The sequence below is a fragment of the Arthrobacter glacialis genome (assembly GCF_002909415.1).
Classification (GTDB): domain Bacteria; phylum Actinomycetota; class Actinomycetes; order Actinomycetales; family Micrococcaceae; genus Specibacter; species Specibacter glacialis.
This window is the reverse complement of sequence record NZ_PPXB01000001.1, coordinates 172,038-229,708: the sequence shown is the minus strand read 5'-3', so window position 1 is coordinate 229,708 and position 57,671 is coordinate 172,038. Positions and strand designations below refer to the sequence as shown.

Here is a 57,671-nt window from a genome sequence, read left to right as displayed (position 1 = left end):
GCAGTCCTTTGCCGCACGAGTGTCGAATCGTCACCAGGGGCACCCCACTATGGTTTTGAGGGTTGCCGCCCGATCGGCCTGGGCCGCATGATCGGGACTCTTGATTCTGTCCACCAGTCTGCCCGCCGCAGCGCGCCGGATTCAAACCCCTCGTCACATGCGGCAACATTCTCTCGAGCTGGGCCCGTCGACGAGCCTCCGCGCCCGTCCCCCAACTGTGACGCACTTGTTGTCGCAAAACGGCGCAATTTGCACAACAAGTGCGTCACAGTTGGGTGGGGTGGGGCGAGATGTGGGCCACCACCGTCAGGGCAGTGGCCGGAAGCAACTTAAGATTGAAGCATGAGCGCAACACTTGTGGTGAAGGACCTCTCCGGAGGCCACGCCCACCGCACCTTATTCAGCAATCTTTCCTTCACTGTGGCCCCCGGCGATGTCATTGGCGTGGTGGGTGCCAACGGCGCCGGGAAATCCACCCTTTTACGTCTGCTGGCCGGAGCCGACAAACCCCAGGGCGGCACCGTCAGTACGGCGCCACAGGATGCCTTCGTTGGCTGGTTGCCGCAGGAGCACGAGCGCCTCGACGGCGAAAGCATTGCCGCTTACATTGGCCGCCGCACAGGCTGCAGCGAGGCCACCGAAGCCATGGAATCCTCAGCTGAGAAGCTGGGCTCGGGCAACTCCGAGGACGACGACAACTACTCCAACGCCCTGGACCACTGGCTGGCCTGCGGAGCCGCCGATCTGGATGAGCGAATCCCCGCCACCCTTGCCGAACTTGGCCTGGATGTTGGCCCCGAGACTCTCATGACCGGCCTTTCCGGTGGCCAGGCTGCCCGCGTGGCCCTTGCTGCGCTGCTGCTGAGCCGCTTTGACATGGTGCTGCTGGATGAGCCCACCAATGACCTGGATCTGGCCGGTCTGGCCCGGCTGGAGCAGTTCGTCACCGGTTTGCGCGGCGGCGTTGTCCTGGTCTCCCATGACAGGGAGTTTCTGGCCCGCTGCATCACCTCCGTGGTTGAGTTGGACCTGGCCCAGAACAAGGTTGCCGTGTACGACGGCGGGTACGATTCCTTCCTGGAGGAGCGCGCCATCGCCAAGCGGCATGCCCGCGAGGCGTATGACGAGTTTGCCGACAAGAAGGCCGATTTGGTGGGGCGTGCCCGCACCCAGCGCGAATGGAGTTCGCAGGGCGTGCGCAACGCCCTGAAGAAGTCCCCCGACAATGACAAGATCCGCCGCCGCGCCAGCGCCGAGTCCAGCGAAAAGCAGGCACAAAAGGTCCGGCAAATGGAGTCCCGGATTGCCCGCCTCGATGAGGTGGAGGAGCCGCGCAAGGAGTGGGCGCTGCAGTTCAGCATTGGTGCCGCCACCCGTTCCAGCACAGTTGTTTCCACCTTGAATGAGGCCGTGGTGCAGCAGGGCAACTTCACCCTGGGACCCGTGTCGGCGCAGGTCAACGCGGGTGAAAGGATTGGCATCACGGGCCCCAATGGTGCCGGCAAGTCCACCTTGCTCAGGCTCCTGCTGGGACACGCAACGCCGGACACCGGCACGGCTTCCTTGGGCGCCAATGTGGCCTTGGGTGAAATTGACCAGGCCCGCAGCCAGTTCCCCGAGGACACACCCCTGGGCGCAGCCTTTGAGTTACTGGTCCCCGAGCTGAACCAAGCTGAGGTCCGCACGTTGCTGGCCAAATTTGGGCTCAAGGCCGATCAGGTCACCAGCACCGTCGCTGCCCTCTCCCCCGGCGAACGCACCCGGGCCTCACTGGCCCTGCTGCAGGCCCGCGGCGTCAACGTGCTGGTGCTCGATGAGCCCACCAACCACCTTGACCTGCCGGCCATTGAGCAGCTTGAAGAGGCGCTGGAAAGTTACGAGGGCACCCTTTTGCTGGTCACCCATGACCGCCGGCTGCTGGAGAACGTCCGTCTGGACGCCCGCTGGGACGTCCGCGACGGCAAGGTCACCGAACTGTAACCACGGAAACCGGCACCCAAAACGCGGCGCGGCACCCTCGGGTGCCGCGGCCCCAATGAGTTAGCTTTCCTTATCTATTGCCGGATTTTGACTTAACATTTCTAAAATGTTGCAATGGGTAACAAGTTGTTGTTTCTTGGATTTGCAACAACTGCTTGTCGAATCTTGGTGCGTAAAACGCACCAATACCTGGTTCCGGACTACCATTTGACGCCGTTTTGGCCTTGATGCGTATGAGCTCCTTGAAGAACCACTGGCGGCCATCCGCCAGATTACTGCCGCAGCCACCTCTGCCGCCGCGCACCTTGCGCCTTGATGTTTCGCCACAGATGCGCCCTTTTGGCCCTTTCTAGTACTTTCTGGCGGACATGGATTCGAAGCATCGTTTTTATCAGCGACACAAAGAATCCAAGGGATCAGGAGAGCACCATGACATTACGAGTCGGAATCATTGGAGCAGGCCCCAGCGGCATGGCACAGCTGCGGGCATTTGAATCAGCCCGCCAGAACGGCGCGGAGATCCCCCACATCATGTGCTTTGAAAAGCAGGACGACTGGGGCGGCCAATGGAACAGCAGCTGGCGCACGGGTCTGGACGCACACGGCGAACCCATCCACTCCAGCATGTACCGCCACCTGTGGTCCAACGGCCCCAAGGAATGCCTGGAATTCTCCGACTACTCCTTTAATGAGCACTTTGGCCGCGCCATTTCTTCCTTCCCGCCGCGCGAAGTCCTCTTTGACTACATCAAGGGGCGGGTGGAAAAATCCGATGTCCGCAAGTATGTGCAGTTCCAGACGGCCGCACGGTGGGTTTCCTACAATGAGCTGACGCAGGAATTCACCCTCACCGTGGAAGACCTCCCCACCGGAACCACCTCGGAGCACATCTTTGACAAGCTGGTTGTCTCCACAGGGCATTTCTCCTTCCCCGCTGTCCCCGAATTTACGGGCATCAATTCCTTCCCCGGCGAAGTCCTGCATGCCCACGATTTCCGTGGCGCAGAACGCTTTGCCGGCAAGAACATTCTCTTGATTGGCAGCAGCTATTCAGCCGAGGACATCGGCATGCAGTCCCACAAGATGGGCGCGGCATCAGTCACCTTCAGCTACCGCTCAGCCCCCATGGGCTTCGACTGGCCAGAAAACACGGTGGAGCGTCCGCTGGTCACACACTTTGACGCGAACACGGCCCACTTCAGTGACGGCAGCAGCGGCGACTTTGACGCCGTCGTACTGTGCACGGGGTACCAGCACAAGTACCCGTTCCTTCCCAGTGATCTGGCCTTGAAATCCAAGAACGTGCTGTACCCGGCCAACCTGTACAAGGGCGTGGTGTGGCAGCAAAACACCAACCTGTTTTACCTGGGCGCGCAGGACCAGTACTACACGTTCAACATGTTTGATGCGCAGGCCTGGTTTGCCCGCGACGTCATGACGGGGGCCGTGGAACTGCCGTCGCTCGAGGCCCGCGAAGCGGACATCGAACGTTGGCTGGGACTCCAGGCCGCCTTGCTGGACCACAACGCCGAGGCCGATTTCCAGTCGGAATACTTGCGTGAGCTCATTGCCGCCACCGACTACCCGCCGTTTGACCTAGCCGCCGTCTCGCAGTTGTTCAAGGACTGGATGGGCCACAAGGCGACTGACATCCTAGGCTACCGGGACATGAGCCACCGCTCGGTTGTCACCGGAACCCTGGCTGCCAAGCACCACACGCGCTGGCTCAACGCCATGGATGATTCCCTGCAGCGCTACCTGCAGGGTCCCTCACAGGATGTGGACACCGCCACCTTGGATGCCGTCACCGCGGAAGCCATCAGCAGATAGCCTGCAAGGGGCCCTCTGACGGCGTGTGGCAGGAAAACCGAAGGCCCGGCCGCTGCCCCACCTCCATGACGGAGAGGGGGCAGCGACCAGGCCTTCTAGGTGCGGTCCTACTTAGGACTCGACGATGATGACCGTGTACACCGGCTTGCGGCGCAGCGCGCGGTCGGACCAGCGCAGCAGGGCTTCGGCGACGGCCTTTTCGGCGCCATGGCCCGTCTTCTCGCCGCGGAGCCCGGAGATGGTCTTCTCCACGATCCCGGTGGCCTTTTCAATGTCCTTCGGCGTGAGGTTGAAACCTACGGGGAAGTATTCCGGGTCTTCTTCAATCTTGCCATTGTCAGGGTTGACGATCAGCAGTACGGTGACAGCACCGTCCTCGGCCAGACGGAGGCGGTCCTGGAGGGACTCCTCCGTTGCCGCGCCGGGCACCATGTTTTCCACGTAGACGTAGGCTGCGGGAACGCTGCCGGTGACCTTGGCAACGCCGTCCTTGAGGTCAATGGTGGTGCCGTCCTCAACGATGAATGCATTCTTGGGGTCGACGCCGGTGCGGACCGCCAGCTCGGCGTTGGCCTTCAGGTGGCGGTATTCACCATGGACCGGCATCACGTTCTTGGGGCGGACCAGGTTGTAGCAGTAGACGAGCTCGCCGGCGCTGGCGTGGCCGGAGACGTGCACCTTCGCGTTGCCCTTGTGGACAACATTTGCACCCTGCTTGGTGAGGTCGTTGATCAGACGGTAGATCGAGGACTCGTTGCCGGGGACCAGCGAGCTGGCCAGCAGGACGGTGTCGCCCTCGGTCAGGTTGATCTGGTGGTCGCCGCTGGCCATGCGTGCCAGTGCTGCCATGGGCTCACCCTGTGAACCGGTGCAAATGAGCACGGCCTTGTTGGGGGCCATGCGCTCAAGTTCCTTGGCGTCAACGAGCATGCCGCGGGGGATCTTCAGGTAGCCGAGGTCGCGGGCGGTGCCCATGTTGCGGACCATGGAGCGGCCCACAAAAGCGATCTTGCGGTTGTACTTGTGCGCAGAGTCAATGATCTGCTGGATGCGGTGCACGTGGCTGGCGAAGCTGGAGACGACGACGCGGCGCGGCGCAGTGCGCATGACCTGGTCGATGGCCGGAATCAGGTCCGCCTCGGCGGCCAGGAAGCCGGGAACTTCGGCGTTGGTGGAGTCAGGCATGAACAAGTCAACGCCTTCCTCACCCAGACGGGCGAAACCGGCAAGGTCGGTGATGCGCTTGTCCAGCGGGAACTGGTCCATCTTGAAGTCACCGGTTTCCAGCACCAGGCCGGCAGGGGTGCGAATGGCAACGGCCAGGCCGTCCGGGATGGAGTGGTTGACGGCCAGGAATTCGACGTCGAACGGGCCAAACTTGCGACGGTCACCTTCCTTGACAGTGATCATCTTGCCCTTGATCCTGTGCTCGTCCAGCTTGGTCTTCAGGAAGGCCAGAGTCAGCTTGGCGGAGATGACAGGGATGTCGCCACGGTGCTTGAGCAGGTACGGAACACCGCCAATGTGGTCCTCGTGGCCGTGGGTCAGCACCAGGCCAACCACGTCCGCCCAGCGGTCCTTCAGGTAGGAGAAGTCGGGGATGATGACGTCAACGCCGGGGTGGTGCTCCTCGGGGAAGAGCACGCCGCAGTCAACGATCAGCAGCTTTCCGGCAAATTCGAAGACGGTCATGTTGCGGCCGATCTCCCCCAATCCACCGAGGGCGACGATGCGCATGGCGCCTTCGGCAAGGGCGGGCGGAGTTTGGCGAGCAGTTCTTCTCATGGGATTCCAGACTTTATTGGTGATATGGGCGTCAGGCCGTCGACGGAGCGAGGCCTTCTAGTGCGATTCTTTCGGCCAGAAGCTAGACCGGTATCGCTAAAAGTTTGTGCGTGCTAGACCCGATTTTACCACCGCACCCGCACCAACATTCGCGCCGGTGCTGCGCTGCGCTTGGGCTAGCGCCGGAAGCCTCATTTCGGGGCCTCGGTGGTGGCTAGATAATTGATCGCCGGGACGTGACTGACGCCCGTGCTGAACGCCGTGACGGCCGTGAGCAGCGGCTCCTCACCCTCGAGGTGAATGATCAGCTGTGCAGCCCTCACAGGCTCGACGACGTGGATTCGTTGGGTCCCGATGGTCCCGGCCTCAACCACGAGCCGGCCGTCCTCGGTCAAGACCAAGTGGTGGGCCACACGCTGGCCCGTCACCAAATCTTCACTCAGGCGCAGATGGTCAAAAGCAATCTCGGCGCCGAAGTCGGCAAGCCAGGTACCGTCACCCGCAGCGCTGAGCGCGGCGGGAAGCGGAGTCTGGAAACGGCGTCGAACTTCAGTGGAAAACTCCCCCAGCCGGGCAACGTCCTGGGCCGGAATCAGCCCGCGCATGTCCGGGGGCAGGTTGAGCAGCAAATTGGCGCCCAGCCCAATGGAACGGTAGTAAATGGCCAGCAGGTGGTCCAGTTCCTTCGGCTCGTCCTCCGGGTGCCAGAACCAGCCGCGACGCAGCGACACATCGCATTCCGGCGGCAGGTACAGGGCCTCGGTGAGGGCCGCCGAGTGGACCGTGTAATTGGAGAAGTTGGTTTCAGCCACCACGTAGTGCACGGGGTCGGCGGCCAGGCCGTCCTCATTTCCCACCCAGCGGATGGTGGGGGCGCCCATGTTGAAGACCATGGCTTCAGGCTGCAACTCGGCGATCAGCGCGCTGATGCGCTCCCAGTCATATTCACGCCCCTGCGAGCCGGCGCCGTCGAACCACAGCTCTGCCAGCTCACCGTAGCTGCTGCACAGCTCACGCAGCTGGGCCAGGTAAAAATCGTCGTAAGCTTCCCTGTCCGGGTAGCACGCGGCGTTTCTGTCCCAGGGCGAGAGGTAAATGCCCAGCTTCATGCCGAACTTCCGGCATGCAGCGGCCACCTCGGCCACAACGTCACCATCACCCCCGCGCCAAGGCGAGGATGCCACGGAATACTCCGTGGTGGCCGTGGGCCACAGGCAGAAGCCGTCGTGGTGCTTGGCCGTCACAACAACATATTTGGCACCCATGGAGACTGCGGTGTGGACCCACTGTTCGGCGTCCAGCTCGGTGGGGTTGAAGGACGCCGCGGGCAGGGTCCCATCGCTCCATTCCTTGCCATGGAAGGTGTTCAAACCGTAGTGGAAGAACGCCCCCATGGCGTCTCGCTGCCAGACGAGTTGTGCAGGGGTGGGGATCACGGAATGCATGAACCAAGCTTTTCACAACATTGGAGCCAGGTGGCTCCAATGTTGTTGCTAGCTGCCAACCCCGGCGTAGGAGTGCAGGCCGGAGAAGTACATGTTCACAATGGTGAAGTTAAAGACCACGCAGAGGTAGCCAACAATGGACAACCAGGCCGCACGGGTGCCCGTCCAGCCCTTCGTGGCGCGGGCGTGCAGGTAGCCGGCGTAAACCACCCAAATAACAAACGTCCACACTTCCTTGGTGTCCCAGCCCCAGAAGCGGCCCCACGCCTTTTCCGCCCAAATGGAACCGAACATGAGCGTCAGGGTCCAGCCCACAAACGCAATGCCGTTGATCCGGTAGGAGAGATTTTCAAGGCTCAAGGCGTTGGGGACAAGGCGCATCACGGGCGCCTTGTCCTTCTTGCCGGCAGCAATGGAGGCCTCGCGGCGGGTCTGGAAAAGTTGCAACACCGACATGGCAAAAGTCAAGGTGAAGAACGCCGAGGACAGAACCGCAATGGAGACGTGGATGATCAGCCAGTAACTCTGCAGTGCCGGCACCAGGTGGCCAACGGGTGTCCAGAACGCCACGGATGCGGCAACCACCATGACAAGCACCAAGCCAATGACAAAGGTACCCAGGAAGCGCAGGTCGCGGCGGGTCAGCACCAGCAAGAACACGACAGCCACGGCAAAGCTGCCCGTGGTGCAGAACTCGTACATGTTGCCCCACGGGACGCGTCCTGCCGCCAGTCCGCGGAAGAGCACCGCGGCACCTTGCACGACGGCGGCAACCACAGTCAGTGCCACGGCGACTCGGGCAACAACACGGCGTTGCTTGCCGTAGCGCATGGAATCGCCAGCCGTAATGCCGTCGGAGCCGGCATGGGTTTTGCTGCTGGGCCGGACTCCGCGATCCTGCGGGCCGGAATCAAGGCCCTGGCCTGCCGCGCCACGGGCACCCACAAGTGCCGCTTCCTTGCTGTTCAAGGCATCGCTGGCGGCCTGCTCGCCGGCCAATCCCTTTTTGACCGCCTGGCTAAAGGTCACCAAATCCCAGGCGTAGGCGCAAAAAGCCACCGCGTAGGCCAACCCGGCAACCAGCATGAGCTGCTCACTAAGTTGGGCGAAGCCTTCATTGATCTCTGGCATTACTGATCCTTACTTGCCGCGGTAACGTGCTGCGCGGAGTCTGTTGGTGCGGAGTCGTTGTTTGTTGTTTGTGCCTGCTCACCATTTTGCCCCGGCGCATCCATTGGCACCAGCCATTTGGCGTGTAAGGCTTTGTTAATGGCTGCGTATTCGCCGGCCAGACGATGGTCCTCGCCGCGGGCCAGGAGGCCAAATTCCACCATGGTGCGTCCGTCGGGATGGTTGCCCGTCCGCACCCACACACGGCGGCGGTTCAGGAACAAGGAGCCCATGAGGCCGGCCAGCGCCAGGAGTGAGAAGACCAAGACGTAGCCTTGGCCCGGATCGTGCCTGATGTCGAGGGCGGCGAATCGCTTGATGCCGTCAAAACTGATGCTGCCGTTGCCATCAGGCAGGGTGTAGCTCTGCCCTGGAACCAACACGATGCCGCCTGCATCGACGTTGCGTGAGTTGATCTCCGTCAGCTTGGAGGTGTCCAGGGTGTAGACGTTGCGTGGCACACCGTTGTCCAGGCCCAGATCGCCTGTGTAGGCGTTGAGGTTCAGCTGCGGGTTGAAGGGGTCGGGGTCCGAGCCAAACGCCACACCCTTTTCATCGATGAGCGCCGTGGGCAGGAAGAAGCCCACAAATCCAAGTTGGTTGGGCTTGGCGTCGGGCACCTTGATCACCATCAAGGAGGTGTAGGCGCCGTCCGTGGGAATCGTGATGACGGGGCCTTGGAAGGCCACATCGCCCTTGCCATCCTTGACGGTGACTACCGGGGCGTAGCCGTTGCCCACCAAGTACAGGTTGGTGCCGCCCAGAGCAACTGGCTCGTTGACCTTGAGGGTCCTGCTTTCAGCCTCCGCGCCGGGGCCGTCCTTGACGCTCAGTGTGGCGTTGAAGTCCAGTGGCTGGCCGTAGTGGGCCTGCGTTGACCTGTCATACTTGACCACCAAACGGTCCAACTGTACTGAGTAGGGGCTCAGCCGGTCATCACTGAAATTGGCTCCGGGGGTGAACGTGTCATAGCTCATCAAGGTGTTGACAAAGGTTTCACCCTCCACCAAAACGCGCTGGCCGCTATAGCCGAACAAGCCGCTGAAGCCAATGGCGGCCAGAACACCAATCATGGCCGTGTGGAAGATCAGGTTGCCCACTTCCTTAAGGAAGCCAATCTCGGCGCCCACCGAGGGCCGATCAGTGTCAAGGTCACGCACATCCACCCTGTAACGCCGAGCCTTCAACATCGCCGCTGCGTCCTCCACAGCAGTGTGTGCGTCGATTCCGCTCCCGGCCGGGATTTCCACCGTGCCGTATTCGGCAAGCCGGGAAAGTCGCTTGGGGGTGCGCGGGGGTGCGGAGCGCATGGCCTTGTAATGAATCTTGGCGCGCGGCAGAACACAGCCAATCAAGGAGGTGAACAGCAGCAGGTAGATGGCGGCAAACCAGGGCGAGGAGTACACGTCAAAGAGTTTGAACCAGTCCATGATGGGCCCCGAGGTGGGGTTGTCCTTCAAATACTGGGTCACTTCGGCAGCGTTGGTTGAGCGCTGCGGGAACAAGGAGCCAGGCACGGCCGCCACGGCCAGCATCAACAGCAGGAACAAGGCGGTGCGCATGCTTGTCAGCTGCCGCCAGGCCCAGCGCAGCATGCCGATGAGCCCGAGTTGGGGCAGCACAACGTCGCCGCCAGCTGGCTGCGACTTCTTGCGCTTGGGCTCTTTCGCCGGCTTGGGCTCTTCCACCACTGTCTCTTTCATTAGATTGGCAATCTCACTTCGTTAGCAAACCAAAACTGCAGTTGATTGATCCACGTGCCCCACAAGCCGGAGACCATCAACAAGCCCAATGCAATCAACAGGCCGCCGCCAAAGAACTGCAGTCCGCGGCGGTGCTTGCGGAAGAACGCCAAGGCGCCCAGTCCCTTTCGTGCACCCAGGGCGATCAGCAGGAACGGCAGGCCAAGTCCCAGGCAGTAAACAAAGGTCAGGAATGCGCCCTTGGCCGCATTGGGCCCGTCTGAAAACGCCAGCAGCTGTACTGCACTGAAGGTGGGGCCAATGCACGGAGCCCAGCCCAATCCAAAGGTTAGCCCCAAAATGGGTGCGCCCCACAGCCCTGCCGGGGGTTTCGCGTGGATCTTCGCTTCACCTTGGAACCAGCTCATGCCGCCCAAGAACACAACACCCATGAAAATGACCACGACGCCCAGCACCTGGGTGACCCATGCGGCGTCGGGCCCCATGAGCCACGCACCCAGCTGGCCAAAGACCGCGCCTATCAGCATGAAAACCACTGAGAAGCCCAGCACGAACAAGCCAATCCCAGCGAACATCCGGCCGCGGCGCTGATCCTGCAAGTCGGCCCCGCTGAGCCCGCTCACATAGCCCAGGTACCCGGGAACCAGCGGCAGCACGCAGGGTGAGAGGAAGGAGACAAGCCCGGCCAGTAAGGCAACGGGCATGGCCAGCAGCATGGAGCCGCTGAGGATTGTCTCAGCAAATGGATTGTTCATGAAGGGTGGGTGGCCGCTAGTTTTCGGCCAGGGCCGTGGTGAGGAGGGCCTTCAGGGTGCCCTTGTCCGCAACGCCCAGGATGCGGGCGCAGACGCGGCCCTTTTTATCCAGCACCAGAGTGGTGGGAACGGCGGCCGGGGGCACAAACTTGGTCAGCGCCAGCAAAACACCGCCGTCCTTGTCCACGATGCTGGGGTATGTCAGGCCAAAATTGCGCTCAAACGCTTCGGCCGTGGCCTTTTCATCGCGCACATTCACGCCCAGGAACTCCACGCCCTTGGCACTGAATTCGGTGTTGAGCGACTGCATGTCAGGGGCTTCCAAACGGCAGGGGGCGCAGGCCGCGTACCAGAAATTCAGCACCGTGACCTGGCCGAGGAAATCTGCCGCGTCAACTTTTTTGCCGTCGAAGAGGGTACCCGTGAACTCAACCGGTTCTTTGCGGTCAGCGGCACCGTATTCCGTCACTGAACCGTCGCCGGCAATGTAATTCTTGTTGTCTCCGGCGTTTGCCTGCTCTGCCAGGGGGTCCTTGCCAGTGCAGGCAGCCAGGACTACCGCCAACGCGGCGCCACCAGTGGCCATCAATGATCGCCGGCTCATCGAGGAAGTCACGATGGTGCCTTTCATTCTTAGGGGAAGCCATCGCGCAGGCGCAGAAACGGCATTATGTTCTACGCTACGTCGAAAAGCTGATTGTCAGCTGTGTGCCTTGTGACGGTAAGGCTAGGCGCCGGGGGTGGTTGCGGCACCGGGCAGCAGCACCGCAGCAGGTTCGCTGTAGAGAACATCCACCACGTCGTCGCCGTCGAACGTCAAGGAGGTCAGGGACGCCAGCGTGCACTCGCGGTTGCGCGGGTCATGCCACAGCGGCTTGCCCTCGGCGCTGCGGCGGGTGGCCCAAATGGGCAGCTGGTGGCTGACCATGATGGCCTGCGCGCCGTCGCCGCCCAATTCGAAGGCACGACGGCGGGCATCCCGTGCCGCTTCGAGCATGCGTTCGGCTTGGGCCGCGTACGCTTCACCCCATGACGGCCTGAACGGGTTCACAAAATAAGGCCAATGCTTGGGCTTGCGCAGCTCAGCCTTGCTCATAGCCAGGCCCTCAAAGTGGTTCTCCGCCTCGATGATGCGCGGATCCGTCACGATCTCCAGGCCCAGTGCAGCAGCCGTGGGCTGCGCCGTTTCCTGCGCCCGGGTCAGCGGTGAGGCCACCAGGTAAACGGGGGCTGCGCCGTCGGCCGCCTGGGCCGCAAAATGCTCGGCGACCATGTCAGCCATGGCCCGGCCACGCTCCGAAAGATGAAATTCGGGAAGCCGGCCGTAGAGCACGCCATCGGGGTTGAAAACCTCGCCGTGGCGCAAAAGATGAACAGTTACTCGGGACATGTTTCCCAGTTTCTCAAAGTTAGTTGGTTAGGGGTTAATCCGTTGCCGCTAAAGTTTTTTTGGAACACGGGAATATTAGATACAAACGCATGCTTATACCTATCGATGGGCAACCACTGCGGATGTCCGAAGCGCAACTTTCAACGCAAAACTTTCCCCAAGGAGATCCACATGTCAGTAACCACCATTGAATCCACCGGCCTCGCACAGGGCATCTGGAACCTCGACACCTCACACAGCACCGTGGGCTTCGTAGTCCGCCACGCAGGCATCTCCAAGGTTCGCGGCCAGTTCACCGACGTTGAAGGCGCACTGACGCTCGGCGAAACCCTCGCCGAGTCCTCAGTGACCGCCACCATCCAGGCAGCCAGCTTCAGCTCAGGCGACGCCGGCCGCGACGGCCACGTCAAGAGCGCCGACTTCTTCGACGTCGAGACGTTCCCCACCCTCTCCTTCGTTTCCTCCAGCGTTTCAGGTGACGCCGAGGACTTCGAGCTGACCGGCGAGCTGACCATCCGCGGCATCTCCAAGACCGTCACCTTCAAGGGCGAGTTCAACGGCGTTGCTGTTGACCCGTTCGGCCTGACCCGCGCAGGCTTCGAAGCCAAGACCGTCATCAGCCGCAAGGAATTCGGCCTGACCTGGAACGCAGCCCTGGAAGCTGGCGGCGTATTGGTCTCCGATAAGGTCACCATCACCTTGGACGTTGCCTTCGTCAAGGCTGCATAACCTTCAACACCCGTAATACGAATGCCGGTTCGCCACTGTGGCGGGCCGGCATTCGTGCTACCACTTAGTACACCTATACAAGTGCTTGGGCCAGGACTAGGGTACTGCTATGAGTACACCGAATGAGTTTGAAGGTACCGAGCACTCAGGCTCGCAACCGTCTCCTGCCGGTTCCCAGCCTGATCCCAACACTGCCGCCCCCGGTCATCAGGCACCCGGGCCACAGACGCCGCCACCGGGGTACCAAACACCCGGCCCGCAGGCACCCCCTCCGGCCGGATCCATGCCGCCTCCGGGATATCAACAGCCCGGCTACCACGCTCCGCCGCCCGGCTATCAGCAGCCCGGGTATCAATCTCCGCCGCCCGGCTATCAGCAGCCCGCTCCCCGACCGGCCGGAGACTCCAAGTTTGAAATGCCAAAAGACACTCCCCATTCAATGAATGACGTCATGCCGGTGGGCGGCTTTGGCGGGATCTTCAAGATGGACGGTCTGCCGCAGCTACTGAAGATCTCCTACATCATCTGGCTGGTCTCGGCAGGCCTGTGGCTGCTGGGCACGTTCTTCTTGCTGATCGGTTCATTGTTCGCTTTGGGCGCCAGGGACAATTCCATCTTCGGCATCACCGTCCCGGGCAGTGGAGCCGAGATCCGTGCGCAGGGCGTCAAGGGAATCGTTGTTGCCATCATTTCCCTAGTTCTTATAGCTGCCATAATCATTTGCGCCATGAAGCTCAAGGAAGGCATGCAGTGGGCCCGGATGGCGTTGTCGGTCATCGCCTTCCTGAGCATCGTTCTGCTGTTCTTCGGCGCTGGCGGTGGCCTGCTCGGCATTGTGGCCGCTGTGTTGATGTGGCTACCAGAATCAACGGCCTGGCTTAACTCCCGGGCCAGGGGAGTCACGCCTTAGCAAGCCTTAGCAACAAGAAGTAGTGAGCAAAGACAGAGGTCGCGTAGGGTTTAGAGCAAACCCCACCGCGGCCTTTCTCTTTGCCTGGCCAGCTTCCTGGCACAAGTGTTCAGCCCGCCGCGGCAAAACTGAAAGAGCAGCTGCCATGACCACACCCGGTGAAGAATCCCAAGAGCACCCCACTCCCCGCCCGGGAAGCTATGGGGAAATAGCCCCCGGTGTCCCCCGCTATGGCCAGTACGCCCCTGCCGGATGGGAACCGCCGCAGGACGTCAAGGACGCCCAGGCAGCACTCTCCTCGTCAGCGGCACTGCCCCAGGCGTCCCAATACCCCGGATTTCAGGGTGGCCCCGCCGCCAACACTGGTGGTGGCTCCGTTGACCCGCAGTCAGCCTTGGTGCCTCCTGCCCGTGTCATTCTGGCGGTCCGCTTGATCATGACCGCCGGCATCCTGCAGGCGGCATCCGTGGTGGCGCTGCTGCTGGTGCTGCTGGTACCGGCAGTCAAGGAAAGCGTCATGGAAACTCTCCGGGCATCCATGTCGGATTACCCGGCCTTGACGGAGGCCTATGCGGACCCGGCCATCGTCAACGCAGCCTTGTTCATGGCGTTCGTAATCAGCATTGCCATGACGGTGGTTTATTTTTGGCTGGCCATCAAAATTCGACGCGGTGCCACGTGGGCCCGGACCACAGCCCTTGTGCTGGCGTGCTTTTCGCTGCTGATGCTGGGGCAGCTGAATCCCCTCAGCTTCGTCCAGATTGGGCTGGGATTGGTAGCTGTGGTTTTCCTGCACCGCTCCCCCGCCAAGGAGTTCTTCCTGGCTCACAAGGCCCGCAAGGGTGCCAACCTGTAATCTTCTCCCACGCCTGCCCGGCCTCGTGGCCTCGTGAACGGGGAGTAGTTGTTGATGTTTGGGTAAAACATCAACAACTACTCCCCGTTCACGAGGCAAAAAGGGCTGTGCGCAAACGTTGCCCCCGACTAAGTGCCCGGGCTGTCCTGCTCCAAGGTCGGGTCCTGCAGGCGCTGGGCGTGGTAGGCCAGGATCTGCAGCTCAGTGGCCATGTCCACTTTGCGCAGGTTCACGTTGTCCGGGACACTCAGGGCCACGGGTGCAAAGCTGAGAATGCTGTGGACACCAGCCGCCACCACCCTGTCGCACACGGATTGTGCCACCGCGGCAGGAAGCGCCAGGACCACCATGTTGGCCCGGGTGCCTGCCAAAACTGATTCAAGATGCGCCACGTCGCTGACCCGCAGCCAACCGATCTCGTTCCCCACCAGCAATTGATCAGCATCGAGCAACGCCACAACATCAAATCCGCGCGATTCGAACCCGGCATACCGGGCAAGGGCCCTGCCCAGGTTACCGGCACCAACTATGGCCACCCGCCACTCGTGGGTCAGACCGAGTGCCTGGGCGATCTGCCGGCTCAAATTCGCAACCTCATAGCCAACACCGCGTGTGCCGTAGGAACCCAAGTGGGAGAGGTCCTTGCGGACATTTGCTGAGCCCACTCCGGCGGATTCGGCCAGGGCTTCAGAGGAGACGTTCTCCACTCCGTCAGCAAGCAGGGCATTGAGTGTGCGCAAGTACAAGGTCAGGCGGGACACCGTGGCGGGGGGCAGCTGCCGGGCCTGTTCGGCCGGCTGGTCACCCGGGGTCTGCACTGGGATCAAGAAAACACTCCACATTCTCAAACTAGGCCGCCCCAGGTGAGGAACAGGTGTCCGCAAGATCCGCCGTTGGCCTTAGACCGTTTAAACTACTGTATGACCTGTCCTTGGTCCTCACCAAAAGCCGCGCCTTGACCCGGCAGACAACAACAGGGGCAGCGGACGGCCTCGCGTTGCACCGTTCTAGGCGTCCGCCATAGCCCGCTCCAGGATGGTGCGGAGGCGGACGGGGTCGATCTGCCAAAAATCACGCTGAATTCCGTCCACCAGGACAACAGGAATTTCCTCACCATAACGGGCCGTGAGCGCGGCATCGCCGTCAAGGCTGAGCTCAGACCAGTCCAGACCCAGCCCACCAGCCACCTGGGTGAGCACCTCGCGGGCGTCGTCACACAGGTGGCAGCCCTCCTTGGTCACCAGCTCCAGCCGCGGAACACGGCGGGTGGGAGTGGTTTGATTTTTTGCGGTGTCGGGAGCAGAATCCATGCCTACAACGGTACTCGTCTGGACGGGTTCGCACAGCTGGCACGCGATTTGCCAGCCAGCTGCGTGCCTCCGCTGCCGAGAAATGAAAGTTTCACCACAGTTAAGCCCCACTTCAAGTGGCGTGAGCGGCATAGACGGGCTGGATTGACTAGACTCGATCCATGCCCGACGTGATTACCAACAGTGCCGAGGCCACCTCGACCACTGCGCACCACCAGGGCGAGGCAGCTTTCTTTGATGTGGACAACACCCTGATGAAGGGTGCCAGCTTGTTCCATGTGGCCCGCAAGATGTATCAAAAGCGCGCCTTCACCCTCGGTGACGCTGCCGGCTTCGGTTGGAAGCAAACCAAATTCATCCTGCGCGGCGAAAACATGAACGACGTTCATTCGGTTCAGGATTCTGCACAAAAACTCGCTGCCGGCATCAGCGCCGAATTTGTGCGCCAGCTGGGTGAAGAGGTCTTTGACGAAATGATCGTCTCCAAGATCTGGCCCGGCACCAAGGCCCTCACACAAGAACACCTGAAATCCGGCCGGCAAGTTTGGCTGGTGACAGCCACCCCAGTGGAGGTTGCCGGCGTTATTGCCGCGCGCCTGAACCTGACCGGTGCCCTAGGCACCGTGGCAGAAATTGAAGACGGCGTGTACACAGGACGCCTGGTGGGCGAGATCCTGCACGGTCCTGCCAAGGGACGGGCTGTTCGTGAACTGGCCGAACGCGAAGGTTTGGACCTCGCCCGGTGCTGGGCCTACAGCGACTCTTATAACGACATTCCCCTGCTCACCGCTGTGGGAAACCCGGTGGCCATCAACCCCGACGCAAAACTGCGCAAACATGCCCGTGACAACAACTGGCCCATCTACGACTACCGCTCCGGGCGTCGCGCAGCAACACTGGGACTGAAGGCAGCCACCGGAGTAGGCGCTGTCTACGGTCTGTGGAAGGGCATCTCGATCGTCCGCCGCCGCTGAGTCGTCAGCGCCGCCGTCGGACATGAAAAAAGCACCCGTCCACCGAAAGGTGAACGGGTGCTTTCGCAAAAAAAGAAGATTTACTTCTTGTTACGACGCTGGTGACGCGTCTTGCGAAGCTGCTTACGGTGCTTCTTCTTGGACATCCGCTTGCGGCGCTTCTTAACTACTGAACCCATGAAAGTTCCTCACAAACTGCATAGAAGGCCCCAAATGAGGCCCAAACGATTAGGTCGACCGATCGCAGGAATCGGTCAAAGCCGAAAATGGATCTTTCCTAGACTACCGTGCCTAACCGGTCTGCGCCGAACCGGAAGTTCCAGCAGTCCCTGTGCCATCCACCACCGCACCCTTGAGGAACGCCTCAACCGCGTTCTGCGGCACCCTGTATGACCTGCCAAAGCGGACAGCCGGGAGCTCTCCGGCGTGCACCATTCGGTACACGGTCATGTTTGACACGCGCATAAGAGCGGCAACTTCTTGAACCGTCAAGAAGTGCACATCGGAGAAATTCTGATCCTGTGTCATGACCGTACCTCGATGTTCGCTGGCAAAAGACTCTTCAAGCGTCCGACTCACAGCGCCTTCTGCCTCTAGCGCTAACTCTAGGGGCAGAAGGGGCCACTGTGATAGGTGTTCAGTGCATCTTTGCCAAGTGCATCTTTGCCAAGCGCGCGGACGTTAGGCAGCGCTTGCGCTGTTGTTGCGGCGCGCCCGTGAGCTGCGTGCAAGGTTGGCCAGCACATCGGCGCTGACATCCCAGTCCATGCAGGCGTCGGTGACACTCTGGCCGTAGTTCAGCTCAGCGGTTCCGGCGGCAACCTGCTCAACATTGAGGTTTTGGGCCCCGCCCATCAGGAAACTCTCCAGCATGACCCCGGCAATGTTGTGTGCGGAGGCGTCGTCTACTTCCAGCTGAGCACCAATTTCCAAGGCCACCTCGGCCTGGCGGTGGTGGCTCTTGCCGGAGTTGGCGTGGCTGGCATCAACAATGAGTCGCGGATTAATGCCGGCGCCGCAGGCCTGCGCGGCGGCGTCAGCCACGTCCCCCGCACGGTAGTTGGGGCCCTTGCGCCCGCCGCGCAGAATCACGTGGGTGTCCTGGTTGCCTTCGGTGCTGACCAGGGACGCGCGGCCGTTGCCGTCAATGCCCAGGAATGACTGGGGCGCACTGGCAGCGTTGCAGGCATCGAGCGAGACTTGGAGGTCGCCGTCGGTCCCATTCTTGAACCCGATGGGCATGGACAGTCCGGAGCTGAGCTGGCGGTGGATCTGGCTCTCGGTGGTCCGCGCGCCGATGGCACCCCAGGAAATCAGGTCGGCCGTGTACTGCGGGCTGATCGGCTCAAGGAACTCGGTGCCCGTGGGCAGTCCCAGCTGGGCCACCTTCAGCAGGAAGTCGCGCGCCAACTCCAAGCCCTTGGCGACGTCGTGGCTGCCATCCAGCATCGGATCGTTGATCAGACCCTTCCAACCCACGGTGGTGCGCGGCTTCTCGAAGTAGGCACGCATCACGATCAGCAGGTCTTCCTCGTGCTCCTTGGCCGTGGCAGCGAGCCGGCGGGCGTATTCCAACCCTGCCTTGGGATCATGAATGGAGCACGGGCCCACAATGACCAGCAGCCTGTCATCCACGCCGTCCATGATGGCCCGCACCTGGTCACGGCCGCGTTCGACGACGTTGCTTGCGTGGGCGTCCAGCGGAAGCGCAGCTTCAAGCTCGGTGGGGGACGGCAGCGCCGTGAAGCGGCTGACGCGCAGATTGGCGGTGGATTGGTGGGCCGGTTCGGTGGCTGCTGTGATGCTCATGAGGGGTTCCTTTGCTGCGGGCTGGCAGCGGACCCCTCTTCGGAGCCCGCCTGGAAATGGCGAAGGACAGAGAATGAATTCTCTGTCCTGTTGGCTCTGAAGGTGATTGGATGCGTGTCAGTTAGACGCGGGCCCCTCCAGAGCCAACGAAAAATACGCATACCAACGGTTTGTCATGCCCAAACCATACGCCGACATTTAGCCGGCCAGCAAATCGGCCACGTAATGCAGCTGCCGGAGCCAGTGGTGCTCCTGCCCGCCTTCATGGTTGTTGAAGCGGTAGTACGCCATTTCTTTGGCCGGTGGCTGGGCCGCTGAGCTGCCGTAGCCGTTGTAGGAGCCAAACACGGTTGTAGGCGGGCACACGTCATCCTGGCCGGCGCAGGAGTACAGCGCGGGGACGCTGGTGCGCGCGGCGAAGTGCACTCCGTCGAAATAGTTCAGCACTTCCAGGAACGGTTCATAGTCAGTGCGGTGGCGCTTGAGGAAGGCGGCGATTTCCGGGTAGGGGCCACGCACAGCAACGTCGATGGAGCGCGGGAAGTCCTGCAGGAAGGGGACGTCGGGCATGAGCGCCACGACGCCGTCGAGCCTGCCCGCGGCCAAACCAGCTGCCGCTATGGCCAGCCCACCGCCCTGGCTGACGCCGGTGAGGATGACTGTGGATTCATCCACTTCCTCATGGGATTGGGCTGCCTCAATGGCACGGAAGGCATCCACGTAGAGGCGGCGGTAGTAGTAGTCCTCACGGGAGCTGATGCCACGCGTCATCAAACCAGGGTGTGCCACCTCGCCCGCGGAGGGGTGCGGATCCGGGGTGTCGCCGAGCAGGCCGCCATAGCCCTGGCCGCGGCTGTCCATGATGAAGTGCGCGTACCCGGCTTGGGCCCAGGAGGTGTCCTGCTGGACCAGTCCGCGACCACCGGAGTAGCCAATGTATTGGACCACCACGGGCAGTTTCTGGCCCGTGGTGCGGTTGGCGGGCAGGTGCAGCCATCCTTTGATGGGGGCGCCGTCGAAGCCGGCAAAGGTGGCGTCAAAGCTGTCGATGACGCTCAGCATGTTCTCCACTGGCGTGAAGTTGGCTTTCAGCGGGAATTCGCGAGCTTCGGCAATGGTGTTGTCCCAGAAGCTGTCAAAGTCTTCGGGCGCAGTGAGTGCTGCGGAGAAAGTGCGAAGCTTCTCGAGGGGCAAATCGAACTGTGGCATGGCTCAGGTTCCGTTCCAGTCAGGGCCCGGCACAGGATCCGGACAAACACTTTGCTAGAGACATCCTACGTCCTATGCGTTGTCTTCGCCTGTGTTTTGGGTGCATTAATGCGCTTCAGCGCCACGACTGCGCTTGAGCGGCTTGTTGGCGGTTGGGAAACCGCCAACAAGCCGCTCAAGCGCAGTTATGCGAGGTAAGACTGTTCATTCATGGTTTGCATACCTAGCCGTGGGATCGCCGACGGCGCATGAGCAGCGCACCAACTAGGAGCACAACCACACCAACGGCCAGCATGGGCAAGAGGCCGCTGGCACCAGTGGCTGAAAGTTCACTGCCACTGCTGGAACCAGCTGCCGCACTGTTCGTTGCGGCGCCACTTGCCGTCGGCGGATCAACAGTGGACGTTGGTGCCGTGGCTGGCCCCGTTGGCAGCTCAGTTGGAGGCTGCGACGGTTCCGGATTCACAGGTGCCCCCGGCGCTGGCTCACTTCCGGTGTAGGCGATGCTGGGCGCCTTGGGCGCCGTCATCCCAACACCCAGGAAGTAGGAGGTGTGCGGTGGCTGGTTGTAGGCGGTGTTTTGCCATGCCACCCCCAACCGGTAGACGGGGTCCGACTGCAAGGTCCGCAGGCGGTGATCCGTCAGATCAACGGTGGTGGCGATCCGCAATGCCGAGGAATCATCCAGGCGCGTAACAATTTCCTCGCGCCAGTCACCGAACAGATCCGCCTGAAGTGATGGGCTTCCCTTGGTGTCATTGTTTGTCAGGGTTCCCGCAGCGCGGTAGATCTCCTTGCTGGTGTTTGTTGTCCAGTCCCACTTGGAAATGGTGGGCACTCCAGTTCGGCTTGCGTCCGTCCACTCGTGGTCAGTGATCTCGCGCAGCAGGTCACCGTCCCACCAGGTGAGAAAGTTTGCGGCCGGAATGCTTGTTCCGATCAGTGCACCATCGGCTGCGTGCAGTTCACCCACTGGTGAATTCCATGCGGCAGTCCCGCCAATCGCCCATGCTTCGGCGCCTTGCTGAGTTGGATCAATGTCTGCTGCCGCTCCGCGCCCGGTGTCCTTGGTGGCCGGGATTGACCAGAGGACTTCGCCGGTGGCTGCGTCGCGGAACGTGGCGCCAATACCGTGCTTGGACGGCGCCTCCTCATGAACGGCGAACACCTCCATGCCTGGCCGTGACGGATCCAGATCCGAGACGTGGATGGCATCGCCGTGCCCCAACTTGGTGTTGTACAGGACCGATCCGTTGTCATCGATGGTCATGGAGCCAAAGACAATCTCGTCTTTCTGGTCACCATCAACATCGGCGACGGAGAACTGGTGGTTTCCTTGGCCACGGTATTCATCACCAGCGCTGTTGGAGTCAAAGGTCCACCGCTTGCTCAGGGTTGTGCCGTCAAAATCGTAGGCGGCAACGACTGTGCGGGTGTAGTAGCCGCGGCTGAAGATCACACTGGGGTGTTCGCCGTCGAGGTAGGCCACCCCTGCGAGGAAACGGTCCACTCGATTGCCATAGGCGTCACCCCAGGCACCAACGTCGCCGCGTTCAGGTGTGTAGTCGATGGTGTCAATCGCGGCGCCTGTTGCCCCGTTGAACACTGTCACGTATTCGGGACCAGAAAGAATGTAGCCGGAGGAATTCCTGTAGTCTGCCCGCGGATCACCAATCACCGTGCCAGCACCGTCCACTGTTCCATCGGCCGTCTTGAGGGTAACCTCGGCCTTGCCATCACCGTTGAGGTCGTAGACCTGGAACTGTGTGTAGTGGGCTCCAGCGCGGATGTTCTTGCCCAGATCTATCCGCCACAATCGCGTCCCGTCCAACTTGTATGCGTCAACGTACACAATGCCCGTATAGCCGGCCTGCGAATTGTCCTTGGAGAGGGTGGGATCCCACTTCAAGATGATCTCGTAGCTGCCATCGCCATCGACGTCGCCAATGGATGCATCGGAGGCGCGGTAACTGTACGGCTGCCCGTCCTTGGTGTAGTCATCGGCCGGCTTTTGCAGTGGAACATCCAATGTTTGGGCGTCCCACACAGTGAAGCTTTCAGTAGCCCACAGCTCGGCACCATTGAGGACGGTTGAGATCCTGTAGCGGGCCTTGGATGTTCCGTCGGCGTCGAGCAGGTTGGTGCTTCCCGTAACAGGGGCGTCGGTGATCTTCACGCCATCACGGTAAACATTGAAGGCGATGGAATCCGGGTCAAGGCCCAGCATGCGCCACCCCAGGTAGACACCCTTTTCGGTGTCAACGGCGACCGGGGCCCTGTCCAACCGCTCGGCCTGCCGCACCAACGTGGTCACAGCGCCGGAAGTGACTGTCTCAGATTGGTCCGAGACACCGCCTCCATTGACTGAGGCAACCGCGTACTTGTAGGCAATGGTGGTCAACACTGAGTTGTCGGTGTATTCCGGCGTGCCTGCCCGGCCCACCAGCTTGAAGTCGCCAAAACTGCCATCAGCCTTCGCATCAGCCCTGAATACTTGGTAGAAAAGTGCATTCTGGACAGGCTTCCACGCCAGCGTCAGGTCATTCTTGTTGACTTTGCCCAGTGTGGGTTTTCCCGGCACGGCAGCTTTTGCTACCGACGGATCAACAGTTGTCACGGAGATCTTGTTCGATGCCACTGACTCACTGCCGGAAAGATCCAACGCCGCGACGTAGTAGCTGTACTCGAGCCCGATCTCTGCTTTGGTGTCAGTAAAGGAAGCTGTTGTGGTGTCACCCAGGGCCTCCGCCTTGTCCGCCGTGGCGGACTTTCGGTACACCCTGTAGTTGGCAGCATCTGTGCCCACCCAGGACAAACGAACTGTTGCAGATCCGGTTTCGATGCTGACGCCGTCGGCCTTCAAAGAGGTGGGGGCCAGCAGCAGAGGCGTAATCTCAATGCCGTTGAGCCGCGATGAGTCCCCGCCCATGACCAAGTTCAGTTGACCGTCGAGGACCTGGACGGGCTGGCTGATCTTTGCCGATACCGAACCCTTGCCCGCATTGGAAGCACCGAAGTCCTTCCCTTCCAGCAGGACAGTCGATTTTGAGCTGCCAATCCAGTCACCGTTGTACGTCTTGACGGCGTAACTGCCGTTGGGAACGTCCACCACAAACTGGTGCGTTGCCGCGGGCAGGAGGAAGTCCCGCTCCACATTGTTCGGTGCCGGGTCGAAGTTGCTGCCCCTGTCCCGCCCGCCCAAACCGGCAAGGTCAAGGAACCCCCAGCCAATTTCCTTGGTGTACAGGGACTTTTCGTTGACTTCGGTGTATCCGGGCATCAGCGGATTCCCGGCAAGTTGGACATCGAATTTGTACAGGGGCGCCTTTGTCTGGATGCGCACAATGTTCGACGGCGTGGAGTCACCGCGGCCGTTGACGGCCACCACACGGAAGTCGTAGGACGCGCCTTCTGCCAGGTTTCCCACAGTGGATTGGGGCAGCGTCGAGGTGGACACCAACGCCCAGCCGCCATCACCTGCGGCTGCGTCCTTACGGAAGACCTTGTAGATGTCTGCCCCTGTGACGGCTGACCAACTTAGCTGGGCACCAGCATTTGAAATGGATCCGGCCACCAGCTTTGCCGGGGCCGCGGGCACAGCGGCGGGCGGTTCAGCGGCCACCACCTCATCAGCCAATGGCATGTCCAGGGCTGAAATGCCTGTGGCCACCAGCCGCGCCATCGCGATGGCACCATATTCCTGGAAGTGGGTGTCGTCGGCCGTGCCGCTGGGCCGGGACGGGTAAACACCTGCCGGCACGTGCAAGAACACCGAGAGGGCCGCTTCGGGGCCAATGCTGTCAAGGTATGTCTTGGACAGCGCCGACAGGTCCACTAGCGCCGTTTTGCTTTGGCTGGCCAACCCACTGGCTGCTGCCACATAGTCGGGGAAGGAAACATTGAACTTGCCGGTGGCTGCATCGAAGGAGCGGCGGGAAACTGGTGTCACAATGATGGGTGTGGCCCCACGTTGCCGGGCTCCGTCCACATAGGTGCGCAAGTATTCGGCGTAGTCGGCCGGGGCGGCGTATCTGTCATCAACACCCTTGCTGTTGTCATTGTGGCCAAACTGAACAAAGAGGTAGTCGCCCGGACGGATGCCGCGCAGCACTTCATCCAGGCGGCCCTGGCTGATGAAATTCTTCGAGCTGCGGCCTCCGATGGCCTTGTTTTCCACTGTGACGTCCTCGGACAAGTAGCGCGGGAGCATCTGGCCCCAGCCTGCCTGCGGGGCATAGTCGGAGGTGTAGCTTTGCACTGTGGAGTCCCCGGTCACCCACACTGTGGGTTTGGTTCCGGCAAGCCGTGGCGACTTTTGCGTCAGGACCACAGCGTTGATGTTGGGGGCCGTGCCGCCAAATTCCAGGTTCAGCTGACCGTCAACCACAGCAATATCAAAGGACATTTCCAGATAGTTCCCGGCCGTCCTGGCTGTTTGCTGAACTTTTGCCATCTGCTCAGCGGCGATGGAGATATCCGTGGCGCCCGTTGCATCGCCGGCTATCAAGTCAACTGTGTAGTCGCCATTGGGCAGGTCCACAACAAATTCGGTGTCCCCAACAGTGGCAAAGTCGCTGCGTAGGGCATCGGCGGTTCCCCTGTCCGTAGCTGTGACAGCGGATGGATCAATAAATCCCGCCCGGTTCTTGGCTGTGTAGGCGGTTGTGGCTTTGATACCAACACTGTTGCTTGCCACGGCGCCGTTGCCGAAGTCGAAGGTGAGCACGCCATCCTCGGGCAGGACCGGCGCAGGAGATGAAAGTGAGGATACTGCTGCCGCCGATGGCTTTGAAAGTCCGTCGCCACCTTTGGCTTGGACTTGGTAGTAGTGGACTTTGGTGGTGTCCACAGCGTCGGTGACAAAGACATCGCCGGTGGTCTCGGCGACCTTCGCGTAGGTGCCCGACACACTGTCTGAGCGAGAGACCACATAGCCTTTGGCGTCCTTGACTTCATTCCAACGCAGCATCACGGATGCGTCGGTGACATGGGCCATGCGCACGGCGGTGGGCGCAAGAAGCGCCGACGGCGCCGTTGTGGGGGTTGGTGCGGACGTGGGCGTTGGGGCACCGGTGGTGGCAGGTGGCTGCGTCTGCGCCGCCTTGATGACCACCGCGTTGACGTAGCCTCCGGCACCTTCGCCGGTGATATCAATGGTGAGCTGGCCGTCACTCACTGTTGTTTGCCAGGTTTGGGTCACCACAGCTTGGCGGGCTTGGATTGTGCCGGCGCTCTGTCCTTCCAAGGCAATGCTTGTCTTGGTGGTTGAGGTGCCAGCCAGTTGGTCGCCGGATTGCACCTCGACGTCGTAGATGCCATTGGAAACATCAGCAACGAACCCCCACGAGGCGCCCAGGACAAAGTCATTGGCGACGGCGTCCGGCACAGTAGCGGTGCGGTTCCGGGACACGGGGGCGACGCCCGCAACGGGCACAATGCCGAATCCGGTGGCGGCGCTGTAGCGGGTGGCTTCGTTGACCCCCGCCCATCCCTCACCTATGGCACTACTTGTTGTGCCGAAGTCGAATGACCAGAGCGCCTTCTGCTCGGCGGCCAGGGCTGGCACACCCATAAGGACCAGCCCACATACGGCGGTTCCGGCTATGGCCGGGCGAAGTAAATAACGGAAATGGGACGGGAACTGCATTGCATCACTCCTTGATGAAGAAAGATGTTGCGGTGACATAGCCGGTCGAAAATCCATGCAGTGATTCACATTCAACTTTGAATCGATTCACAATAGAGTCACAGATATCCCCTGTCGAGCGCGAGGAATTGATTCAGCCCAAACGGCCACTCGGCCGGGCGGGGCCGCAGGTCGCGGCACCACCTTCAAGCAAGCTGTGAGCTAACCCACATCTGAATCGATACAAACATGATTGCTGATAGTTTGCAAGGAGTTTCCAAATCATTTCCGCTTAAGACGGTAATCGCTTTCCCACGCGGTCCACTCTTGCCAGAAGGAACCCCCGCCATGCACCACGCAGTAGTTCGCCAGCCAGCGCCAGCCGTTGCCGGTCACCTCCGGATGGGAAACCCTCGCATCCGGGTGGACAGCCAGAAACTCATCAGGGATGGCAAGGCCTGGTTTCCCGTCATGGGCGAATTTCATTTCAGCCGCTACGACGCAAAGCTGTGGTGCCTTGAGCTTGAACGCATGAGGGAGGGCGGCATCACTGTTGTTTCAACGTATGTATTTTGGCAGCATCATCAGGAGCGCCAAGAGTCCTTTGTCTGGACCGGAAACCGTGATCTGCGTGCCTTTATTGGCCTGTGTGCCGAACTGGGTTTGGACGTCGTCGTGAGGATCGGCCCATGGGTCCACGGAGAAGCACGCAACGGCGGTTTCCCCGACTGGCTCCAAGCGCTGCCGCTTCAGCACCGCAGCAACGATGAGGCGTATCTGGGCCATGTTCGCCCCTTCTTCACCGAGATTGCCCGGCAACTCGATGGCCTGTATTTCGGTACCGGCGGACCAATAGTTGCCATCCAGGTGGAGAACGAACTCTATGACCAGAGCGCACATATTCTAACGCTCAAGGAACTGGCCCTGGGCTTGGGCATGGACGCTCCCCTGTGGACAGCCACTGCATGGGGCGGAGCCGAACTGCCGGAGAATGAAGTTTTGCCGCTCTATGGCGGCTACCCGGAAGCCTTCTGGGAGGATGCCCATCCGGGGTGGGCCAGGGGCAGCAGAAAGCACTACTTCTTCACTGACATCCGTGACGATCACAGCATCGGAGCAGATCTGCGCACCACTGCCTCGCTGGGCCAGGGCACCGACAGCACCCGGTACCCCTATGCGACCTGCGAGCTTGGCTCCGGGATGCCGTCGGCCTACCACCGGCGACCCATCATCCCCGCCCATGACGTTGCCGCCCTGGCCCTGGCCAAAGTGGGAAGCGGATCAGCGTGGCAGGGCTACTACATGTACCACGGGGCATCCCATCCGGTGGGTGAGTTGTCTTCCCTGCAGGAATCCATTGAAACCGGCTACCCCAACGATCTCCCAGTCATCAGTTACGACTTTCAGGCACCCGTGGGCGAGCACGGCCAGCTCAGGGAGAGCTACCACAGGCTGCGTGCCCAGCATCTGTTCCTTGCCGAAGTTGGCCCGGAGCTGGCTGGCATGCCGCTGACCTTGCCGCAGCTGCTTCCTGAGAATCTCGACGACGTGGAAACGCTCAGGTGGTCAGTGCGCAGTGACGGCCATGCAGGATTCATCTTCGTCAACAACCACCAGCCCTCCACTGACGCCTTGGCCGCCAAGGAGGAGGTCCAGTTCCGTGTGACCTTGACTGATGGAAATACTGTCACGGTGCCGGAAAATCCCGTCACAATCCCGGCAGGCGCGTATTTCGTCTGGCCGTTCAACCTTGATCTGGGGAGGGGCGCCACGTTGCACAGTTCGACGGCGCAGCTTGTCACCAGTGTGGTGGCGGGCCAGAAGAAGGTTGTTGTCTTTTCACGCACAGCGGGGATCGAACCCGTCTTCGTGCTCGACCTCGCCAATGACGACGGTTCGCTGCGCAGGGTGCGGCTGGCTTCGTCTGTGGAAGCAAGCCAGGTTGAGCTGGCCGTCACCGAGAATCTGAGCATTCTTCTCATCACCGAGGCGGCCGCACTACGCCTCTGGAAGACGGAGGTGGACGGGGTGCCCCGGCTCATTCTGGCCGAATCCCTGCTGGTCCGGGACGGGCAACTGCATCTGGACGCTGCAGTGCAACAGACACTTGGCGTGTTTCCTGCTGTGGAGTCACTTCTGGCCGTGCCCGGCTCGGTGGCACCGGACATTCGGCGGCTGGAGGACCACGGGCCGTTCCGTGAGTTCTCCCTGCACCTGCCTGCCTCGGCTGTGGAAACCACCGTCCACGTCCACACGGTGCGTGACGCCGTCGTGCTGGCGCCAAGGCGCAGCGGAGGTCCGCAGAACAGGGCTGCGGCGCCTTTGACTGAGGACTACGAGCAAAGCGCCCGCTTTGACATCACCTTTGCCGCTGAGCAGCTCCCAGTAGGCACGAAGAACGTGCTGCACATCGATTGGGTGGGCGATTGCGCCAGGGCCTTGGTGGGTGGACGCCTAGTTTCGGACAACTACTGGAATGGCCTGCCCTGGGAGATGGATCTGAGCGAGCATCGCGATGAACTGTTGCTCCATGGGCTTTCCATCAGGGCTTTTGCCTATGACCCCGGCGCAGCCATCTACGTCGAAGAAAGCATCCGCCCGCAGCGGCCCACACTGGAGATTTCCAGCGTGGGCATCCGTCACAGCGCACTGGTTCCGGTGACAATCAGCTGATGGGCAGGTACCTGACACACTGGTGACTCGCGGCCACTACTGCCCGCAATTCACCCAGGGTAGCCGGTGCGGCGCCGGCTGCCCGGGCCTGGATCAGCACGTTTCCCAAAGCCGTGGCTTCTACAGGCCCGGCCTCAACGGGCAGGCCCGTGGCGTTGGCGGTGAGCTGACACAGCAGCTCATTTTGAGATCCGCCGCCCACAATGTGGATAACCTCAACAGCCTGTCCGGAGAGTTCAGCAGCTTCCTGAACGGTTGCCGCATAGGCTGCGGCAAGGCTTTCCAGAATGCAGCGCACGACGGCGGCCGGCCGGGTATCCAGGGCACCTCCCTTGGCGTGCACGGCGGCCCGGATGCGCCCGGGCATCCCGCCCGGGGCAATGAACTCCTGCGAATCCACGTCGATGCGCGGCCCGCCGGGCGGTTCAGCTGCTGCCGCGACCAACAGCTCCGTGAGACAGGGCGCCACAATCCCAGCGCTGGCCGCAGCTTCATCCCAGGAGCGCATGGATTCGCTGAGCAGCCACAGGCCGCCCACATTGCGCAGGTAGCGGATGGTTCCGTCCACGCCGCGCTCGTTGGTGAAGTTCGCCAGGCGGCTGGCCTCACTCAGAACCGGTATAGCCAATTCAACACCCACCAGCGACCAGGTGCCGGAGGAGATGTAGGCAAAATTCTTGCCCGCGGCCGGCACAGCGGCAACGGCAGAGGCAGTGTCGTGCGACCCAACGGCCACCACCGTGGTTATTGCTGGTAACCCGGTGTGCGCGGCAATCTCCGGGCGAAGCGTGCCGATGGTGTCCCCGGGCTCAACCAGCGGCGGGAACAACTCCGCCGGCAGTCCCAGAGCAGCCAGGAATTCCGTGGCCCACTCCCCGGCCACGGCATCAAAGAGCCCCGTGGTGGAGGCGTTGGTTGACTCTGCGCGCCGCACACCCGTGAGTTTGAACGCGATCAGGTCCGGAATCAGCAGCGCGTGCCGGGCGGTGAGATCCTGACCGGCAGCCTGTTCAGCGGCCAGTTGGTAGATGGTGTTGAAGGGCAGGTGCTGCAGACCAGTGGTCTGGTACAGCTGTTCCGGACTGATCCGTTCATGGACGCTGGCAACCTGTTTGGCTCCGCGGCCATCGCGGTAGCTAAACGGAGGCCCGGCCATGGCACCGTCGGCATCAATGAGACCGTAGTCCACGGCCCAGGTATCGATGCCGATACTGGCGATCTGCCCGCCCACCGTGGCGGCATACTCTGCCGCCGCGGCGAGCCCCACCAGGACCTGGTCGAAGAGCCCATCCAGATCCCAGTGGAGATTGCCGTGTTCTGGCGCGGGGTGTTCCATGACACCGTTGGGGAAACGGTGCACCACTTTCAGCGACACCTCACCACTGCCGATATTGCCCACAATGACCCGTCCCGAGGACGCCCCAATATCGACGGCGGCGAACAACGGAGCCGCGGGGCTGGTTTCTTCGGAGGCGACGTCAATCCCCGGGCGCTCCCACTGCTCGCGAGCTCGCAGCGGGTCCCGCGCGCCCGTGGACCCAAGACCGGAGGCCGCCCGCGGCCGAGGGTCCGGAAGTCGCCGAGAAGATGCCGGCTCCGCGGCTCTCATGTCTGTCATCGCAGGAAGGCTGCTGCCACGCCGGCGTCGACGGGAATGTGCAGCCCCGTGGTGTGGGAGAGTTCGGCGGAGGTCAGTACTGCCGCGGCGTTGGCCACGTTTTCCGGCAGCACCTCACGCTTGAGCAGCGTCCGCTGGGCGTAATACTCACCCAGCTTCTCCTCATCCACCCCGTACACAGCCGCCCGCTTGGCCCCCCATCCCCCGGCAAAGATGCCGGAGCCGCGAACCACGCCGTCGGGGTTGATGCCGTTCACGCGGACGCCGTATTCGCCCAGTTCGGCAGCCAGCAGGCGCACTTGGTGGGCTTGGTCCGCCTTCGTGGCCGAGTAAGCAATGTTGTTGGGTCCGGCAAACACCGAATTCTTCGAGGAAATGTAGATGATGTCCCCGCCCATGTCCTGCTCGATCAGCACCTTTGCCGCAGCCTTGGAGACCAGGAAGGAGCCCTTGGCCATGACGTTGTGCTGCAGATCCCAGTCCTTTTCGCTGGTTTCCAGCAAGGGTTTGGAGATGGACAGCCCGGCATTGTTGACCACCAGATCCAGCCCGCCGAAGGCCAGTACGGCGGCATCCACGGCGCCCTGAACGGCGGATTCATCCGTGACATCGGCGCGAATGCCGATGGCCACGTCCGGCCCACCCAACTCCTGGGCCACGGCCTGGGCCGCGTCAAGGTTCAGGTCCGCAATGACAACGCAGGCACCCTCCGCGGCAAGACGGGTGGCAATGGCTTTTCCAATGCCCGACGCCGCCCCGGTCACCAGGGCGATGCGGCTTGCGTGGGACTTGGCCTTGGGCAGGCGCGCCAGCTTCGCTTCTTCCAACGCCCAGTATTCGATCCGAAACTTCTCGGCCTCGTCAATGGGTGCGTAGGTGGAGAGTGACTCGGCGCCGCGCATGACGTTGATGGCGTTGAGGTAGAACTCGCCGGCCACGCGTGCGGTCTGCTTGTTGGCGCCATAGGAGAACATGCCCACGCCCGGGATCAGCACAATGGCTGGATCGGCCCCGCGCATGGCGGGAGAATCAGCAACCGCATTGCGCTGGTAGTAGGCAGCGTAATCCGTGCGGTACTCCGTGTGGAGTTCCTTCAGGCGAGCGATGGATGCCTCCACCGAAGCGTCGGCAGGCAGGTCCAGGATCAGGGGCTTGACCTTGGTGCGCAGGAAGTGGTCCGGGCAGCTTGTGCCCAACGCGCCCAGCCGCGGGTGTTCGACTGACGCCAGGAACTCCAGCACGGCGGAATCGTCGCTGAAATGCCCCACCGCGGCCTTGTCCGTGGAGGCCAGTCCGCGGATGGTCGGGGCCAGGGCGGCAGCCTTGGCCTTTCGCTCGGCGTCGGACAAGGCAGCGTAGCCGGGCAATTCCGCTCCGAAGGGGCTCGTGCGGCCGTGGGCGTTGATGTACGCCTCTGCGGTTTCAATGATCCACAGGGAGTTGGCTTCGGCTTCTTCACTGGTATCGCCCCAAGCGGTGATGCCGTGGCCACCGAGGATGGTGCCGATCGCCTCGGGGTTGTTCTCCTTGATGGCCGCAATGTCCAGGCCCAGTTGGAATCCGGGGCGGCGCCACGGAACCCACGCCACCTTGCTCCCAAAAATCTTGGCCGTCAGTTCTTCGCCGTCGGCCGCGGTTGCAATGGCGATACCGGAATCCGGGTGCAGGTGGTCCACGTGGGCGGCATCAACCAGGCCGTGCATGGCCGTGTCGATCGACGGCGCGGCACCACCTTTGCCGTGCAGGCAGTAGTCAAAGGCCGCGACCATTTCATCTTCGCGTTCAAGACCCGGGTAAGTGTTGACCATGGCACGCATGCGGTCCAGACGCAGCACGGCCAAACCTGATTCCGCCAGCGTGCCCAGGTCCCCGCCGGAGCCTTTGACCCACAAAAGCTCCACAGGCTCACCGGTGACCGGATCCGTCGCCGTACCCTTGGCCGAGGTGTTTCCGCCGGCATAGTTGGTGTTGCGCTTATCCGCACCCAACCGGTTGGATCGGGCAATCAAATCGGCCACGGCGGGATGGGTGCCATTCGCGGGCTCGACCCCGGAAACATTGGCGGGGGCCGCTGCGGTATTGGTTGTGCTGGTCATGGCTATGCTCCCCATCCGGCCTGGGTGCCGCCCACGCGCTGGTCATTAATCAGTTTCTGGTAGCCGCTGGCGGCAAAGGCGGCCAGCGGGTCTGCGGGCAGGCCGCGGGATTCACGCCAGTCTGCCAAAACTGGGCGGACATCCGTGTAGAAGGCGTCGGAGAATACAGCGTTGGCTCCCAGCACATCCCCGGCGGCTTGGGCCTCGGCCAGGGCGACCCTGTCCACGAGCAGGGCGCGGGCAGTCATTTCCTGCACATTGAGCACCGAGCGGATCTGGCCGGGAATCTTTTCCTCCAGGTTGTGGCACTGGTCCAGCATGAGCGCCACACCAGAATCAGGACCCAGACCATCACCGCGAATCACTTCATACATGATGCGGAACAACTGGTAAGGGTCGGCAGCACCCACAATGAGATCATCGTCCGCGTAGAAGCGGGAGTTGAAGTCAAAGGAACCGAGTTTGCCCAGGCGCAGCAGCTGGGCCACGATGAATTCAATGTTGGTGCCGGGGGCGTGGTGGCCCGTGTCCAGGCAGACCAGCGCCTTCTCACCCAAGGCCAGGGTGTGTGCGTAGGATGTTCCCCAGTCCGGGACGTCCGTGTGATAAAAAGCCGGCTCAAAAAACTTGTATTCCAGCACCAAACGCTGGTCATCGCCCAGGCGGGCGTAAATTTCCTGCAGGGATTCGGCGAGGCGGTCCTGGCGTCCGCGCATGTCCCCCTGTCCGGGGTAGTTGGTGCCGTCGGCGAGCCAAATCTTCAAGTCCTTGGAACCCGTGGCGTCCATGACATCGATGCATTCGAAGTGGTGGTCAATGGCTTGGCGGCGCACTTGCGCATCGAGGTGCGTGAGGGAACCGAACTTGTAAACATCATCCTGGAAAGTATTGGAATTGATGGTGCCCAGGCCCACGCCAAGATCGGCGGCGTAACTGTTCAACTCCGAATAGTCATCGACTTTGTCCCACGGAATGTGCAGGGCCACCGACGGCGCCAGCCCCGTGAGTTTGTGCACCTGGGCGGCGTCGGCAATTTTCTCCTGCACAGTGCGGGGTGTGCCCGGTGTGCCGAACACCTTGAAACGGGTGCCTGAATTTCCATAGGCCCATGAGGGGACCTCGATGGCCAGTTCATCCAAGCGACCCAGGGCCGCTGCAAAATCCGTCATTTAGCTGTTCCTTCGTTGTGATCGCTGACGGCGGCCAGCTGGTCTTCCAGATTAAAAACTTCTTCCATCACGATGAATCCCTCATCGGGCGCACCATCGGCGGCCGGGAAGAGCTTCGCCATCTGCTCCTGCCACCGGGCGTTCACCTCGGTGAGGGCCATCCGGGCACGTGCGGCGTCAAGATCGTCGCAGTCAACAAAACCGATCAAGAGCCCGTCCGCACCCAGGTGCAGCGTGTAGTCATTCCACCCGGCTGCCTTGAGCTCGCGCAGCATTTCCGGCCACACCTGCGCATGGGCCAGCTTGTAGGCCGGGATCTTGCTGGGATCCACTGCGGAACGAAAACAAACACGCATTTTGCTTCCAAACTCTTGAAACGATTCATTAGTACGATTCAAAGTACACTTGAGCACGAAGCAATGTCAACCATGGCCCGGCATGAAAACTGCCCTTAATTGAGTATCGAAGGTGGAGAGATTTCATGCGGGCAGCAAGCATTAAAGATGTAGCAAATCACGCGGGCGTGGCCGTAGGCACAGTCTCGAACGTCCTGAACTACCCGGACCGGGTTGCCGAGCGGACCCGAGCCCGGGTTCTGGACTCCATCTCAGAACTCGGCTTTGTGCGCAATGACGTGGCACGCCAGCTGCGCGCCGGGCACAGTCGCACCATTGGCCTGATTGTGCTGGACATTGGCAACCCCTTCTTCTCCTCCATTTCCAGGGCGGCAGAAGACGCCGCCGCGAAAAGCGGCAATGCTGTAGTCCTGGGCAATAGCGGCCACAACACCGGCCGCGAGCAGCACTACATTGACCTGTTCGAGGAGCAGCGGGTACAAGGCGTGCTCATCTCCCCGGTCTCCGATACCTCCGCGCGGTTGGCTGCGCTGGCAGCGCGGGGCATCAAGGTGGTCCTGGTGGACAGCCCCTCAAGCGAAGGGCAGTTCAGCTCCGTCTCCATTGACGACGTCTCCGGCGGCTACATGGCCACCAAGCACCTGCTGGACATTGGCCGGCGCAGAATAGCCTTCGTGGCCGGGCCGCAACAATTTCACCAGGTCACCGACCGGCTGGCCGGCGCCCAGCGCGCCGTACTGGAAGTTCCCGGGGCAACTCTGGAGGTCCTGCAGGCCAGCGACTTGACGGTTCTGGCCGGCCGCGAGGTGGGCGATGCCCTCGTGGAGCGCGAGCGCGAACTGCTGCCCGACGGCCTGTTTTGCGCCAATGACCTCCTGGCCCTGGGCGTCATGCAGTCGCTGACCATGCTCCACACCCTGCGAATCCCCCAAGACGTTGCCTTGGTGGGCTATGACGACATCGACTTTGCCGCCTCCGCCGTGGTGCCCCTGACCTCAATCCGGCAGCCCACCATACTCATTGGCCAGACAGCCATTGAACTTCTGGCAGAACAGTTGGAAACCCCGGACGCCAAGCCGCGTTCGGTGGTCTTCAAGCCCGAATTGATCGTCCGGGCCAGCACGGCCCAGTAGGGGCGAATCCCGTCACGGCGGCGCCTTAGCTGACGCAAAGATTGCACCCCCAGCATCCTGTCCGAATAGATAGTGAATCGTATCAATTGCCGAATATCTCTTGACCTGACCCTTTCCTGATGGCTACGCTCGGCGACGGAAAGCGTTATCCCAATGAGGGGCGAACCGCCCAGAGATGGATTCAATGATGAATCTCAATAAACACCCATTCCGCACGGCCTTGGCGGTGACGGCCTGCGCAGCTTTAGTGTTAGGCGCCGCACAGCCAGCCAGCGCAGCCAACCACGAGCCCCCAAAGACGAGCGCCGTACAACTTGAAGCCTTGGACCGGGGACTCGTGGCGGTCTCCACCAGCGAAGGCGTATTCCTCAGTTGGCGGCTGCTCGCCCCGGAAACCACCGGCGCATCAGAAACAGGAATGACTGGCCCGAACTTCGCCGTCTACCGTGACGGCGTCAAGCTGGCCATCGTCACGGACAGCACCAATTTCGCGGACACCTCAGGATCGGCGTCATCTCGATATTCAGTGGCCGCGGTAGTGAACGGCATCGAACTTACCCAAAGCAGCACCACCACGGCCTGGGAAAAGGGTTATCACGACATTCCGTTGCAGAAACCTGCCGACGGCGTCACCCCCGCCGGCGCCCCGTTCAGCTACTCCGCCAGCGACGTTTCCGTGGGCGATGTGGACGGAGACGGTGCCTACGAATTCATCGTTAAATGGGATCCGGCCAACGCCAAGGACGTCTCCCAGGTGGGCTACACCGGAACTGTCTACCTGGACACCTACAAGCTCAACGGCACGCTGCTCAACCGGATAGACCTGGGTGTGAACATCCGGGCCGGCGCCCACTACACCCAGTTCATGGTCTACGACTTCGACGGCGACGGCCGTTCTGAAACCATCCTCAAGACGGCACCTGGCACAAAGTCGACCAGCTACTCAGCGGATGGAAAAGTCCAGAAGCAGTCGTTCGTGACGCTGCCCAAGGATGACATCAAGGCCGGCTACTCCAACCAGGACGACTACCGCCTCAGCGCCGCCGGCTACCACGAGCACCTGGTGGAAATGTTTCAGGGCTGGTCCAAGCACCCGGAAGTGGTGGCCGGCAACTGGCCAGCAACGCTTGAACAAGCTCTCGGCATCCCCGTGACCCACAGCTACCCCCTGTCCCGCACCGACGCAGAGGATTTGGTGGACTACTTCATGGACGTCTACGCGCCGTCGCGCAGCGCAAACAACAAATTGCGAACCTTTGAAGGGTTCATCCTGGCCGGCCCCGAGTACCTCACCGTATTTGACAGCGCCACCGGCAAGGAACTCCAGACTGTACGGTACGAGCCCGGGCGCGGAGACGACGGGCTGATGTGGGGCGACTACGCAATGTCCCGGATCGAACCCGGCAACCGTGTGGACCGCTTCCTGGCCGGCGTTGCCTATCTCGACGGCAAGCGGCCATCGGCCGTATTTGCCCGCGGCTACTACACCCGCACCACCATGGCCAGCTACGACTGGAACGGAAAAACACTCAAGCAACGTTGGCTCATCGACAGCGGGCACGCCCCCATGAGCAACCCCTTCAAGGACTCCCCGCATGGTCGTGACGGAACAGACCCCGTGTACGGCAAGATCACTACGCAAGGCTTCCATTCCCTGAGCGCTGCGGACGTTGACGGCGATGGCAAGCAGGAGATTGTCTACGGCTCGGCCACGATCGACGACGACGGTTCGGTCCTGTACAGCTCCTTCGACGACCTGCCACCACTGAGCAGCGCCCCGGGTGAAAGCGCACGCCTGGGGCACGGCGACGCCATGCACGTGGCCGATATTGACCCCAACCGGCCCGGACTGGAGATCTTCACAGTCCACGAAGGGGCCACAAGTGCCCCCTACGGTTCAGCCATGCGTGACGCGGCAACCGGGGAGCTGATCTTCGGCGCCTACTCGGGGAAGGACACCGGCCGCGGCATGATTGGTGATGTGCGCCCCGACGTGGCCGGCATGGAAGTTTGGTCGAGCATGCCCGGCGGAACCGAAGCCAGCGGGTTGCTCAGCGCCACCGGCCAGAACTTGTCAGCATCAACCCCGGGAACCAACCAGTCCATCCGATGGTCCGCCCAACTGACCACCCAAATCGTCAATGGCAGCGGCGATTCCACACCGACCATTGACGATTGGGCAAAGGGTACGGTGTTGACCGCCAGTGGCACGCGCACCAACAACGGCACCAAGGGCACGGCGTCATTAGTGGCTGACGTTTTCGGTGACTGGCGCGAAGAACTGCTGGTGCGGACCGCAGATTCCAGTGCGCTCCGCATCTACACAAGCACTGAGGTGGCGAACCACAAACTGACCACGCTCATGCACGATCCGCAATACCGGGTTGAAATTGCGCGGCAGAACACCACCTACAACCAACCCGCCTACACCAGCTATTACCTTGCCAGTGACATGGACTTCACCAAGGTCCCCTTGCTCACCACAGCCGAAACTCCTGCGGCACCGACTTTTGTCAATGCCGGGAAATCCCCCCACGGGATAGTCATTACACCGAACTCAAGCTCGATGGACTATTACCTCGACTGGGTCAAAGCGAAGCCAGGTTCCACCAAGGTCAAGCAGCGCACAGTGACGGTGACGGCGGTGCCCAAGCCCCATTTCTCCATCACAACAGGCAGCCAATCCAGCTGGACCCACACGTTCGCCAAGTAGCTGCTGAGAGCCCCGCTGGGCCAGTCAGGGGCCGCCTCGATTTCCACTGTAATGGTGTATGCCGAGGCGGCCCCTTGCCGGGGTCACGATGCGCGGGCGGCTAGCAGCTCATATTGACCACATAACGCATTTTTGATACGTTTCACTTAACGTGGTGGCGATCACTTTCGCACCCCCGGGTTGTGCTGTCAAAGGGCCCGGGGCACCTCTACCCAATTCGCTTTTGCCCTCCGTGAAAGCAAGCACAGATGGAGACCGATCAAACGCATGGGCAGCATGGAAAACCTTCTTACGGCGCAGACCTCCCACGCCAGGCCCACCTCGCTCCCCCGGATCGCACTTGTGGGAGTTCATGGCTTTGGCGCCCACCATTTGATCAATCTAGACCGTTTGGCGGCTGCAGGGGCCTTGAAATTGGTGGCCGTGGCTGATCCCAACCCTCCAGCACCGGGACGCTTGGCCGAAGACGTCAAGATTTTCCATGATCTGGCGGAGCTGCTCTCTGCTGGAGTCTCGCCGGATGTGGTCATCATCGCCACACCCATTCAAACCCATGCACCGCTGGGCCTGGCCGCTCTGGCGGCAGGCGCCGACGTCTATCTGGAAAAGCCCACTGCCGCCTCAATGTCCGCCTTTGAGGAGCTGCGCGCAGCTGCGGCCGCCGCCGGCAACTCAGTCCAGATCGGTTTCCAGTCGCTCGGTTCGCTGGCACTGCCGGCACTGGCCACCGCCATGTCCCAGGGCGCTCTTGGCGCCATCACCGGCGTCAGCGCCACCGGCATGTGGGTCCGCGACAAGGCCTACTACCAACGCTCGCGCTGGGCCGGCAAGCGCACCATCAACGGGGTGGATGTGGTGGATGGAGTCACCACCAATCCACTGGCCCACGCAGTTGCCACGGCCCTGCACATCGCCGGCATCCACTCCGCCGAGCAGATTGAAACAGTCGAAACCGACTTGTACCGTGCCCACCAGATTGAAGGCGACGACACCTCAAGCGTGCGGATCACACCCACGCAGGGGCCGCGCGTCGTCAGTGCCTTGACGGTGTGTGCGCCGGAAGAATCAGACCCTTTTGTCACCGTTCACGGCACCGACGGTACGGCGGTTTTCTACTACACCGAGGACATTCTGGACATCACGACTGCTGCGGGCACCACCTTGCAAAAATTTGCCCGCACGGATCTGTTGGAGAATTTGCTGGCACACCGCTCGGACGGCACACCCCTGCTCAGCTCTCTTGAGAACAGCGGCGCCTTCATGAGTGTGCTGGAAGCAGTGCGCACGGCCCCCGACCCGCAACCCATAGCCGATGAACACCTTCAGTGGCATGGCGAGGGGACTGCCGCCCATCCCGTCATTACTGGCATCGGCACCTGGATTGAACGGGCGACGGCGGCGCAGGCCACCTTCAGCGAAATCGGCGCACCGTGGGCCCGGCCTGCCCCGTCCGTGGACAGCATTGTGGTTGCGGGCGTGGAAGTCGCCCGTGAGCTCAGCGGCGAAAACGTGGCCACAACCCTCTCGCCACGTCCGTATCTGCACCCGGTCACCACCCTGGGCGGTGTGGTTGTTACCGAGGCCCTGCCGTTGGACCACCCCTGGCATCTTGGCGCTGGAGTGGCCTTGCAGGACGTCAATGGCGTGAATTTCTGGGGCGGTAAAACGTACCGGCGCGATGCGGGCGCCTACATCTGGCGGGCGGACCACGGCACTGTGCGGCGCACAGCCTCCGTGGACCAGGCGGCGTCACGGCAGCAGGAACTGTTGTGGTGCGGACCCGATGGTGAGGAAATATTGCGCGAAAACCGGTCCTGGTCCTGGGAAGCTCTGCCCGAGGGTGCTTGGAGACTGACACTTTCATTCACGCTGACCACTGCCGGGGCCGAGGCCGTGAACCTGGGCAGCCCCGGTTCCAACGGGCACCGGGGCAGCGGCTACGGCGGCTTCTTTTGGCGCCTGCCTGCCGTGGAAAACTCGCACATCCGCACAGCCTCGGCAACCGGTGAATCGGCTGTCCACGGCAGCAGCGCACCCTGGCTGGCCTGGTCCGGGGAGTTCTCCGGAAAGCCGGCCACCTTGGTGTTCTCCGCCCCGCCGGAAGCCGCCGATCCCTGGTTTGTGCGTGCCACGGACTACCCCGCGGTAGGATCCGCGCTTGCCGGGGATGCCGCCGTCGTGCTGGCTCCGGGGCAGGCGCTGACGCGCACCATCACCGTCACCCTAGCCGACGGCATCGCCAGCGACGCACAGGCCGCCCACTGGGCCAACGCCGGGAAGCCCCCAGCGACTCAAGCCTGAGGGCGCGGCCCCACAACCAATTCTTGAACTCAGCAATTCCTTTTTACCTGCATCAGACCAAAGGAGCTCCATGTCGTCCCCGAACCCCCAGCAGTCCAGTCCGCCGCCGAAGAGTGCCGCGGCCCAAGAACCCGTTGGCGCCGCCGAGCTGCGCGCGGCCACGTTGTGGGAGGCCCTTCCCGGGCTGTCCTACGGTGGGGACTACAACCCGGAACAGTGGCCCCGGGAGATTCGGCTCCAGGATGTGGACCTCATGCGCCAAGCAGGCGTTACGGCCCTGAGCGTCGGGATATTCTCCTGGGCCTGGCTGGAACCGGCCGAAGGGCAGTATGACTTCGACTGGCTCGACGAGGTCATGGATAACCTCGGCGCAGCTGGCATCAAGGTTGCCCTCGCCACGGCCACGGCGGCACCGCCGCCCTGGCTGGTCCGCAAGCACCCGGAAATCCTGCCGGTCTCAGCCGACGGGACTACGCTGGGACCGGGGTCGCGGCGTCACTACTCGCCGTCGTCGTCCGTCTACCGGCAGTATGCCGCGCAAATCACCCGTGTGCTGGCGGAACGTTATAAGGACCACCCGGCGCTGGTGTTGTGGCATGTTGACAACGAACTGGGCTGCCACGTGGGCGACTTCCACGGCCCCGAGGACACTGCGGCCTTCCGCGGCTGGCTGGAACGGCGCTACGGCACCATTGCGGAGCTGAACGAGGCCTGGGGCACCGCTTTTTGGTCCCAGCGCTACGGCAGCTTCGAGGAAATCCGCACCCCCGGCGCTGCCCCCACAACACTGAACCCCACACAGCAGCTGGACTTTGCCCGCTTTAATTCCTGGGCCTTCATCGACTACTACGACATGCTGCTTGAGGTCATTCGCGAGGTGACCCCGCACATTCCCGCGACCACCAACTTCATGGCCTCCAGCGCCACCAAAACCCTTGACTACTTTGACTGGGCCGCCCATGTGGACGTCATCGCCAACGACCACTACCTGGTGGCCGCCGACACCGAACGCCACATTGAGTTGGCCTTCAGCGCCGACCTGACACGGGGCATTGCCGGCGGAAAGCCGTGGATGCTGATGGAGCATTCCACCTCCGCCGTGAACTGGCAGCCACGCAACCTGCCCAAGCTGCCCGGCGAAATGCAGCGCAACTCGCTGGCGCATGTGGCACGCGGCGCGGACGCTGTCATGTTCTTCCAGTGGCGCCAAAGCAAGGCCGGCTCGGAGAAGTTCCACTCGGCCATGCTGCCGCATGCCGGGACCAACACCAGAGTCTGGAACGAGGTGCTGGAGCTGGGCGCCGCCCTGCAGGCCCTGAATGCCATCCAGGGCTCACTGGTCGAATCCCGCACGGCCATCATCTTTGACTACGAGGCGTGGTGGGCCAGCGAACTAGACTCCCATCCCAGCACCGACGTGAAGTACCTAGACCTGCTGCGCGCCTTCCACCGGGCCCTGTTCCGTCGCGGCATCACCGCTGACTTCCTCCACCCATCAGCGAATCTGGACGGTTACGATCTGATCCTCGCGTGCACGCTGTATTCGGTGAACGACGCCGATGCCGCCAACATTGCCGCCGCCGCCCACCGCGGGGCAACAGTGTTGATCAGCTACTTCAGCGGCATTGTTGACGAGAACGACGCCGTCCGGCTGGGCGGGTACCCAGGCGCCTTCCGCGAACTCCTGGGTATTTCCACCGAGGAGTTCCACCCGCTGGCCGCCGGGGCCACGGCCGCCGTTGCCCCGGCGGGCGCCGGGGGCACCGGCTGGTCAGGGCGGATCTGGAGCGAACATGTGCATTTGGCGGGGGCGCAGGCCCTGGCCAGCTTCACCGAATACCCGTTGGAGGGCGTCCCCGCACTGACCCGGAACTCCACCGGCGCCGGTGCCGCCTGGTACCTGGCCACGTTCCCGGAGGAGGATGCTCTGGATGGGATCCTCGGGTCGCTGCTGGCGGAGTCCGGCGTGAGCGCCCCCGTGGCGGTTGCTCCCGGCGTTGAGCTGACCCGCCGTCGGGCAGCGGACGGAGCCGGCTACCTCTTCGCCATCAATCACGGCCGGGAGGACGCAGCTGTTGCCGCGGCCGGTCTTGAGCTCATCAGCGGGACACCGTTTGCCGGGGTTGTGGCAGCCGGCGCCGTGGCCGTGATCGCCGAAAGCTAACGCTTTCCATAATTGAGACTGCAGCTGATGCGGGTGCGCCCGTCCGGCACCCACATCAGCTGCAGTCTCAAACCATGACAGACCCAACAAGGCGGCCTCCGGGTCCCAGGATTTCCTGGGACCCGGAGGCCGCCTTGTGTGTTGCCGTACTTTTAGTTGTTGTATGGCGGTGCCGCTTTGCGGTGCTGCGTTTAGCCGTGCAGGCTCCGCTGGCGGAACCGCACCGACACAACCGCCAGCGTCAGGGCGCCGGGCACAATGAAGACCAGCGGCGGCAACATCCACACGAACGTCAGGCACATGGCCATGGCTACGAGCAACAAGAGCGTGCCGATCCAGTCACCAGCGACTTCACGCTTGGCCTGTGCCCAAGAAGCCGCCCACGCGGAACTGGCGGGGTCCGCCGTCGAACCTGCCTCCGCGGCACTACGTGCCCGTTCCTCCTGCCAAAGGCCCGCCGTCCGCAGGAGCAACACGGCAAGCCCCCCGGCCAGAACCACGGTGGCGAACAGGACAGCCCTGCCACCGGGCAATTGCTGGGACCCAGCCAACAGAAGATTGACGCCGGCCACCAGGGCAGCGCCCAGCGCCAGAAGGCCGAACTTCCAGCTGCCTGGCAATGCTGCCTTGAAGTCGGTCCAGAGCGAGGCGATGGTGTCGGGGCGGCCCGAAACATGGCGTTCCATGTGGGCCGCCCCGGCAGCGTACGCTGCCGGGGCGGTCACGAGGGGCAGGCCCAGCACGAACAGGCACACGCCCAACAGCAGCGTCTCGCTCAACAAAGCAAACTTGTTGACTTTTGGTGCTGCCGTTGCGGCAAGCCTGGCATTGCGTTCCTGGCGCGTGGTCCGGCGGGTGGCAGACATGGCTAGCCCTTCAGTCCCTGGGTGGAGACACCTTCAACAATGTGGCGCTGGAAGATCAGGAAGAACAGCAGCACCGGCAGCAAGGCCAGAACTGACATGGCGATCATGGCGCCGTAGTCCGAACTTTGCGTTTGGTCCACGAACAGGCGCAGAGCCAACGGCAGCGGGTACTTCTCGGGGCTGTTCAAGTAGAGCAGCGGGCCAAGGAAATCGTTCCAGCTCCAGATGAACGAAAAGATGGAGGCGGTGATGATGGAGGGCTTCATGAGCGGGAGCATGATGCTGCGGAAAATCCGCACGTGCCCTGCCCCGTCAATACGTGCCGCCTCATCAAGCTCCCGCGGCAGGTTTCGCATGAACTGAACCATGAGGAAGACGAAGAACGCCTCGGCTCCCAGGAACTTGCCCAACAGCAGCGGGATGAACGTGTCCACCAGGCCCAGCTGCTGGAAGATAATGTACTGCGGAATGATGACCACGTGGAACGGCAGCAGCAGTGTCACGATCATGAGGGTGAAGAACAGTTTCCGCCCCGGAAAATTGATGCGTGTGAAGGCATAGGCAGTCACCGTGGATGAAAACACAACGCCCACCACCGAGCCAACAGCCAGGATCAGCGAGTTACCGAAGAACTGCAGCGTGCTGACTCCGCCAATGCCGTCCATGGCCTTCACAAAGTTGTCAAAGCTGAAATTGCTTGACCAGATGGCGGCGTTGCCGACGATTTCGCTGCTGGGTTTGAAGGACGATGCCACCATCCAGACGGCCGGGTAGAGGACCACGGCTATCAATACCAGGGAAACTCCGTGGAAGACGAGTGCTTTGAGGCTCTTCCCCAGAATGGTTCGGCCTTGGGGGTGGCGGTTTCCCGCTACCCCGGAGGTGCCGCTGGCGGCAGTGTCGGGCTTGATTGCTGTGGTGGTCATTTTTCATCCCCACTGTAGTGGACCCAGTTGTTGGAGGTCTTGAAGAAGATGAGGGTGATGATGCCGATGGCGATGAGCAGCAGCCAGGCCATGGCCGAGGCGTAGCCCATGCGGAAGTCGCCAAAACCTCGCAGGTACAGGTACAGGGTGTAGAACATGGTGGAACCTGCGGGCCCGCCCGAACCGTTGGAAATGATGAAGGCGGAGGCGAAAATCTGGAAGGCGTGGATGGTCTCCATGAGCAAGTTGAAGAAGATCACCGGTGAAAGCATGGGCAAGGTGATGCTGGTGAACTTCTTCAGCCAGCCGGCCCCATCCATCTCGGCCGCCTCGTAAAGTTCCGCGGGGACCTGCTTGAGCCCGGCCAGGAAGATGATCATGGGGGCCCCAAACTGCCAGACAGTCAACAAGATCATCATGGGCATGGTCATATTGGGGTTTCCCACCCAACCGCCCAGACCGATCCCGAAGAAGCTCAGGAACTGGTCCACGGGGCCGGCATCGCCAAACATTGCCTTCCACACAATCGCGATGGAAACGCTGGCACCAATAAGCGAAGGCACATAGAACGCTGAGCGGTAGAAGCCCTGGCCCCGGCGCTTGCTGTTGAGCAGCATGGCAATGGCCAATGCCGCAGCCAACTTCGTCGGCGTACCAAAGACCACGTAGGTCAGGGTCACCTTGACGGACTGGAGGAAGCGTTCGTCGGCGAACAGGTTCGTGTAATTGTCGAACCCGATCCACTTGGGCGCTTCAAACAAGTTGTAGTTGGTGAAGGAAAGGTACAGCGAAGAAATCATGGGCCCTGCAGTCAGGGCAATGAACCCCAACAGCCAGGGGAGCAAAAAGGTGTATCCGGTGAGAGCCTCGGCCCTCCGCTGCTTGGATTTTTCATTTCGCAGCGAAGGGCCGAACTGCGCCCGCCGGGTCGGGGCTGGTGTTTGTGCCAATGCAATACTCTCGTCTGCTACGCGTTTTGCTGGATGACGTCTTCAGCGGACGTGAACCACTGGTCAACAGCCTGGTCCACGGTAACCTTGCCGTAATTGAGCTCTTCCTGGATGCGCAGGAATTCGGTCTCCAGCGTGCCAAAGCCAACAATGGGGGGTTCCGGTGCGTCGCTGAGGTACTTGGCAATGGACTCTTCGTAGGCCACAACCTGGGCGTCGACGCCGTCGAACGTGGTGGCTTCGCGCTGGATCTTCGACGCCGGGACGCCGCGGGTGGTCTTGAAGATCGCGCCAACCTCGGGAGAGTTGAGCATGAAGTCGATGAACTTGCCCGCAGCTTCCTTGTTCTTGGTCTTTGCACTGGCCACCATGAGCATGGCGGGCTTCAGGAACAGTCCAAGGTTGTTGGGATCGTCCGAGGGGACCGCCACCATCTTCAGTTCCTTCGCCCCGGAGTCAGCAAGGTAACCGCCCATGAAGTTGTCCCAGGTGGGCTCGGAGACGGTCTTGTTGGCGCCGAAGGGGGACTTGGGCAGCAACTGGGTGATTTTGTCGGAGGGAATAATGGCGGGGGTTCCGCGCAGTTCCTTGTTCAGGTTCCACCACTTGGTCAGGTCTGCTTTGGTGAAGCCGAGCTTGCCCTCAGAGGTGAAGCTTTCGATCTTGTTCTGGCGCAGCCAGATGTTGAACTGCCACCAGATGCCGGTGAAGTCGGTGGAACCATAGTACTTGCCGGCACTCTTGGTACCGGCATCGAGCAGGAACTGCTGGTACTCGGCGTAGCTCCACTCGCCGGTTGGTTCGGCAACGCCGATTTCCTGCAACTTGGCCGGGTCGTAGTAGACGGCGAAGGCGTTGGTGCCGGTGGGCAGGGCAACCTGTTTGTCATTGACCTTGCCGGAGGGCAGCAGCTTCGCGTCGAAGCCGGACATGTCGATGCCGGCCTGGCCCAAGTCCAGCAGCTGGTTGCGCTGAGCGTAGTCCCGCAGGTAGGACAAGTCCCACTGCATGACGTCCGGCAAGCCACCCCCGGCGGCTTCCGTGGCGCGCTTCTGCCAATAGCCGGCCCAGTCGGTAAACGTGCCCACAACCTTGATCGTGGGGTTTTTCTCGTTGAACAGTGCAATGGCCTTGTTGGTGCGCGCTGCGCGGTCATCGTTGCCCCACCAGGTGTAGTTCACCAATGTGGGGTTTTCGGCAGTGCCGCCGCCGGCAGTGTCGCCGGATTTGCCGCATGCGGACAGCAATGCGGTGGCAGCCACACCCGTGGCAATACTGGTGATGAATTTCCTTCTGCTGATCATGGGAGCTCCCTCGCTCGTAGACTTGCTCGGGGCCACTGTGGCCGCCGCTGTTGGTGCTTTTCGAATCCTTGGTGTCACCTGTGAACGTGACCAAAATAACAGCTTATGAAACGATACAATATCTCGCTGCGGGTGACTTGGCAAGCGCATTCCGAAACGTCCCCGAAATATTTGTCCCTCACTTGTTAGCGCTCACTGGCTACAGGTGTGGGCGGTACTACCATTGCGCGGACCGCAACCGCGCCATTTCCTGCGCACTGACGGCCAGGAGGGATCCATGCCTGGCACCCGGCGGCAGGGCAGCGTCCGGCAGGTGCTCCCAGACGCCACCAGCAAGGTCACTCGTGGCGAACAGCTGGTATCCGCGCAGACCAAATTCATCGGCCAGCAAATACCAGCGGCCGCCGGCCGGATCGGCAGCCACGGCCGGGCCCTCCGCCTGGACCATCACGCCCTTGCCAATGTCCACCGACAGCGGGGTGAAGGCGGGGTCGTCCAGAGAAGTCCCGACTTCCCCAAAAATGTGCCGGCCCGCCGTTGCCGACCCTTCCGGGCCCATGGCGTTGGCCGAGAACCTGTAGTGGCGCCCCTGCTCCACGAGGAAGGTGGCGTCAATGACGTCATGGCCCAGGTCAAGGTAGACCTCAGGGTCCCCAAAAGTGCGAAAATCCGTGGTTTCGGCAACCATCATGCGTTGGTGGCTGCCGGCTTCGCGGCCACTACCGGGAGCGAACAGGGCCGAAGCCCAAAAAACCAGCCAGGCACTGCGTTCGTGGGACCAGAAAGCCTTCGGCGCCCACGTATTGCCGGCATCGGGGGTGGACACACAGCGTCGGAAGGGGCCCTGCCATGTCACCAGATCAGCCGATTCCCAGACGATGATCGAATCACTGCCATGGCGGGTGGCCCGGTCCCAGTCCTGCCCCGCGCCAATCTTCAGGTCGGTGGCCAGCAAGACAAAGCGGTTTCCTCGTTCATCGCGGACCAGGAAGGGATCGCGGGTGCCACCTTCCCCCACGGCGGATGGCAGAACGGGCAAGCCGGCATTGAGCGGCGTCCATGCGAGCGGCTCCGGGCCATCGCTGAGCGCAAACCGGACTTGTTCGCCGTCGGACACCTCTTCGCTCAGAAAGTAGGACAGCAAGAACCCTCCGCCCGACATCATTCCGGCGCTCCGTGCGCCACGGCCGGCACCGGCAGGCACAGCGGCTCGGCCGTGGGAACCACCTGCTCCAGCAGGCCATCCGGCCTATGGTGCAGCCTGTCAAAACGGAGCTCGCGATGGTAGCCGTTGCCGCCGGGTATGGCGAAGCGATGGTACGCCACCACCCAGTCGTCAGTCCCGGCCACGCGCGCAATGGCATGGTGTCCCGTGGCCAGAATGCCACGGCCAGCGTCCTTGCACAGCAGAACCCCGCGGTACCGCCACGGACCAAGAGGTCCGGAGCCCGTGGCGTAGTGGACCTGATAGTCCTCGCTGCGGGTGTCATCGACCGACCAGGACAGATAATAGCTGTCACCGCGCCGATGCACCCACGCGGCTTCCCGGAAATCCCGGGGCACCCAAGAGACCACTTGGGCCGGGTCAAAGGAAACCATGTCCGCACCCAGCCGGACCCCGTGGGCCACCGAATTTCCCCAATAAAGGTAGCTTGCCCCGTCGTCGTCGGTGAAGATCGCCGGATCTATCGCCACCCCGGCAAAGTCGCCCTCCGCAACCAGCGGCCGTCCGGTGTCCACATAGGGGCCCGCAGCCGCCTCGGCCACGGCCATGCCTATGGAGCCGCGGTCGGCGGTGAAGTACAGGTAGTGCAATCCGTTCGCGTGCGCATAGGCCGGCGCCCACGCGTGCCCGGCAGCCCATGCCGAGTCCCGCACGTCAAAGGCCACGCCGTGGTCTTCCCACGTGAGCAGGTCGTGCGAGGTAAATGCGCGGAAGGCTGTTGAACCCCAGTCCGGGGAACCGTCGGTGGTGGCGAACACCAAGTATCGCCCGTCAACTACTGCAATGGTGGGATCGGCAAAGTAGCCAGGGATGGGCGACGGCGTCTCCGTGGCCGTGCTCGTTCCGGCGCCCACGTGGAGCGGCTCGGCGATGGTGAAGTTGCTGTCAATTCTCATCTGGGCACGGGACATGGACGTTCGCTCCTGGGGTTCGCAAAGAGTGGCCCGCTCGGGATGGCGGGCGCGTGCGCAACATCAAGTGTGAGCGCTAACAAACGGACTGTCAAGGATTTGTAAAATCCTTTCATGTGCGTGCGCACTGACAACTGCAGCCACAAACAAATCTGAGACGTTAATTGGGTGAGTTAGGCGGCAAGGATGAGGATGACCTCGTTTCCGAGCTGCCCACAGCTCTTCAAAGAGTCTGCTGGTGGCCAGCTGTGCGGTGTTGGCAGCTTATGCGCCAGCCTGAGAGCCGGGGCCACTTTGGGCATGCGCGCTACTGATACCGGGCATTGCGCCAGTGTCACAGCTGCGCCGCACTGGCTCCTGGCTCGACGCATAACCAAAGCAGGCGTGCCCAGAATGGGGTCTATGCGCCACACTGGTTTCCACGGCTGCGCATAAACCACGGCAGAATTTTCAGGTACCCCTGGCGCGGCGAAGCCGCCCACCAGCTGATGCAACTGACCCGCAGAAATCGCCGAAAAAATGGCATTTTGAGCTGTTTTTCGGCGATTTCTGCGGGTCAGTTGAGGCGGAGGAGCTTAGATCAAACCCTGGGCCAGCATGGCGTCGGCAACTTTGACGAAGCCGGCAATGTTGGCACCAACCACGTAGTTGCCCGGGGAGCCATAGGTGTCAGCTGTTTCGGCGCAGCGATCGTGGATGCCCACCATGATCTGGGTGAGGCGGGCCTCGGTGTGCTCGAACGTCCATGCGTCGCGGCTGGCGTTCTGCTGCATTTCCAGCGCTGAGGTGGCTACACCGCCGGCGTTGGCTGCCTTGCCGGGGCCGAACAAGGTGCCGGACTCCTGGAAGACGGCAACAGCACCACTGGTGGAAGGCATGTTGGCGCCTTCAGCTACGGCGATCAGGCCGTTCTTGACCAGCTTGGTGGCTGCTTCGGTGTTGAGTTCGTTCTGCGTTGCACAAGGCAGGGCAACGGTGGCGTTGACGTCCCAGACGGAACCGCCCTCAACGTAGCTGACGGAAGCTCCACGGCGAACCGCGTACTCCTTCAGGCGGCCGCGCTCTTTTTCCTTGATCTGGCGCAGGAGGGCAACGTCAATGCCGTTCTCATCCACAATGTAGCCGGAGGAATCCGAGCAGGCCACAACGTTTGCGCCGAGCTGCTGCGCCTTGGCGATGGCGAAGGTGGCAACGTTTCCGGAGCCGGAAACCACCACGCGCTGGCCATCGAAGGTGGTGCCGCGGGTCTTGAGCATCTCGTTGGCGAACAGAACCGTACCGAAACCGGTAGCTTCCGGACGCACCAGCGAACCGCCCCAACCAACACCCTTGCCGGTCAAAACGCCCGACTCGTAGCGATTGGTGATGCGCTTGTACTGGCCGAACAGGTAACCGATTTCGCGGCCACCCACACCAATGTCACCTGCGGGGACATCGGTGTACTCACCAATGTGGCGGTACAGCTCGAGCATGAAACTCTGGCAGAAGCGCATCACTTCGGCGTCGGACTTGCCGCGTGGGTCAAAGTCGGACCCACCCTTGCCGCCGCCGATGGGCATGCCGGTCAGGGCGTTCTTGAAGATCTGCTCGAAGCCGAGGAACTTCACAATGCCCAAGTACACCGACGGGTGGAAACGCAGGCCGCCCTTGTACGGGCCAAGCGCCGAGTTGAACTCAACACGGAAACCGCGGTTGATCTGCACGCGTCCCGAATCATCCATCCACGGCACACGGAAAATAATCTGGCGCTCGGGCTCACACAAGCGCTGCAGAACGGCAGCGTCAACGAATTCTGGATGCTTATCCAAAACCGGACCGAGGCTTTCAAACACTTCAAGAACAGCCTGGTGGAATTCTTTTTCGCCGGGGTTGCGAGCTAAAACTTGCTCCCGGATGGCTTCTAGCCTGGTATCCATGAGTCTCCTGAAAAGGGTGAGGCGCGAAAAAAGCGCATAAATATGCTCACTGGCAATCTTCCAGTCACCACGGCCGTAAGACTAATTTTTCCCATTCTTCGAAACGTCATGCATGTTCATGCATAAAACGCGGGATCAGGCGGAGTTGCGGTCCGTTTACCTAGTCTTTGCGGCGCCTAAAAGTAGGCAATGCCGGAAGGTTGGCCAGCAAATCTGCCGCCTTATTGGCTGCACGGCCCACGCTACGGCTAATCTGCCCGGGAACACCACCATCGTTTTCATTCGATTGCACAATCACCGCCGCCTGGCTGGAGGGAATTGTCCCTGTTGCCCGGACTCCGGCCGCCCCGTTGGCTGCGGCATGGGCAGCAGGGGTAGTACTGACGGCGGTACTGGTGGCGGCATTGCTGGCATGAGGTGCGGGCGCACCGGCAACTGGCGCTGCGCTGGTGGGGACTCGGGCACCATTGGCTGCCGCGGGAACCAGCTTTTCCGCGGGCTGCACTTCTTTCGCTGCCGCAGGCGCAGCAACAGGCACTGCTGTGGCAGGAACCGGCTGAGGCGCAGCCGGGGCCGCAACGTGCCCTGCACCGGCAAGAGGGGCCCGCGTATGGAGTGGGGCCACGGCTGTACCGGAAAGTCCGGGCGCTGTGGCGCCGAGGGATTCCAGCCACCCGGCAACCAGCGCAAGGGGTTCCGTGTTGATCCCGTAGAACCGCTTCTGGCCCTGCGCGCGCATGGTGACAACGCCTGCTTCGCGCAATACGCGCAAATGCTTGGACACTGTTGGCTGCGAGACCCCCAGTTCATCCACCAGCTGACCCACGGCCTTGCTCTCCTGAGCCAGGGCTTCCAAAATGTCCCGGCGGGTACTTTCGGCAATCACCGCAAAGACTTTTTCAACAACCATCCCACTACTCTAGCGACATATGCCGGCTACAGTATTTTTTGACTCTCCGGGCGCCCTTGTTGGGCTGGGCCCACACGCCCGAGGGCCCCGAACTTCGGACGCGCCAGCGGCTGAGGTTTGGGGAGGAGTTGGGGATCAGTCAAACCACGGATCGAGCCCGTACATGGGGAAAACCGCTTTCCGGGTGGCCATCACTGTCCTGTCCAGCGCGTCCGAGGGGTTGTAACCAACTTCCCAGGACCGCCACCACGTATCAGCATCCTCCCCCATGAATAACGGAGCTACCTTGCCGTATTTCTGCGCAACATGACTGCGCCACGTCTCAGGCACGGGAGTTCGCAGCGGAACTGGTTTGCCCGCCACAATGGCCATCAGGTGGCTCCACACCCGCGGCACCACACCCACAATGTTGTAGCCGCCGCCGCCGGTGGCAATCCACCGCCCGCCACACATCTTGTCCGCCAACGCCGCAATGCTCAGAGCCGCCTCACGCTGCCCGTCAACGCTCGTGTTCAGATGGGTCAGCGAGTCTTCCCGGTGCGAGTCGCAGCCGTGCTGGCTGACAATGACCTCCGGCGCAAAGGCTTCCACCAATTGAGGCACGACGGCGTGAAAGGCCCTGAGCCAACCGGCATCCGAGGTGCCGGCTGGGAGGGCAACGTTCACGGCGGTGCCTTCTGCCAGTGGCCCGCCCAGGTCATTGGCGAACCCCGTGCCTGGAAAGAGCGTCACTCCGGATTCGTGCAGTGAAATGGTCAACACCCGGGGGTCATCCCAGAAGATGCGCTCAGTGCCGTCGCCGTGGTGGGCGTCTATGTCAATGTAGGCAACTTTGGAAACCCCTGATTCCAGCAGCTTAACAATGGCCAAGGCGGTGTCGTTGTATATACAGAACCCGCTGGCTTTGCCGGCGAAGGCGTGATGCATGCCGCCACCAAAATTCACGGCGCGCGGGACGGCGCCGCTGATAAGTGCGCTTGCGGCCAGCAAGGATCCCCCGGCCAATCGGGCGCTGGCTTCGTGGATCCCGACAAAGACGGGGTCATCTTCTGTGCCCAGACCACGGTCGGGATCACTCAGGGTGGGGTCATCCCCCACCCGGCGGACCGCGGCTATGTAGTCGCGGTCATGAACTGTGGCGAGCTGGTCATCGCCCGCCACATAGGACTCCACCACATCCACCTGCGGCAGTTCAAAAATCCCCAGCTCACGAGCCAGTGATGCTGTGAGGTCAAGACGGGCCGGGGACATCGGATGATGGGGGCCAAAATTGTACGCCGACATGGCCGCATCGCAGACTATGCTTGTCGGGACGGCCGCTGGTCCTGCGCTGGCAAAGGATGACATCCACCACAGGCTATCGAAGTATGGCAGCAATTGCAGTATCCACGGCTCGGCAACATCTACGGCAGGAAGGGCAGCAACGCGTTGGCAGCAAATTCAACACTTCAACAAGGGCTCCCGAAATGGCCGTTGAGAGTCGTGGTCAGTGTCCGGGATTTCGTAGACCACGTCGCCAACAGCTCCCCCGCCCGTTTGGCCTTGATTGTTTTTGCCTTGGTCATCATGGCCTTCACCCTGACCTTGTGCCTGCCCGTCGCATCCCGTAGCGGTCAGGCCACAGCCTTCCACGACGCCCTGTTCACGGCTGTTTCCGCCGTCTGCGTGACAGGCCTGACAACGGTTTCCACTGCATTGCACTGGTCATTCTTTGGCCAGCTCGTGATCTTGATTGGTATCTTTGTTGGCGGCTTGGGCATCCTGACGTTGGCATCCCTGATGTCCCTGATGGTCAGCAAGCGCCTGGGCGTCCGTGGAAAGCTCATCGCGCAGGAGGCCATGAACGCCGGCCGGCTCGGCGAGGTGGGCACCCTGCTGCGGATTGTTATCAGCACCTCGGTTGCCGCGGAAGTAGTGCTGGCCCTGGCCCTGGCCCCCCGCTTCCTCATCCTGGGCGAATCGCTCCCCCAAGCCATTTGGCATGCCACCTTTTACTCCATCTCAGCGTTTAACAACGCTGGTTTCACACCCCATTCCGACGGCGTGGTCCCCTACGAGGCCGACCTGTGGATCCTGACCCCGCTGATGATCGGCGGATTTGTTGGCAGCCTGGGCTTCCCCGTCATGATGGTCCTGTTGGTGACAGGGTTCCGCTTTAAGAAGTGGACGCTGCACGCCAAGCTCACGGTGCAGGTCTCCCTCATGCTCCTTGTTGCGGGCAGCCTGATATGGGGCGCCATGGAGTGGACCAATCCGGCCACCATTGGCGGCATGAGCGTAGGAGACAAGATCACGCACTCCGTGTTTGCCTCCGTCATGACCCGCTCCCTGGGTTTCAACCTGGTGGACATGAACGCCATGAATTCCTCCACCATGCTGCTCACGGACGCCCTCATGTTTGTGGGCGGTGGCTCCGCATCAACAGCTGGCGGCATCAAGGTCACCACCTTGGCCGTGATGTTCCTGGCCATCGTGGCTGAGGCCCGAGGCGACAATGACGTCAAAATCTACGGCCGCACCATCCCCCAGGGCACCATGCGCGTGGCCATCTCCGTCATCATGATGGGCGCAACGTTCGTCATGATCGCGTGCGGATTGCTGCTGGCCATCTCCGGCGAAAGCCTGGACAGGGTGCTTTTTGAAACCATCTCCGCCTTCGCCACCGTGGGACTGAGCACAGGGCTCAGTGCCGAGCTCCCGCCGTCGGGCAAGTACGTACTCAGTGCCATGATGTTCTTTGGCCGTGTTGGCTCCATCACCCTCGCCGCAGCCCTGGCCTTGCGCCAGCGCCGCCAGCTGTACCACTACCCGGAAGAGAGGCCCATCATTGGCTGAGAAAACAGACTCCAACAACCGCCCGCCGCACAACGCACCCGTTTTGGTGGTGGGTTTGGGCCGTTTTGGTGCCGCCACGGCACACCAGCTGGTCAAGCAGGGCCGCGAAGTGCTGGCCATTGAACGTGACCCGGCGCTGGTGCAAAAGTGGGCCGGCGTCCTCACCCACGTGGTCGAGGCCGACGCCACCAACATTGACGCGCTGCGCCAGCTAGGGGCACAGGACTTCAGCTCCGCCGTCGTGGGCGTGGGAACCTCCATCGAATCCAGCGTGCTCATCACAGTGAACTTGGTGGACTTGGGCATTGCGCACCTGTGGGTCAAGGCCATCACGCAGTCGCACGGCAAGATCCTGACCCGCATTGGCGCCAACCACGTCATCTACCCGGAAGCCGACGCCGGCGTCCGTGCCGCGCACCTGGTGGGCGGGCGCATGCTGGACTTCATCGAGTTCGACGACGACTTCGCGATAGTGAAAATGTACCCGCCCAAGGAGACCCAGGGCTTCACCCTCGAGGAATCCAAGGTGCGTTCCAAATACGGCGTCACGGTGGTTGGCGTGAAGTCGCCGGGCGAGGACTTCACCTACGCCCAACCGCACACGCGCGTTTCCAGCCGCGACATGCTCATTGTTTCCGGGTACGTTGACCTGCTGGAACGCTTCGCCGCACGGCCCTAAACTCACGTTTTCGCCCTGCCGATCGTCTACAGGATAGGGAGGTAGGACTGATGCTTGAACATTTGATTTTCGACTCACCGTTGGGCCTGCTGACAGCTGTGGCGAACGACGCCGGACTGCAGGCTGTGTACATGGCCGAGCACAAGCGACGGCCCGCCCAGGAGACGATGGGCGGGCGGGTTGCCGCTGCCGATTCGGCTGTTTTGGGGCAGGCGGCTGCCGAACTGGCGGAGTATTTTGCCGGTTCCCGGCACCAGTTTTCCGTGCCGATGGCACCGCTGGGCAGCCCCTTTCAACACCGGGTCTGGGCGGCCCTGCGCGCAATCCCGTTCGGGGAAGTGCGCAGCTACGGCGAACTGGCAGCCATGCTGGGCGACAAGTCCATGGCCCAAGCCGTGGGCTCGGCCAATGGCCGCAACCCCATCAGCATCATCGTCCCCTGCCACCGGGTGGTGGGGGCCGACGGCGCCTTGGTGGGCTATGCGGGTGGCTTGGACCGCAAGCAATTCCTGTTGGAGTTGGAGAACCCGGCGTGGACAGGCACCGAGGCGTTGTTTTGACCGAGCCGGCTTTGAGCAAACCCGAAAGGGACGCCACTTTGCCGCCGTTTGAGGTACTGGTGTCCACTCATGGCGCCACCGTACTGCGGGTCTGCCGGGCTCTGGTGGGTGTCAGCGATGCCGACGACGTTTGGCAGGAGACCTTCTTGGCCGCCTTGCGGGTTTATCCCACGGCTTCAAAGATCACCAACTGGCAGGCCTGGCTGGTGACGATAGCCCGCAACAAAGCTGTGGACCATCACCGGAAGTCATTCCGGCTCCCGGTCCCGGCGAGTGGTTCCGGGGTGTCTGACTCCTCCGACGGAATCTTTGCCGGTGATGCGCGCCTTGGTGCCGCCGGGCACGGTGGCGGGGACGCCGTCGCACATGTTGTTGCAGCCAATCTGGAAGCGGCAACCGTGTGGGCGGCGTTGGCAAAACTGTCACACACCCAGCGTGAGGCAGTGGTGTTTCATCATCTGGCAGGGCTGCCGTATCGGGAGGTGGCCCACCTGTTGGGGAATTCGCCGGAGGCCGCGCGACGAGCTGCCTCCGACGGCATGAAGGCGCTGCGTGTGATTTTGGCGCAAAGCCGCACAGTGAGTGAAAGGACTTCTGGTGAACACTGACGTTGAACTGCCCCTTGAGCTCGCAGCCGTGGCGGACCTCGAGGCTGGCGCGCTGGAGCGGCTGCGTGGCGCTTTCCTGTTGGCTGCTGAATCGGGCGGACTGGTGGATGTTGCGTACAGGGTGCTTGATTCCCCCGTGGGTCCGTTGCTGCTGGCCGGAACCGAGCTGGGTCTGGTGCGGGTGGCGTTTGCCCGCGAAGGCCACGATTCTGTGCTGGAATCCCTGGCCGCCACCATCAGTCCCCGCATTGTGCGGGCACCGGCACGGTTGGATCTGGCCGCACGGGAAATGGACGAGTACTTTGCCGGCCGCCGCCACAGCTTTGAGCTGCCCTTGGACTTCAGGCTGGCCAGTGGCTTCCGCCGTGAGGTGCTGGCCCACTTGCCGGAGATCGGGTATGGTCACACGGCCAGTTACGCACAAGTGGCGGCGTTGACGTCCAGCCCCCGGGCCGTCCGGGCCGTGGGAACTGCGTGCGCCCGCAATCCGCTGCCGTTGGTGGTGCCGTGCCACAGGGTGATCCGCTCCGATGGCAGCCAGGGCGCCTATCTGGGCGGGGTGGAGGCAAAGGCACTGCTGCTGGCCCTCGAGTCTCACCACTGACCCTCTGGCAGGCCGGGGACGCCGAAACGGTCTTTCGCTGTTGATATATCAGCAGCGAAAGACCGTTTCGACGTCCTCGCCCCTAGCCTCTTGCCCGATAGCTTTATTTGGCGGAGAGTTCTTCCGTGATGGCTGCTGCACGGGCTGCGGCTGCACGGGCGCCCGTCCGGACGATTCCGGGCAGATCGTCCCGGTCGAAACTGGCAATGGCCTGCTCCGTGGTGCCGTTGGGGCTGGTGACTGCACGGCGCAGCTCCGTGGGATTCGCGCCGGGTTCGGTCAACATGATGCCGGCGCCGGCCACGGTTTCCCGGGCCAAGATCAGTGCTATCTGCGGTGAGATGCCGAAGTCCTCGGCTGCTGCCGCCATGGCTTCAGCCAGATAAAAAGCATAGGCCGGGCCGGAGCCGCTGATGGCCGAGACCGCGTTCTGCTGTTCTTCTGGAATGTCGAGCACCACGCCCGAGCCGTCGAAAATTTCGTGAGCTGCTGCCAGATGGTGCTCATCTGCGGACGTTCCCGCAGACAGGGCAACCACTCCTCGGCCCACCTTCAAGGGCGTGTTGGGCATGGAGCGCACCACCGGCTGACCCGGGCGCAAAGCACCTTCGAGCTGTGCCAGGGAAACAGCCGCTGCCACACTGATAACCACCGCGTTTGATTCCAGGGCGTCGGCAATTTCACGGCACAAATCCATGATCCCGACGGGCTTGACCCCCAGGATGACCACGCTGGCCCCTGCCACGGCCTCCATGTTGGCCTCTGATTCCTCGTTGGAGGCCAGGGCTGTGACACCGTGCCGGGTGGCCAGCTCGTGCGCCCGCTCCGGGCGACGCACAGTCACCACAACGGAGAGCGGGGACACTCCAGCGGCCAACATGCCAGCCAGAATCGCCTCACCCATGGAGCCGCAACCAAGAAACACAATCTTTTTCATCATGTCCCCATCTTTGTTGGCCACGGCACGGCATGCAACCGCGCAGCTTCTTGCAGCCCAAATTGCACCCCCAAAATGGACCGCTTAATGGCAAACGCACAGCTGGCGCCCCGGCTATTCTCAAGCACGCCCCGTAATCTCTTAATTACCTCATAAGGGTGCGAGTGATGATCGGACTGGTCTTGTCCTGAAGACCAGTCAAATCGCCGGAGATCTCGCCAGTGAATCCCCCCATCCACTGGCTGAGCTTCCTCCGGCGATTTCGCTTTAACGCAACTTTTTAGCGTAACTTGTCCGCCGTTACGGCGCCGTCTGCCCCAGGTGCACCCGGGCAAATTCCAAGGTTTCAGCCAACCATTCCTCACGCTGCCCGGCCCCCTTGGCCTTGCGCGTGGAGATTTCGGCGACAACAGCGCCGTCGAACCCGTTGTGGGCAATATGTTGGAGCACCTCAACGCACTCCTGCGTGCCGTGTCCGGGGATCATGTGCTGGTCCTTGGTGGAGGGCGAAATGCCGTCCGTTAGGTGAATGTGCCGCAGCCGCTCCCCCAACGCCCTGACGGCATCCAAGCTTGACGCCCCGGCCGTGGCGGCGTGGGAAAAGTCCCAGGTGACGTCGCGGTAGTCCAACGGAACAGGGTCCCAGTGCGGCAGGTAGGCCAAGGCCTCACGTCCGCGCACACGCCACGGGTACATGTTCTCCACGGCAATGCGAATCCCAAACGAGTCAGCAATG

At 62.0% G+C, this 57,671-nt stretch carries 45 protein-coding genes and 1 riboswitch (2 of these 46 cut by a window edge); of the genes, 16 read left to right on the top strand and 29 right to left on the bottom strand.

What is annotated here, in order from left to right; all coding sequences use genetic code 11:
* Positions 1 to 106, bottom strand: a riboswitch (SAM riboswitch); it reaches 18 nt to the left of the window's first position.
* Between the two features lie 236 nt (positions 107 to 342).
* Complete coding sequence (locus CVS28_RS00995) at positions 343 to 1,980, top strand: ABC-F family ATP-binding cassette domain-containing protein (protein WP_103480337.1); 1,638 nt, start codon at positions 343 to 345, stop codon at positions 1,978 to 1,980.
* 429 nt (positions 1,981 to 2,409) lie between these two features.
* Positions 2,410 to 3,810, top strand: a complete 1,401-nt coding sequence (locus CVS28_RS00990; RefSeq protein WP_103480336.1) for an NAD(P)-binding domain-containing protein — start codon at positions 2,410 to 2,412, stop codon at positions 3,808 to 3,810.
* Positions 3,811 to 3,921: 111 nt separating this feature from the next.
* On the opposite strand, the gene CVS28_RS00985 is transcribed toward CVS28_RS00990, so the two are convergent.
* The 7 genes from CVS28_RS00985 to CVS28_RS00955 form a co-directional block, all read right to left on the bottom strand.
* Positions 3,922 to 5,595 (bottom strand): ribonuclease J, encoded by a 1,674-nt coding sequence (locus CVS28_RS00985; RefSeq protein WP_103463899.1) that lies wholly within the window; start codon positions 5,593 to 5,595, stop codon positions 3,922 to 3,924.
* 191 nt (positions 5,596 to 5,786) lie between these two features.
* Positions 5,787 to 7,040: an alpha-L-fucosidase gene (locus tag CVS28_RS00980; RefSeq protein WP_103480335.1), complete on the bottom strand. Its 1,254-nt coding sequence runs from the start codon at positions 7,038 to 7,040 to the stop codon at positions 5,787 to 5,789.
* 48 nt (positions 7,041 to 7,088) lie between these two features.
* Positions 7,089 to 8,171 (bottom strand): c-type cytochrome biogenesis protein CcsB, encoded by a 1,083-nt coding sequence (gene ccsB / locus CVS28_RS00975; protein ID WP_103480334.1) that lies wholly within the window; start codon positions 8,169 to 8,171, stop codon positions 7,089 to 7,091.
* Positions 8,171 to 9,913, bottom strand: coding sequence for a cytochrome c biogenesis protein ResB (gene resB, locus CVS28_RS00970; RefSeq protein ID WP_103480333.1), 1,743 nt, complete (start codon positions 9,911 to 9,913; stop codon positions 8,171 to 8,173). Before resB ends, ccsB begins: the two co-directional genes overlap by 1 nt.
* On the bottom strand, positions 9,913 to 10,668 hold the full coding sequence (locus CVS28_RS00965; RefSeq protein WP_103480332.1) for a cytochrome c biogenesis CcdA family protein: 756 nt from the start codon (positions 10,666 to 10,668) through the stop codon (positions 9,913 to 9,915). The genes resB and CVS28_RS00965 overlap by 1 nt, the downstream gene beginning before the upstream one ends.
* Positions 10,669 to 10,684: 16 nt before the next feature.
* A complete protein-coding gene (locus CVS28_RS00960) occupies positions 10,685 to 11,272 on the bottom strand; it encodes a TlpA family protein disulfide reductase (RefSeq protein ID WP_103463894.1) in 588 nt (195 codons plus the stop codon).
* Positions 11,273 to 11,395: 123 nt separating this feature from the next.
* Positions 11,396 to 12,058 (bottom strand): histidine phosphatase family protein, encoded by a 663-nt coding sequence (locus CVS28_RS00955; RefSeq protein WP_103463893.1) that lies wholly within the window; start codon positions 12,056 to 12,058, stop codon positions 11,396 to 11,398.
* Positions 12,059 to 12,229: 171 nt separating this feature from the next.
* Between CVS28_RS00955 and CVS28_RS00950 the strand changes: the two genes are divergently transcribed.
* The 3 genes from CVS28_RS00950 to CVS28_RS00940 all read left to right on the top strand — a co-directional run bounded on the left by CVS28_RS00950 (position 12,230) and on the right by CVS28_RS00940 (position 14,553).
* Positions 12,230 to 12,787 (top strand): YceI family protein, encoded by a 558-nt coding sequence (locus tag CVS28_RS00950; protein ID WP_103463892.1) that lies wholly within the window; start codon positions 12,230 to 12,232, stop codon positions 12,785 to 12,787.
* 109 nt (positions 12,788 to 12,896) lie between these two features.
* Entirely contained in the window at positions 12,897 to 13,697 is an 801-nt protein-coding gene (locus tag CVS28_RS19555; RefSeq protein ID WP_165788016.1) for a hypothetical protein, read from the top strand.
* A gap of 145 nt (positions 13,698 to 13,842) precedes the next feature.
* Positions 13,843 to 14,553, top strand: a complete 711-nt coding sequence (locus CVS28_RS00940) for a hypothetical protein (RefSeq protein ID WP_103463891.1) — start codon at positions 13,843 to 13,845, stop codon at positions 14,551 to 14,553.
* A 128-nt stretch (positions 14,554 to 14,681) separates the two neighbouring features.
* On the opposite strand, the gene CVS28_RS00935 is transcribed toward CVS28_RS00940, so the two are convergent.
* Both CVS28_RS00935 and CVS28_RS00930 read right to left on the bottom strand, forming a co-directional pair.
* A complete protein-coding gene (locus tag CVS28_RS00935) occupies positions 14,682 to 15,380 on the bottom strand; it encodes a redox-sensing transcriptional repressor Rex (RefSeq protein ID WP_243399615.1) in 699 nt (232 codons plus the stop codon).
* 180 nt (positions 15,381 to 15,560) lie between these two features.
* Positions 15,561 to 15,863 (bottom strand): glutaredoxin family protein, encoded by a 303-nt coding sequence (locus tag CVS28_RS00930; RefSeq protein WP_103463889.1) that lies wholly within the window; start codon positions 15,861 to 15,863, stop codon positions 15,561 to 15,563.
* 161 nt (positions 15,864 to 16,024) lie between these two features.
* Between CVS28_RS00930 and CVS28_RS00925 the strand changes: the two genes are divergently transcribed.
* A complete protein-coding gene (locus CVS28_RS00925) occupies positions 16,025 to 16,837 on the top strand; it encodes an HAD family hydrolase (protein ID WP_103463888.1) in 813 nt (270 codons plus the stop codon).
* A gap of 80 nt (positions 16,838 to 16,917) precedes the next feature.
* Here CVS28_RS00925 and CVS28_RS00920 read toward each other — a convergent pair whose 3' ends face one another.
* The 5 genes from CVS28_RS00920 to CVS28_RS20335 all read right to left on the bottom strand — a co-directional run bounded on the left by CVS28_RS00920 (position 16,918) and on the right by CVS28_RS20335 (position 25,502).
* Complete coding sequence (locus tag CVS28_RS00920; protein ID WP_074712200.1) at positions 16,918 to 17,016, bottom strand: 30S ribosomal protein bS22; 99 nt, start codon at positions 17,014 to 17,016, stop codon at positions 16,918 to 16,920.
* Positions 17,017 to 17,128: 112 nt separating this feature from the next.
* Positions 17,129 to 17,365 carry a helix-turn-helix domain-containing protein gene (locus CVS28_RS00915; RefSeq protein ID WP_103463887.1) on the bottom strand — a complete coding sequence of 79 codons (237 nt, stop codon included), beginning with the start codon at positions 17,363 to 17,365 and terminating at the stop codon, positions 17,129 to 17,131.
* A gap of 153 nt (positions 17,366 to 17,518) precedes the next feature.
* On the bottom strand, positions 17,519 to 18,646 hold the full coding sequence (locus CVS28_RS00910; protein ID WP_103480331.1) for a 3-deoxy-7-phosphoheptulonate synthase: 1,128 nt from the start codon (positions 18,644 to 18,646) through the stop codon (positions 17,519 to 17,521).
* Positions 18,647 to 18,844: 198 nt separating this feature from the next.
* Positions 18,845 to 19,855 carry an acetylxylan esterase gene (locus tag CVS28_RS00905; RefSeq protein ID WP_103480330.1) on the bottom strand — a complete coding sequence of 337 codons (1,011 nt, stop codon included), beginning with the start codon at positions 19,853 to 19,855 and terminating at the stop codon, positions 18,845 to 18,847.
* 223 nt (positions 19,856 to 20,078) lie between these two features.
* Positions 20,079 to 25,502 carry a rhamnogalacturonan lyase family protein gene (locus CVS28_RS20335; protein WP_133159020.1) on the bottom strand — a complete coding sequence of 1,808 codons (5,424 nt, stop codon included), beginning with the start codon at positions 25,500 to 25,502 and terminating at the stop codon, positions 20,079 to 20,081.
* Between the two features lie 327 nt (positions 25,503 to 25,829).
* On the opposite strand from CVS28_RS20335, the gene CVS28_RS00895 reads away from it, so the two are divergent.
* Positions 25,830 to 28,154: a beta-galactosidase gene (locus CVS28_RS00895; protein WP_165788020.1), complete on the top strand. Its 2,325-nt coding sequence runs from the start codon at positions 25,830 to 25,832 to the stop codon at positions 28,152 to 28,154.
* Here CVS28_RS00895 and CVS28_RS00890 read toward each other — a convergent pair.
* Genes CVS28_RS00890 through CVS28_RS00875 form a run of 4 tightly spaced genes read right to left on the bottom strand, consistent with a single transcriptional unit; the run spans position 28,147 to position 33,393 of the window.
* The gene (locus CVS28_RS00890) at positions 28,147 to 29,772 is read right to left on the bottom strand and encodes a rhamnulokinase (protein WP_243399614.1); all 1,626 of its coding nucleotides are present in this window, start codon (positions 29,770 to 29,772) and stop codon (positions 28,147 to 28,149) included. The genes CVS28_RS00895 and CVS28_RS00890 overlap by 8 nt on opposite strands.
* Positions 29,769 to 31,868, bottom strand: coding sequence for a bifunctional aldolase/short-chain dehydrogenase (locus CVS28_RS00885; RefSeq protein ID WP_103480327.1), 2,100 nt, complete (start codon positions 31,866 to 31,868; stop codon positions 29,769 to 29,771). Before CVS28_RS00885 ends, CVS28_RS00890 begins: the two co-directional genes overlap by 4 nt.
* A 2-nt stretch (positions 31,869 to 31,870) precedes the next feature.
* On the bottom strand, positions 31,871 to 33,037 hold the full coding sequence (rhaI, locus tag CVS28_RS00880; RefSeq protein WP_103463880.1) for an L-rhamnose isomerase: 1,167 nt from the start codon (positions 33,035 to 33,037) through the stop codon (positions 31,871 to 31,873).
* Positions 33,034 to 33,393, bottom strand: coding sequence for an L-rhamnose mutarotase (locus tag CVS28_RS00875; RefSeq protein ID WP_103480326.1), 360 nt, complete (start codon positions 33,391 to 33,393; stop codon positions 33,034 to 33,036). The genes rhaI and CVS28_RS00875 overlap by 4 nt, the downstream gene beginning before the upstream one ends.
* 125 nt (positions 33,394 to 33,518) lie before the next feature.
* Between CVS28_RS00875 and CVS28_RS00870 the strand changes: the two genes are divergently transcribed.
* The 4 genes from CVS28_RS00870 to CVS28_RS00855 all read left to right on the top strand — a co-directional run bounded on the left by CVS28_RS00870 (position 33,519) and on the right by CVS28_RS00855 (position 41,704).
* Positions 33,519 to 34,526, top strand: coding sequence for a LacI family DNA-binding transcriptional regulator (locus CVS28_RS00870; RefSeq protein ID WP_103480325.1), 1,008 nt, complete (start codon positions 33,519 to 33,521; stop codon positions 34,524 to 34,526).
* 187 nt (positions 34,527 to 34,713) lie between these two features.
* A complete protein-coding gene (locus CVS28_RS00865; protein WP_103480471.1) occupies positions 34,714 to 37,239 on the top strand; it encodes a rhamnogalacturonan lyase in 2,526 nt (841 codons plus the stop codon).
* 267 nt (positions 37,240 to 37,506) lie between these two features.
* Positions 37,507 to 39,540: a DUF6807 family protein gene (locus tag CVS28_RS00860; RefSeq protein ID WP_341476396.1), complete on the top strand. Its 2,034-nt coding sequence runs from the start codon at positions 37,507 to 37,509 to the stop codon at positions 39,538 to 39,540.
* 70 nt (positions 39,541 to 39,610) lie between these two features.
* Positions 39,611 to 41,704, top strand: a complete 2,094-nt coding sequence (locus CVS28_RS00855) for a beta-galactosidase (RefSeq protein ID WP_103480324.1) — start codon at positions 39,611 to 39,613, stop codon at positions 41,702 to 41,704.
* Between the two features lie 191 nt (positions 41,705 to 41,895).
* Here the strand turns inward: CVS28_RS00855 and CVS28_RS00850 are convergent, their stop codons facing one another.
* The 9 genes from CVS28_RS00850 to CVS28_RS00810 all read right to left on the bottom strand — a co-directional run bounded on the left by CVS28_RS00850 (position 41,896) and on the right by CVS28_RS00810 (position 52,059).
* Positions 41,896 to 42,570: a Poxvirus protein I5 gene (locus CVS28_RS00850; RefSeq protein ID WP_243399613.1), complete on the bottom strand. Its 675-nt coding sequence runs from the start codon at positions 42,568 to 42,570 to the stop codon at positions 41,896 to 41,898.
* A 2-nt stretch (positions 42,571 to 42,572) separates the two neighbouring features.
* Positions 42,573 to 43,496 carry a carbohydrate ABC transporter permease gene (locus CVS28_RS00845; RefSeq protein ID WP_103463876.1) on the bottom strand — a complete coding sequence of 308 codons (924 nt, stop codon included), beginning with the start codon at positions 43,494 to 43,496 and terminating at the stop codon, positions 42,573 to 42,575.
* Positions 43,493 to 44,398 (bottom strand): carbohydrate ABC transporter permease, encoded by a 906-nt coding sequence (locus CVS28_RS00840; protein WP_370739456.1) that lies wholly within the window; start codon positions 44,396 to 44,398, stop codon positions 43,493 to 43,495. Before CVS28_RS00840 ends, CVS28_RS00845 begins: the two co-directional genes overlap by 4 nt.
* 65 nt (positions 44,399 to 44,463) lie before the next feature.
* A complete protein-coding gene (locus CVS28_RS00835; protein WP_103480323.1) occupies positions 44,464 to 45,750 on the bottom strand; it encodes an ABC transporter substrate-binding protein in 1,287 nt (428 codons plus the stop codon).
* A 217-nt stretch (positions 45,751 to 45,967) separates the two neighbouring features.
* Positions 45,968 to 46,915 carry a glycoside hydrolase family 43 protein gene (locus CVS28_RS00830; protein ID WP_103480322.1) on the bottom strand — a complete coding sequence of 316 codons (948 nt, stop codon included), beginning with the start codon at positions 46,913 to 46,915 and terminating at the stop codon, positions 45,968 to 45,970.
* Positions 46,912 to 47,871 (bottom strand): family 43 glycosylhydrolase, encoded by a 960-nt coding sequence (locus CVS28_RS00825; RefSeq protein WP_103480468.1) that lies wholly within the window; start codon positions 47,869 to 47,871, stop codon positions 46,912 to 46,914. The genes CVS28_RS00830 and CVS28_RS00825 overlap by 4 nt, the downstream gene beginning before the upstream one ends.
* Positions 47,872 to 48,461: 590 nt before the next feature.
* Entirely contained in the window at positions 48,462 to 49,802 is a 1,341-nt protein-coding gene (gdhA, locus tag CVS28_RS00820) for an NADP-specific glutamate dehydrogenase (protein ID WP_103463872.1), read from the bottom strand.
* A 160-nt stretch (positions 49,803 to 49,962) separates the two neighbouring features.
* On the bottom strand, positions 49,963 to 50,712 hold the full coding sequence (locus tag CVS28_RS00815; protein ID WP_103480321.1) for an ArsR/SmtB family transcription factor: 750 nt from the start codon (positions 50,710 to 50,712) through the stop codon (positions 49,963 to 49,965).
* A 135-nt stretch (positions 50,713 to 50,847) separates the two neighbouring features.
* Positions 50,848 to 52,059 (bottom strand): acetoin utilization protein AcuC, encoded by a 1,212-nt coding sequence (locus CVS28_RS00810; protein ID WP_370739446.1) that lies wholly within the window; start codon positions 52,057 to 52,059, stop codon positions 50,848 to 50,850.
* 126 nt (positions 52,060 to 52,185) lie between these two features.
* Here CVS28_RS00810 and CVS28_RS00805 point away from each other — a divergent pair, with 126 nt between their 5' ends.
* The 5 genes from CVS28_RS00805 to CVS28_RS00785 are packed head-to-tail and all read left to right on the top strand — an operon-like array spanning position 52,186 to position 55,998.
* Complete coding sequence (locus CVS28_RS00805; RefSeq protein ID WP_243399641.1) at positions 52,186 to 53,547, top strand: TrkH family potassium uptake protein; 1,362 nt, start codon at positions 52,186 to 52,188, stop codon at positions 53,545 to 53,547.
* Entirely contained in the window at positions 53,540 to 54,226 is a 687-nt protein-coding gene (locus CVS28_RS00800; RefSeq protein WP_103463869.1) for a potassium channel family protein, read from the top strand. Before CVS28_RS00805 ends, CVS28_RS00800 begins: the two co-directional genes overlap by 8 nt.
* Before the next feature lie 50 nt (positions 54,227 to 54,276).
* Positions 54,277 to 54,786, top strand: a complete 510-nt coding sequence (locus CVS28_RS00795; protein WP_103480320.1) for a methylated-DNA--[protein]-cysteine S-methyltransferase — start codon at positions 54,277 to 54,279, stop codon at positions 54,784 to 54,786.
* Positions 54,759 to 55,394, top strand: a complete 636-nt coding sequence (locus tag CVS28_RS00790) for an RNA polymerase sigma factor (protein ID WP_243399612.1) — start codon at positions 54,759 to 54,761, stop codon at positions 55,392 to 55,394. The genes CVS28_RS00795 and CVS28_RS00790 overlap by 28 nt, the downstream gene beginning before the upstream one ends.
* Positions 55,384 to 55,998 (top strand): methylated-DNA--[protein]-cysteine S-methyltransferase, encoded by a 615-nt coding sequence (locus CVS28_RS00785; RefSeq protein WP_103463867.1) that lies wholly within the window; start codon positions 55,384 to 55,386, stop codon positions 55,996 to 55,998. Before CVS28_RS00790 ends, CVS28_RS00785 begins: the two co-directional genes overlap by 11 nt.
* Positions 55,999 to 56,101: 103 nt before the next feature.
* Here the strand turns inward: CVS28_RS00785 and proC are convergent, their stop codons facing one another.
* Together proC and CVS28_RS00775 are read right to left on the bottom strand one after the other, a co-directional pair.
* Positions 56,102 to 56,938, bottom strand: coding sequence for a pyrroline-5-carboxylate reductase (gene proC / locus CVS28_RS00780; RefSeq protein ID WP_103463866.1), 837 nt, complete (start codon positions 56,936 to 56,938; stop codon positions 56,102 to 56,104).
* 297 nt (positions 56,939 to 57,235) lie between these two features.
* Positions 57,236 to 57,671, bottom strand: partial view of a sugar phosphate isomerase/epimerase family protein gene (locus tag CVS28_RS00775; protein WP_103463865.1) — the 3' portion only. Its footprint extends 419 nt past the window's final position; only the last 436 of its 855 coding nucleotides appear in the window; the start codon falls outside the window, past its right edge — the gene reads right to left on this strand; its stop codon occupies positions 57,236 to 57,238.

Bases quoted from the DNA above. Each gene is read 5' to 3' on its own strand.
- CVS28_RS00995 (WP_103480337.1), top strand. From the start codon at position 343: ATGAGCGCAACACTTGTGGTGAAGGACCTCTCCGGAGGCCACGCCCAC.
- CVS28_RS00990 (WP_103480336.1), top strand. From the start codon at position 2,410: ATGACATTACGAGTCGGAATCATTGGAGCAGGCCCCAGCGGCATGGCA.
- CVS28_RS00985 (WP_103463899.1), bottom strand. From the start codon at position 5,595: ATGAGAAGAACTGCTCGCCAAACTCCGCCCGCCCTTGCCGAAGGCGCC.
- CVS28_RS00980 (WP_103480335.1), bottom strand. From the start codon at position 7,040: ATGCATTCCGTGATCCCCACCCCTGCACAACTCGTCTGGCAGCGAGAC.
- ccsB (WP_103480334.1), bottom strand. From the start codon at position 8,171: ATGCCAGAGATCAATGAAGGCTTCGCCCAACTTAGTGAGCAGCTCATG.
- resB (WP_103480333.1), bottom strand. From the start codon at position 9,913: ATGAAAGAGACAGTGGTGGAAGAGCCCAAGCCGGCGAAAGAGCCCAAG.
- CVS28_RS00965 (WP_103480332.1), bottom strand. From the start codon at position 10,668: ATGAACAATCCATTTGCTGAGACAATCCTCAGCGGCTCCATGCTGCTG.
- CVS28_RS00960 (WP_103463894.1), bottom strand. From the start codon at position 11,272: ATGAGCCGGCGATCATTGATGGCCACTGGTGGCGCCGCGTTGGCGGTA.
- CVS28_RS00955 (WP_103463893.1), bottom strand. From the start codon at position 12,058: ATGTCCCGAGTAACTGTTCATCTTTTGCGCCACGGCGAGGTTTTCAAC.
- CVS28_RS00950 (WP_103463892.1), top strand. From the start codon at position 12,230: ATGTCAGTAACCACCATTGAATCCACCGGCCTCGCACAGGGCATCTGG.
- CVS28_RS19555 (WP_165788016.1), top strand. From the start codon at position 12,897: ATGAGTACACCGAATGAGTTTGAAGGTACCGAGCACTCAGGCTCGCAA.
- CVS28_RS00940 (WP_103463891.1), top strand. From the start codon at position 13,843: ATGACCACACCCGGTGAAGAATCCCAAGAGCACCCCACTCCCCGCCCG.
- CVS28_RS00930 (WP_103463889.1), bottom strand. From the start codon at position 15,863: ATGGATTCTGCTCCCGACACCGCAAAAAATCAAACCACTCCCACCCGC.
- CVS28_RS00925 (WP_103463888.1), top strand. From the start codon at position 16,025: ATGCCCGACGTGATTACCAACAGTGCCGAGGCCACCTCGACCACTGCG.
- CVS28_RS00920 (WP_074712200.1), bottom strand. From the start codon at position 17,016: ATGGGTTCAGTAGTTAAGAAGCGCCGCAAGCGGATGTCCAAGAAGAAG.
- CVS28_RS00915 (WP_103463887.1), bottom strand. From the start codon at position 17,365: ATGACACAGGATCAGAATTTCTCCGATGTGCACTTCTTGACGGTTCAA.
- CVS28_RS00910 (WP_103480331.1), bottom strand. From the start codon at position 18,646: ATGAGCATCACAGCAGCCACCGAACCGGCCCACCAATCCACCGCCAAT.
- CVS28_RS00905 (WP_103480330.1), bottom strand. From the start codon at position 19,855: ATGCCACAGTTCGATTTGCCCCTCGAGAAGCTTCGCACTTTCTCCGCA.
- CVS28_RS20335 (WP_133159020.1), bottom strand. From the start codon at position 25,502: ATGCAGTTCCCGTCCCATTTCCGTTATTTACTTCGCCCGGCCATAGCC.
- CVS28_RS00895 (WP_165788020.1), top strand. From the start codon at position 25,830: ATGCACCACGCAGTAGTTCGCCAGCCAGCGCCAGCCGTTGCCGGTCAC.
- CVS28_RS00890 (WP_243399614.1), bottom strand. From the start codon at position 29,772: ATGACAGACATGAGAGCCGCGGAGCCGGCATCTTCTCGGCGACTTCCG.
- CVS28_RS00885 (WP_103480327.1), bottom strand. From the start codon at position 31,868: ATGACCAGCACAACCAATACCGCAGCGGCCCCCGCCAATGTTTCCGGG.
- rhaI (WP_103463880.1), bottom strand. From the start codon at position 33,037: ATGACGGATTTTGCAGCGGCCCTGGGTCGCTTGGATGAACTGGCCATC.
- CVS28_RS00875 (WP_103480326.1), bottom strand. From the start codon at position 33,393: ATGCGTGTTTGTTTTCGTTCCGCAGTGGATCCCAGCAAGATCCCGGCC.
- CVS28_RS00870 (WP_103480325.1), top strand. From the start codon at position 33,519: ATGCGGGCAGCAAGCATTAAAGATGTAGCAAATCACGCGGGCGTGGCC.
- CVS28_RS00865 (WP_103480471.1), top strand. From the start codon at position 34,714: ATGAATCTCAATAAACACCCATTCCGCACGGCCTTGGCGGTGACGGCC.
- CVS28_RS00860 (WP_341476396.1), top strand. From the start codon at position 37,507: ATGGGCAGCATGGAAAACCTTCTTACGGCGCAGACCTCCCACGCCAGG.
- CVS28_RS00855 (WP_103480324.1), top strand. From the start codon at position 39,611: ATGTCGTCCCCGAACCCCCAGCAGTCCAGTCCGCCGCCGAAGAGTGCC.
- CVS28_RS00850 (WP_243399613.1), bottom strand. From the start codon at position 42,570: ATGTCTGCCACCCGCCGGACCACGCGCCAGGAACGCAATGCCAGGCTT.
- CVS28_RS00845 (WP_103463876.1), bottom strand. From the start codon at position 43,496: ATGACCACCACAGCAATCAAGCCCGACACTGCCGCCAGCGGCACCTCC.
- CVS28_RS00835 (WP_103480323.1), bottom strand. From the start codon at position 45,750: ATGATCAGCAGAAGGAAATTCATCACCAGTATTGCCACGGGTGTGGCT.
- CVS28_RS00830 (WP_103480322.1), bottom strand. From the start codon at position 46,915: ATGATGTCGGGCGGAGGGTTCTTGCTGTCCTACTTTCTGAGCGAAGAG.
- CVS28_RS00825 (WP_103480468.1), bottom strand. From the start codon at position 47,871: ATGAGAATTGACAGCAACTTCACCATCGCCGAGCCGCTCCACGTGGGC.
- gdhA (WP_103463872.1), bottom strand. From the start codon at position 49,802: ATGGATACCAGGCTAGAAGCCATCCGGGAGCAAGTTTTAGCTCGCAAC.
- CVS28_RS00815 (WP_103480321.1), bottom strand. From the start codon at position 50,712: ATGGTTGTTGAAAAAGTCTTTGCGGTGATTGCCGAAAGTACCCGCCGG.
- CVS28_RS00810 (WP_370739446.1), bottom strand. From the start codon at position 52,059: ATGTCATCCTTTGCCAGCGCAGGACCAGCGGCCGTCCCGACAAGCATA.
- CVS28_RS00795 (WP_103480320.1), top strand. From the start codon at position 54,277: ATGCTTGAACATTTGATTTTCGACTCACCGTTGGGCCTGCTGACAGCT.
- proC (WP_103463866.1), bottom strand. From the start codon at position 56,938: ATGATGAAAAAGATTGTGTTTCTTGGTTGCGGCTCCATGGGTGAGGCG.